Here is a 57,671-nt window from a genome sequence, read left to right as displayed (position 1 = left end):
GCTGGCGGTGAGTGCTGGCAGCGCCTCCGCATCGAGGACGTTGGCTCGGCTTGTTATCGATGCCCGCTGGCTGACGAGCTGATCGGAGAGGCCAGCGGCTTCCTGCTGTTCGATTGCCGGCCGGTCCGCGGACGTAAGCGCCGTGTTCGCCGTCCCAACGACGAGGATGACGACGACGGTCAGCAACAGGAAGGCGATGCCGATCGCTGGAAGTTCAGTCTGTGCTCTCATTGCTCGAGTGTAACAGTGCGGTTCGATGCGGGGCCGCTGACCCGTATTTCGAACTCCCCACCGCTGGTCCACGTCCCGGGTTCGAGTGTGGTCCCGGCCGGCAGGGAAAGTGCGATCGATTCGTCGAGGCGGTCGTCGGGATGATCGAACTGGAGAGTGCCATTCGAGAGCTCGAGACGATAGCTGGTGTCCCGGATCGTCGGGGGAAGCTCAACTGAACGCGTCGCCTGTACTGTTCCGTCTGCATCCGGGACGGCCGTCTCGACGGTCTTCGCGGCCGTGGCGAGCACACGCTCGGACAGTTCCGCGCCGGTTTCCGTCTCGTAGCCAGGGACAACACCGCCGAGGAGCATGCTCGTCATCCCTGCGACGTACAACAGCGCGAGACTGGCTGCGAGGGTCTTGGCGACGACGGGACTGACCGCTCGCTCGTCCATTCTAGCCATTGGTCACCTCCAGGTTCAGATCGTGGACGACCACGTATCCTTGCCGGTTTGTCGGAAACGTCACGACGACGCTTTCGTGCTCGTCTCCACCGAAGCTCCGTCGCCGGGTCGTCCCGTCGCGTTCCTCGAAGTATCGCTCGAACGGCGCAGGTGTTGCAGTCTCGATTGCGACGGCGTACTCGCCGGTGCCGAGTGCGAACCGCTCGTGTGAGACGTTCGTCTCGATCGAGTTCGTGATCGTTCCCTGCCCGCCGACCGACGTGTGGCTGGCGTTCAGTCTCGGGACCCCCACCACGAGGACCCCGTTCCGACGGGAGCTCGTGACCGACGGTCCCGAGACGAGTGACGAACTGTGGCCGCTGTCCCGGAGCACTGCACCGGCGACAGCCGTGATCCGGAACTCGTCGTTCTCGTAGACGAGTGCCTCGATCTCGTAGGACTGGATGATACTGTTGTTTTCGAGAACGCGGAGCGTGCGATCTGTCGTCCTGAGCGTTCCGTCCGAGAAACTGACGCTGTGACTGTGAAAGCCGGTTCGTTCAGTGCCCTGGACTGCTCGGTCGAGCCCGTCAGCCATCCGCTGGGCGTCTGCACTGGCTGCCTGCGAGTCGACGAACGTGCCGACACCAACGGTGAGCGATCCCAGCGCGACCACTGCGAGCCCGAGCATCAACGCAACGCCGACGACGTGTGACTGGGCGCGCGAAGGAGTGGGTCCGACCCGCATCAGGCCACCCCCAGTCCGGTGAAAAAGAGGTAGGTGAGAGCGACGAGCACGCCGGAGTGGCCCAGCGCCTCGTACGTCCCCCGGCTGGCGACACCGGCGAACCAGCCACAGGCGAGTACAGTTGCCTGTGCGATCAGATAGAATCGATGCTTGTCACGGGCAGGGTCGACTGCCTGCGGGTCGAACGCCATCCCCGAAGTAGTCCCGGAGACGCTGGACAACTGTGAGAAGCTATCGAGAACTGTGAGATTGACGGCCGCGATGATGCCGACGACGAGTAATGCTGTCGTCCAGCCGATGGCCGCGTAGACGAGCAGCCGTGATCGGATCGTCTTCCGTTCGTGATACAGCCGGCCAATCTCGGTTTCCAGCGTCTCGAAGACGTGTTCAGTGTCGCTTCCCGCCTCCAGCGCACCGACGACGAGACCGACAGTCTGGGAGGCAAGTGGTGTGCCGACGCGCTCGACGAAGCGGTCGAGGGCCGCAGCACGAACGTCGTCGGACTGGTCGGTCCCGGTCGTCAAAGAGAGATTGAAGGCGAGTGCCTCGACATCCGGTTGCAGCGGCCCCAGATCCACGTCGCGGGAGACTCGCTGGACTGCGTCGGGGAACGGACGACCGAGGCTGACGTGGCCGGAGACGGCGTGGACGAAATCCTGAATCTCCCGGTCTTTGGCGTCATCCAGACCTGCTCGCCGGATGGAGACAGCACCGACCGGGATCCCGTAGGCTGCGTAGCCGAGAAGCAGTACGTTCGCAAGGGTGTAGCCGAGCGCAAAGAGAACACCGACGGCGGCCAGAGCTGGCACCGCGAACACGACCGCTGCGCTGGCAGGGTTCGACGTCGCGGTTGCCAGGACACTCGTGACCGCCTCGGGCCGACTGTAGGTCGGCGTCGCACGATCTGTCGGGCGAATAGCGGCGACGGCCCACGCCCCACCGGCACCGACGAGGAGCACGAACACGATACTCGCATAGAAGAGGAGTGCACGGAGCGTGATCGATCCGAAGGGTGTCGAAACGGGCTCGGAGAGGCCAGGTGAGAGGACGCCAGCGACAGTCAGGATCAACACCGCAAGCGCCGGGAACACGAGCATGACGACGAACAGTTCGGCGATCAACTCCAGATAGCCGCTGGCGCGCTCGTGTGCCCGTTCCTGTTTGTGCGAGAGTAGCCGTCCCTCCATCTCGAGATAACTTTCGAGTGAGTCCCGCCCCTGTGCGGCGTGTTCTCTGAATTTCAGGAGGAACGGGGAGAAAGTATCTCGCGAGGGGGTATCGCGGGCGACGAGCGAGAGTCCCTCGTCGAGGCTGCCTGTCAGCGTTGCTCTATTGAGTGCATCGCGCAGGGAATCGGCGGTCGCACCGTAGGCGTCCTGCTCGGCAACACGCTGGAGGATCTTGCTCGAATCGTTGCTCCCGGAGGCAAGGACACGCATGTACCGGACCGCGCCGGGGAGTGTGCGTTCGATCTCGTCACGACGAACTGCCGCCAGTCGATCGAGATAGCGCCCGCCAGCCCGGATAACGAGCCACCGCACGAGTACGCCGGCGGTGACTGCGCCGGTCAGTCCCAGGGGGAACCGGGAGACGGCAGGAAGCGGGAGCTCGTTGAGGATCGGTACACCCCGACCGAAAAACCCGAACACCCGTCCGACTGTACTGGCCGGCAGGAGGATCGTTGCGAGCAGTGTGAGGAGGCTAACACTGATCGCCCCGAACCAGGCCGCCCCGTACAGGCGTGCGATGAACACGTCGAAGCTCGTCTCCAGGCCTGCTGCACGGTACCGCTGGCGGTTACGGTCATGAGTCCCGCTCTCGGCGTGGCGGGAAAAGAGTGCGTACAGCCCCCTGTCGATGGTTCCGAGTCGACCGGCTGGTCGTTGCTCCACCGCCATCAGTTACCTCCAGCGCGTGAGTCCTCGGCACGTTTGCTGTCTGAAGGTTCGGATTCGTCTCCGTCGCGTCCAGCAGATCCCTCCTCGGCCTGCCGACTCAGCCGCGCAACCGTCGCAGCCTCGTTGGTCTGGAGATCGGCCAGCAAATCGAACAACTCCTCGAAGTCGTCGATCCCCTCCTGGACCATGTGCTCGACATAGCGGTGTTTTCGATGGAACTCCGCCTCGACGGCCTCCAGCGAGCGATCGGTTACTGTGGCGATGTGATCGAGTGTCCGCACGTGACAGGTTCTGCCGTCGTCCCCGAGTTCCGGGTGCTCGTAGGCGAAGTCGAAGCCATCCTCGGTGGTTCGCTCCACGATCCTGTTCCAGTAGATCGGTGTCCCCTGTTTGCGGACGACACCGCAACCGTCGTCGCGGTCGAGTTCAGCGAACGAGTGTTCGTCGAGGAGTTCGACGACCTCGCCGACGTACCGGTCGCCATCGACCCGGCGGGGGAAGATGACGAGATCGATCTCGCGAAGCAGATACGGTGGGAGTCCCTGCTCGACGACGCGGTTGACCAGTGACTCGATCTCCGAGGCGTGCGTCGTGCCGATCAGTCCGTGGCCGGTGTTGATGGATTCGGCGAAAGTCTCGAAACTCGCCTCGGTGTTGATCTCGGCGAGCACCTCGACATCCGGGTTGAGGTAGTTGCACTCGGTCATGAGGTCGGCCATCGTGACCTGTTTGTGGTCGCTCTCGTGATCGCGAGTCGTCAATGAAAGTGCCGTCTCGTGGGGTAGCCGGACCTCCCGCGAGCCTTCGTCGATGCTGATCGGACGATCTTCGAAGGGGATGAATGGCATATGGGCGTTCATCAGTGTCGTTTTTCCGACACCTGTCGGCCCGGAGAAGAGGACGATACGGTGGTGTTTATAGTATAGACTTTGAAACGTTATACATCACGATTACATTTGGGTAGATTTTGGCACAAACCTATAATCTAACACAGATAAATAATTTTATATATAATACGAGGCTTTTCCTGTCGGTTTACGATAGCTCGGTCGTGGCGGTTCACAAAACAGGCAAAAGAAGTGGCAAAAAAACGTGATGTGAGTACAGTCAATTGTGACGAACTATATGAAATGCTCACCGAGACATAGCACGTCCGTATTAGGCAAGAAATTTTAATACTTACCTCCACATCTCCACAGAATAGATTCAGCAGACTTGCTTCAGCAGGTCTCAAATAATTATGTGATAGGTATACTCGATATTGATACAGATTCAAAACGTGACCGATAACAAGCAGTCGTTTGTCTCTCAAAAAAGCATGTGGGGGAGCGTTATTCTCGTGTATATTATAATTAAAATAGATTGTAACAATGATTCGAGGGTGTCATACAACGGTTCACATATCCGTTTTCCACTCCCTCGATTCGATAAATACGAGTGGTTTTTATATTATGTGTCAACATATATCATACTTGGCGGCCTCGACGGGAGGTTGGGGCCTTCGGGAGTGTCTGAGGCCAGCACTCCTGATTTCCGGTTTTTGAAACCAGTATACTGTTTTGCTTGCATAGTACTAATCAGGTGATTCATCTCCAGTAGTTCTGCAATTGCCAACCTTGTGAGCTGTTCTATAACACTTTAAGATGTAACCAATAGAGAATTCGGTTGTAATTGAGAGCTTCTGTAAGAGAATTTCTGCATATGTATTTTGACGTTTGAACGGCTATATGAATATAAATTTATATTTGTAATATTTACTTCAAAAAGAGACAGGATTACACATAATCTGCCATTAGTTCATCCATCCTCTGTGTGAAAATCCGTGCTGTATTCGTATTATATGGGACTTCCCCAAGACGATTTGGAGCCGTAGATTCGATATAAATATACGAATCACCCCCATATTCCTCATTGATTTCCATTGGGTCGTAATTTACACCGCTTTCGTGTGCTGACTCCCAGTCTGAACCAACATGTAATTCATCGTAGTTAACAGCAACTCCGGTGTGCAGACTATTTGTGTTCTGTGAACTACCAATCGTATACACAGGAATGAATGCCTCGTATCCGAATGAATTACTCGTTAGAAGGGCATACATCAAAACGCTGTAATCACCACAGTCTCCATAATTATGGACAAGCGTTTCTGTTGGCGTACTGGTTCCGTTATTATACGATTCATCAGCATCCAAAAAGTCAATTCCAGTCCTAACGGATTCACTGAATTGACCCGCATCATACTTGAGATACTGGACGAAATCAGCCACGACTCGAACACGTTCTGCTTCAGAAGTCGCTCCAATCTGGTCACAAACCGTATTGAGTTTTCGTGCGACACGCTCAACAGCCGGGGCATGAAGAACATCTGGCTTATCCAAAATACGTTGGATACGGTCTCTTCCGTTATCGGAAGAATCACCAGATAAGTCAACTACACGCCCAACAGCATTCTTTGAATTCATATATTCTTCTTTTGCCACTTCATATTCGATACCCCACAGATTCAGAATATCCGCATCAAAATACGTGGGCGCATCAAAGGGATGAGCATTGTGGTCTCGGAAGTCATCACCACTCTCGGCATCGTCAATATCAAATCGAGTCTCTAGAATTTCTCGATGTTTTTCTTTGTTCAAATGACTGTATCGACTGAGGCGTTTGTGTTCAACCGTCGCTGTTCCATAGACGGAAGACTGTTCTTTATTGAAGTTATTCACAGATGTAGCGTAGACCGTCGATGGGTCATATTTTTCAAACTTCGGTTTATCAACGCCCATGATTATATCATGGGGACGTTCTTCTGTCCAGTCAGGATAAATAAACCTCTCCCCGTCATACAGGATTTGTTGTGTACTTGTGATGTATTGGTCATCCGTTCGTGGAAGAGCTTCGTCACCCGGAATTTTGACTTCAAAGAGATACGCAAATGGTTCCATCTTTGGTGGCCGATTCTCAAGGTTAAACTCTAACACCTCTGCGACGCTTCCTGTTTGTTCTTCACCATTTAGAACACGATTTTCTCTATCTCTTTCCTCCATGGGGGGTAGTGTTTTTGATGCAACACGTTTTTGTCCACTATCAAATTGAATCTTCGGGCGGGAACACACACCTCCAGACACTCCACGCGATTCATCCATCTCCCATTCTCCTGTTTCAACATTATATCTCCTGTAACCCTGATTTCGCATACGTGCCTCTGGGGGTTCTTCATATTCCCATCCTTCACCGTCTCGAATTGATTCATATACATTAATCACGATATCGCTAACTTCTTCGGCGTCGTCAGGTTTGAGACCAACATCTGTTGTCGGACCAATATATTTCAAAAACGAAATAAAGTCAACGCGAAGCATCGATTGACTGATTTCAATAATATCCATCGATTCTGTCATCAAAGCATAATTTGAATCTAATTCGTCCGTATCATATTCGTCTTCGTCTGCATCTTCAGATTCCTCTTCGGTGCTCTCATTTGAATCTCGTTCCGGATTTTGCTCGATATCATATTTTCCGTTTACATCTTCATCTTCCGGCTCATTATCTTCGTTCTGTGTTGTCTCTTCTCCAAGACAGCCAGCCGTAATTGTTGAACTGACTGCCACGGTCGAGAGCACAAAATGTCGCCTTTTCATCTTACATATATACAGTATACTCACACATATTACTTATTTCAATACAAAAGAAGATGTGTTGAATAATAGTGACAAAGCGAATGTGGATGTAGAATTTTGTCTTTATTCTCAATCGAATAATCGCAAGACTCGCCTTGTCTGCAGGACAGCTATACGAGAGACCTTCATTTACTCACATACCGGTAGACATTTATCATATTATTATTTACATACAAATAACATGACACGAGACATATACATGTGTGATAACATGACAGAAGAAGAGTTTGCAGAGTTTGACCGCATGGTAGAACACGGTACAGGACAGTGGATGATGGACCGTAATGGCGATTACATGTACGTACCGGGTGATTCTGAATGACGGTCGAATTTGTAAATAAAAGTACCGTTGAAGAGGAATTCCGTGTCGATTCCAATTTCAGTCCACACACGCTCGAACGGAGTGTTTTCGAATTTCTGAAAGGTTTGGATATGGACATCAGCGCATACGATGTGGCTACAGATGAAATGAATACGCCATACTACACTATAAGTGGCATTACAGGGTTTGAGAGTAGCGTTTGTTTGGTCTTTGCGAGCAGGACGGCCTCTGAAATTGTTTCTGGAAAAGCTGCTTCATCAGAATTGGTTGATGTACTTCCGACGCACGGAGAAAATACGGTTCAGGTCCAACCGAGTAATTTAGAGTGAGCAAATCTACGATATCAGTATATCGACCGTACGATTTAGAACCTACGACGGATATTCAGGATGAACATATCAGTAGCGATATCTACGGTCGTGGAGGTCATACATTGATAGAAGGACTAGAGGAATACAAGATACACGTTGATAACGGACAAGTACGTGTCCATTGGTATTCTGGTCTGAAGTCGTAATTGAGAACACCGGAAAAGGGCTTTGCATCTGTTTTGACCTGTTTAAACGAGCATGTACGTGCACATGCAAATGCGTATTTAAATATATAAATAAACCTGTAAGTGAATGTTTGGATGTTCTTGTCCGTGCACAATTCCGGATGGCTGATTTTGAGAGACTCTGCACTTTGACCGACCCAGTGCGTATTAAAATCTCAATTTAGTTCGGACACCACCGGTTCCGAAATCTTAGAATTATAACCCGACCGCTTACCAGAGTGGCCGCCAATTATTCTCACGAAGGTAATTATAATCAATCTTATATATAGGGCCGGGGATTACTAACTTGGCGAGACCTCGATAGCGTATTCTTCAGCCAATTCTACGACATCGTACACATGCATCCCTGTTTTGAACCACAGCACACGGCCATCTAACCCCTCGAAGTCTTCCGACGAGCAATCCAGACGCTCGGAGACCGCAAGGATGAGGTTGTCACGGTCCACATCCTGTATCTTTCCCAACTTCTCGTCAAGATACTCTGGCGTCCAGAAGCCGACAATCTCGAACAGTGCCCGACGACCGTCGGGATGTTCGAGAGCGAAATCGGGTAGCATTATCTCTGCTCCCAAGTCCAGCACGTCATCTTCTCGAATGAGATTCCAGTCTGTATTCGCCCGCTCCCACTTCTGAGCAAGCGTCCGCTCAACGTCAGAATCGAAGTCCCCCTGCGCTGTGTAGTGCGAGGACAGTCCATCGGAGTGGTCAAGCTTGAAGGAGAGTGTCTGACTGGTTGAGCCACTCTCGTCGTCAAGAATGTCGGCTTCCATCTCCCAGCGGTCACACAATGGCAATGCAGGCAAAAAGTTCGCCATCCGTATCCCGTACTTCCGTGACTTCGAGAACAGCGACGCTGCCCCGTCCAGTATGGCTTCGTATCCGTCAGCCACATCTGTGCTTGGGACTCGATTCCCACTGCTGTCGATTGGATAGATGCGGTGCATCAATCCGAAGAGCTTCACGTAGCTAAATACGGTCGCAAACGAGTCCCAGACCCGTACCTGCATCTCTGTTGCATCGTACAGGACAGCCTGTGCCAAGGCGAGATTGTATCGAGTGAGAAGCCACTCGACCGTGACGGTATCCTCCGCGTAGGATTCCTCGCTATCGCCCGTGAGTCGGGTCGTTGTTGTCGTCTCGTCTGTGTCCTCGTACTCCTCAGAAACACGGTGTCCAAATCGTACGAGCCGCTTGTTCTCTTCCAAGTCAGCGTACATCCCTCGATAGCACTCTTCGAGTGTGATGTCCAATCGGTCGGCAACCGCACTATAGACCTCCAACTTGCGCGTGTCTTCGCCGAGCATCGGTTGCCGAACTATCGGATAGGACTCGTTGGCCTTCTTGAACAGTTCTTCCCGAATCTCTCGTGGCTCGACTGGTGCAATTGTCTCGAACTCACACTCATCTTTGAGGAGCTTCGCCAGCCCCTGCACGATTTTGTAGTCTGTATCTGCGATAGTGAGCTGGTCAATGGTGTCCTCCAGTTCACCCTTCGGTTCACCAAGATGACCCTCGAAAATCTGAATGAGTTGCTCAGCGGTCTCTCGATACCTTTGTTCGTCTGTTTCGATGAACAACGGGGTGATGGTATCTTCGGACGTACGTGAGCGTGCGAGTTTAGCTGTCAGCACTCGTATCCACCCCCTGCCGTCGCCGTTCAGAGACATATGTTTCCATCGTATCTTCACTGATAATCTCATAGAGTCGGGCTGGTTGACGCTCATCAGTCGGTCGGAGAATGCGTCCCAACCGCTGTGCATACTGGCGTTTCGACGCACTTCCCGATAGAATGATACCGACATTCGCAGAGGGAACGTCTATTCCTTCGTCTAGCACTTGTGATGTAGCAAGCATCGAATATTCTCCTGTCCGGAACTGCTCCAGTATTTCCGTTCGCTCGTCGGTCTCTGTCTGATGGGTGATACACGGAATAACGAACTCCCGAGAAATATCGTACGCGAACTCGTTGTTCGCGGTGAAGATGATGGTACGGTCGTCGTAGTGTCGCTTTAGGAGATTGTCAAGGGTATCCAATTTCTTCTCAGCTGTACGAGCAATCTTCTCTGCTCGTTGCTTGGCAATGAGGGCTCGTCGCCCCTGCGGGTCGTAGGAGGTTCGTTTCAGAAACTCCTGATACCCACGCTCTTTCCAGAGGTCAAACTCGTGACTGTCCACGTAGTCACGGTAAATCTGGTACTCTTCATTGTATCGCTCTCGCTCCTCGGCTGTGAGGTCAACCTGCAGATGAATTGTCTCGTACTCACTGAGGTATTCGCCAGCCAGTTTGTCAACCTCCTCTCGATAGACGACCGTTCCGAGAAGGTCTTCAAGCACTTCGTGCTCGCTATCAGCACGCTCATACGTTGCAGTCAGCCCAAGTCGATATGGAGCAATCGTCATCTCGGGGATTTGCTGGTAGGTTGGGGCTGGCAAGTGATGTACCTCGTCTACAACAAGAAGGCCGAACTGGTCGCCATACTCGTTAATATAGCGGTAGGCACTATCGTACGTTGTCACGGTAATATCGGTCACGTCGTGATTTCCTCCACCGAGGACACCAATACCATCAGGAAGTTGGTCACTGAAAGCGTTGGTGAGGGTGGCGTGCCACTGATTCATCAAGTCGATAGTCGGAACGACAATAAGCGAGCTCACACCTGCGTCAGCAATGGCTTGGACGGCGAGGAAGGTCTTCCCGCTACCTGTTGGGAAGATAACGCTCCCACGGCGGTCGTTGGCCCGCCACGCTGAGAGGGCCTCTTGTTGGTAGTCACGTGGTTCGATAGCGACAGACGGCGTGAGGTGGAAGTCCGAGTAAGCACGGGCATCGTCCTCAAATTCTGTGACAGTTGCTGTGGATTCGTGGAGGGTAGCTTGTCCATCAGTCCCTTTTGCCCACTCTCGAATATCACGGTAATGCTGTGCCCGTGCTCGATACTCGTCAACCCGTTCATCCCACTCTGCGTACGGGACAGAATCGGAGACATCGTTGAGCAGGAGAGTGCCATCATCGAAGGCGATACGCATTCAATTTCACCTACGGTGTGGGAGATACTTGTCCTTGCTGGGGCAGATAGTCCAACAAGATAGCTATATTGAAAGGTCCTCAGCGAGTGAGCAAAGTTTACCTTTCATCAGTCGTCGCTCAATCTCAACCGTATGGCCGCCAACCCAAAAACGGAACTGATAGTGGTCAAAATTAAAATAAATTTGATATTTCTATCATTACATTACAAGAACCCACTCACCATCCTCCATTGTCACAAGACGTTTTTGCGAACTTTTTGCATCTGAGACTTCTTCTGGGGGATTATCTCGCGTATATACCGTTGCCTCATTACTCAGAATCGTCTTTATTTTATAGTTTTCATTAGCAACATCCACAATCGAAACTTCAGAAAGTGAATCAGCAAAAGCAAATTCATCTCTAATTTCTTCTTCCGTCAAGTCCGTTCCTGTAATACTCATCTCAATATCATCATGGACCGTAAAACGTACAGAGCTAACATCTCCGACCGTGAAAGATTGATAGAATCCTTGCAGTGGTGAATTACTGTATAGAATTTCATTGATGGCTGGAATATACTCTTCTTCCAAGTCACTAAACTCTTCTACGCTCTGTGAGGCTTCATAATGCTGTCTAACAACATCTATCGCTTGTTGCTCTTCATCACTCAGTGTTTCACTGTCATCATCTGTACTATCATCATCGGCAACATCATCATTTGTCGTTGAATCTGGTTCCCTACTATTGTCATCCGAGTCAGAACAACCAGCGAGAGCCAACATGGCCGTTGTTCCTGTCACCAAAATTAATTTTCGCCTTGAGACTCCCACATATAATATATCATATCCATGTTTAAAAAAAGATTGGCATTAAAATTAGTTAATGAAATATATGAGTACGTATCTTGAATTCTTATTTCCCCGTTTAAGCAAGTACGTACATAGATATTTACATACTCATTTAAACGCGTAAATGCTAGTTTAAATGAGCGTGTGCATTTGTATTCACACGTATGTTTAGATAAGTATGTACGCACAGACATTAATCAACCGACCAATATTGGCAATACTCATACATATAAATCTGTTTCAAATTTCAGTCTTATTCACCATACTAATTTCACTGCTCACACGATGAATCTATAGATGTTTTATTTCTATCTCAAAGATTGTATCTACTACCGTAAATTTCCAATCTAAATGTGTTTATTTGTTTGTTTTGTCCAACATTTCTTTACTAATATGCGATAGGTTTATATAACTATGAATACGTAGTTAATTTTGCAAGATGATAACTGAAACCGACAAAATTGAACTAGAAAAGTTAGTAGAAGTAATTAAAACTGAATTTGACGAGATTGTAGAAATCTATATTTCATACCAACCAATTCTCTCCGATGTAGAAAGTTTATACATTTTCATTCACACTGGAAGTGTTGGTTTAGTTGAGCAATACGTTGATATAACATCTGCCGAATTAGTATCAATTGATGTTGGTACTGGTGACCCACTTCATTTGCCCTTCACAGTCCTCGCAACATTTGAAGGACCGGGACATCCACAAGGCGGGTCAGGAACGACAATGTATATGTCAGAAAATATAAGAGGTGCGGAACCGCGTGAGCTGGATACAGGGCTATCCATTTTACGCGAAAAATTTGCTGGAATCTGTCCTCACTGTAAGTCCGATGTTGAGGAATTGTCAGAACACTTTTTGGAAAATCTAGAGTGTGCGAGACAAAGACCAGTCGTCGGACCAGTCTAAATCACTAGCCGAGAGTATTGATTTTTATTTTTGTATCAACCCCCGTGTGAGACCGTGTTGAGACCGTTTCACAACAAACCATGTACTAAACGTTTTGAACCATGTGTGCCGACCGAACGACACCCACTCTTGGGATACCCCTTCATTGCTGCAATTAAATCACGCTCATAAAGAATACATTCAGGATGGTATTTGTATCTGGAATACCTCCACTGGTTATTTTACTCTCCACATACGCTACACAGTATGGAAATCAGTAAGCTCATTGACCGCGTTGAATCGAACGCTATCGTTTTGCCAGAATTTCAACGTGAATTTGTCTGGAAGAATTCTCAGGCGAAAGAACTGATGAATTCACTTTTCAGACAGTATCCGATTGGAGGTCTCCTCACGTGGGAAACCGAGAATCCACCAGAAATTAAAAATGACGCAATTGAGGAGGAGAAACATGCTCTGTTTGAAGTTCTCCTTGATGGACAACAGCGATTGACTGTCCTGTATATGCTTGTCAAAGACGAGATACCACCGTACTATACTGAAAACGATATTGCCAATGACCCTCGTAATCTCTTCTTCAACGTTGACACTGGTAATTTCCATTTTGAAAATAAAATGACTCGTGATGGTGTTGAGTGGGTTAAGGTAACAGACTGTTTCAACGGAGAAATAGACGGAATCTCGATTGCCCAAGAGAAAATCGGAGATAAGCCAGAACAAGTATTAGACCTTTCAAAAAAGTATAACCAACAGCTCAATCAACTCCAGAGTGTAACTACCCGAAGTATTCCCGTCGAAACTCTCCCAAAATCAGCAGACATTCATCAGGCTATCGACCTCTTCGATAAAATCAATTCACAGGGAACTCATCTTAGTGATGCTGAACTCGCGTTGGCCCACATGAGCGCAGAATGGGCTCATATCCGACGGAATATGAAAGCCAAGCAGGCTTCACTAGCCGAGCAGGGATTTGACTTCAATCTCAACTTCTATGTAAAATGCATGATAGCGACACTGACTGATACCATGACGTACGAGCAGGTGTATGATGTACCTGAAGCAGACCTCAAATCGAAGTGGGACCGATTGGCAAAGGATGGGGGTATTTTTGATTACGTTGTCAACGTTCTCCAGAACCATGGGCACATCCCGAACTCAGACTATATCAACACCCGAGACGTTCTGATTCCATTTATTGTCTATTTAGATAAACAAGATAAGCAACTTAGCCACGAAGAAAAGACGCAGTTTCTGCGCTGGCTCTATGCAGCAATGATGTGGTCCCGATATAGCGGCTCATCCGATACGACAGTTGAACATGACCTGTCGCTCTTGACAAACGACTCCCCAACTGACCATCTGATACAAGAAATACGTGATGAAAGAGGTCGGATTGAAGTTCAGGCGTCTGACCTGCAGGGTCGAGGGAAACGGACTCGTCGATTCTACAATATGGTCCGCACAGTTGTCCGGGCAAACGACCCAGTAGACTGGAAAACAGGCGAACCACTCAAAGGCAGCTATCAGTTGGAATCTCATCACATTTTCCCAAAGAGCAAACTCTACGAAGAATACGACTCGGGGAACTCAACGCACCGAAAACTGGTTAACGAAATTGCTAATCGGGCATTCTTAACCCCAACCACGAACAGACAGTTAGGTGACGACCTCCCTGAAGAATATCTCCCAGAGATTGTCGAAGCACATCCAAAAGCGTTGGAATCACAATTCATTCCAGACAATCCTGAGCTCTGGAAACTGGAAAACTATGAAGATTTCCTAGCAAAACGACGGGAACTCTTGGCCGAAGCTATCAACGATTACATGGATGATTTAGTAGTGGGCGATACGGGAGGAGGGGGAGGAGAGCAAGAATCCGCCGAGGAACTTATCGAGAAAGGCGAAAATACCCGAATAGAATTCAAACAGACCTTCCTGTATGATGTGTATCGAGAGCAAGCAAATAAAGAGCTAAAGAAAGAAGTAGCCAAGGAAATTGCAGCACTGGCGAACTCTGAGGGCGGAGCTATTGTAATTGGAGTTGAAGACGATACAAAGGAAGTCAAAGGTCTTGAACGAGACTATAATCTGATGAAGAAAGGAAAAGATTCATTCGGCCTACAACTACAGCAGGAAGTTGCAGACCGATTGGGGCAAATGATGGCTACTGCGTATACCCATACTAAATTCGAGGAGGTTGATGGAAAAGAAGTGTGTGTGATTTGGGTTGATAATAGTCCAAAACCTGTTTTCTTTGAGGAAGATGACAGCGAACAGTTCTACGTCCGTACAGGCACTTCGGCTCAGCCGTTGACTATCCAAGAAGCAAATGAATATATCGACGAGAACTGGAGCCAGAGTCCAATCGCGTAATTTATTCGGATATTCGACGTGGCCTTGCAACTAAGAACCAGAGAATCTACGACAATTCGCTGTACTTAGCCAGCCATTCCCGGATTTCACGCTCTGCTTCCGTTTTTTTCGGCACTGGAACATCTAATGTGAGACGACGGGCAGCAGTTGTGGCGTATGTAGCAACTATTTCTTCGCCCGTTACGGGTTCATCCATAGAAACCTCTGGAGCACTTTCACTGAATTTCCCGGCGACTCGAATAATGTCATCGTCAGTGACACCGTCAAATTCTGTAATAAGCTCCTGTAGAAGATAATCGAATAGTTCCTGATGGGGGAGTGGTATCACTACTGAAGGGTACCAATCCAATACGTCTGGGTCAAAGGAGACTAGAACTTCGCCCGGTTCAGCGAACATCGCCTGAACAGTATCTGCTGGTGGGTCGCTGGTAACTGGTGGGTTCGCATCCTCTGGAATACTTAGCCGATAGAGCTTCTGATAAGGTGCATCTTCATCTTCCGTTAATTGCCGGTCGAGCATTTCGAATGTCCATCCTTTGTTGCGAAGAACCTGACTCTGGGTAAAGAGTCGCTTGACAACATCGGGGTCGATGAGGGGTTCGAATGGTCGGTCCGTATATCCAATACTACCAATATCTGGATGAGTGCCAGTCCAGCCGTAGAGTTTTGCTTCTTCGATAATTTCCTCCGGACGAACCTCATCAAGTTCTTGAGCGAGTCCAACCTGCTTCGATTTCTCTTGGACTTCTTTCGATTGGTTCTCAGCGTCAGCAGCAATATCTTCTCCAGATTTTGTGGATTCTCCCATAGCAACGCTTTGGACTTCCCCTTCCAATCCGTCCAGAATTGGACGGAGAGGCCCAACCGCTTGCTCGAAGAGATTAATACGTTCATCAAGACGGTCGTAGATGTCCTCTTCAACCGTTTCATCATAAATATAATTCCAAACAAGCACTGTCTCGTTCTTCTGACCAATGCGGTCAATACGACCGATTCGCTGTTCCACGACCTGCGGATTCCACGGCATATCGTAGTTTATCATAGCATCACAGGTCTGGAGATTCAGTCCTTCACTTGCTGAATCGGTACAAACGAGAATCGAAAGGTCGCCATCAGGGTCAGTGAATTCGCGCTTCACACGCTCTTTGCTCACACCACTCCATTCCTCGCGGTCTGAATCGTATATTTCCCCACCGCCACCGGAGTAAGTACCTACGTTGTGGTGACTGAGACAGATTTTCTGCTTGATAGCGTCCATCGTGTCTGTGTACTGTGTGAAGATGATTACCGTGTCTCGACCCAGTGAACTGAGTTCACTCAGGTCTTGCATCAGCTGCTCTAATTTCGGGTCTTCGGGAACGTCGTAGAGCTGTGCGATGAAGTTCTCTAGTTCATTCAACTCGAACTTACGAACACGTTCCCCGGCAGACCCAGTTGCACCAATTTCATCAACGGTCATCCCATACTCGCGCTGCAATACCTCTTCGCGGTCGGCAATCGCACCTGTCCGGAGGTCACTATCCGAGACCTCTGATACATCTCGCAGGTCTGAACGGAGATTTTCTCGACGGCGCTGGAGAGACTGCTCGACCGCATGGAGGCTTGATGTGAGCCGTTGTCGATATGTCGTCATCACAAAGCCAATAGCCGTTTTTTCCTTGCCCTCTAGCAGTTTCTTTGACTGGTCATACACGTCAGTGATGTATGTCTCGACACGGTCATAGAGCGGTTCAGCGTCTCCGAGCTCAACTGACCGTGTTTCAATATCTCGCCGTGGGATATTTTTATCGAGCAGATTGGCTCTCTGGCACATACGGAGAGTTTCACGGGTATTTCGGAATACACGAGATTTGACCGGTGTTGTCTCCTCGCCAAGGTCGAGTAGGAACCGAAGGCTATCTACAGAAAGATTCGAGAACTTATTTTTCCAGTCTCTGGGACCAAGTCTTCCAGTGCCGAGCACTCGGTCAAGACGACGACGCTCGCTTAGTGAAAAATCACTTTCATCGATTTCGTCTCCAACCCACTCGGCAACATCATCGTGTGCCTGTACAAATGACTGAATCATTCCTGCCCACGTCCGAAGATGGGTAATTCCTTCGTACGGCTCGAAGTTCCATTTCGACGCGAGGTCGGGCAGGATTTCTTCGACCGTCCTCGACCCAGCGGCATCGATTTCATCGAGGGTTTCAGCAAGGTCTTGCTGCATCTCGAAGTACGTCTCGAAGGATTCGCGGTCGTTCCAGTCCTCGGGAAGGTCACATACCCGAAGAAGGTCGAACAGCTCAGTGATTTTTAGCTGCATCGGCGTCGCGGTGAGGACGTACGTGCAGTCGGTGTCGTGTTGTAGTTCGGTGAGCAGTTTGTAGAGGTTCGTTCCATCACGACCGTGGTGGGCCTCGTCGACGAGTGTCAAGTCCCAGTCGAAGTGTCCCTCAGGTGGGTCGCCCTTACTAGTCTCCTCCCAATGGACTGTCGGGGAGAACATCCCCATGTTTCCTGTCCGTCGTGCCGTATGCCACGAGGCGAGGACGACCGTGGGTTCGTCGCGGTCGGAGACGAACTCACCGATATGCGAATCTTCCCACCTATCGAGAACCTCGTAGTCCGAAAGCGAGTGTTCGACACCGTAGGCGTCGCGTAGAACGCGCTGTGCGCCGCTATACTCGTAGGAGTACGCGTTGATGTTGAACTTCTCCAGCAGCTCCTCTTGCCACTGTGGCTGGACGGTCGCTGGAACGAGCAGCAGGGCATCACTGACTTCGCCGATAGTGAGCAACCGTGAAATGGTGAGGCCAGCTTCGATGGTCTTCCCGAGCCCGACCTCGTCGCAGAAGAGGAGGCTCTCGGGGTAGATACTTGTGGCCGTGTCAGCAATGACGCGCTGGTGAGGCCACGGGTCAATCGGGCTGATGTCCTCAGCGAGATGTACTGCACCGGGTAAGAGACCGCGTTCGTCCGCAATACGACTAACTGTAGCCTCCGAAGCGGGCGGTTCACTAGATTTCTTTAGCCGCTCGACGTGTTTCTCAACCTCCTCGTCGGATTCAGGCTGCCAGTCAAGGATATCTCTCTCTATGGCTTCATCGATACTCGTGACCTCAACATCCTCGTGCTCTTCGTTCCAGAGACGCTCGAATGTCTTCACGTCCTCCTCAATGTATTCGTTCTCAACCTCGTCCCACGAGCGGTGAACTTTGAATCGCTCGTAGTTGCGATACCACGCGTTGTACGTCTCGTTGATGCTCCCCTCGAACGAAATTCGGTTTCCATCGGAGTCTGTTGCGATACCGAGCTTGGGATGGAAGATACCCGAGTCAGAGTTGTTTCGGGGCTCACCAATTTTCAATTGGAGACGACCTTCATCCAGCATTTGTGCGATGAGAGCAAGTCGTGACTCTCCTTCCTCAGAGAGAGGTGCATCGTCAGTCAGGACTGGCTTGTTCTCTTGGCTAAGTCGTTTCGATGCGATAATACGGATTTCGCCGTTGGACTCGAATGCGGTTTCGATTCCTTGGAGGGCGTCGGCGAGGTTCTGGAGGCTTAGGTAACCAGCGAGACGGTCATACTGAACCGCTCTTGAAAGCATTGGACGATAGAATGTGCTAATAAGTGACTGGGTACCTCTGAAATTGCTCTCATATACGCGATTCCAATCGACTTCTTGTAGAGGCATCAAACTAATCAGAAGTCCTGAAGAGTTGGACGAGATTCATTTTCCTCGCCAACAGTTGGAAGTGAAATGTCAAGGAGTTCTCCTGTTTCACCAGAGACTAAATTGAGTAAAAGCTGGTAGTCGTTGTGACTTTCGGGAAGAACTTGAAGAAGACTCTTAATACATTCTTTGAATGCGGTGCGATTCTGAAGGTCTCGTTCGTTCAACCAATTCCATGTGAAGTCTGAACCCTTTGTGTCTATCACATTCATCGCTGCATGAACTGCATCAATTGCGTGACTGAACGACTGGTCCTGAGGATTAACAGGATAAGCTCTTTTTCTACGCTTCTCACCAGATTCAAGAGCTGTGTAGTCACGGACTCTATAGTCATGTCCTTTCAGAACAAGTTGGTCACCACTCTTTCCCCAGATTTTGGTATCAGTTTTTGCTTCGTCAATATTCACTCCGACCCCTAGTCCCAGTTGGCGGGCATCGTCGTAAGGTATTGCATCACGCTCATAAACCAGCCATGCTAGAATATACCATGTAGATAGCCCGTCAACATCATCTAAACTTCCTTCCAGCACTCTCTTAACAAGTTCTTCAACAACTGCAGTACGGGCCTCTTCTAATGCCTTCTTAGGACGAACAGGATTCTCATGCATATCCACTACAGGATACTCTTCAGTGAATACTCTCAAAGTCGGTCCGAATGCCCCAATAATTGTGTCTGTTTTTGTAAGGTTTAGGTTCGAATCGAGTAATTCATTTGCTTTCTCACGAGCGACTTTTTGAGTTTTTGAGCGAATATCGCTCCACAATGTTGTGGATTTATTTTTTGGAGTGTCTCGTTGTAATGGTTTCCGACATGTTAAGAGTAGAGTGCTATCCGCTGAAGACCTCTCTTGCATCCCTACTCTCTGGGGCATCTCGCTTGTAATGGTGTGTGTTGAGGTCACCGTGAACCCTGAATTAATTAGTGACATCGTGAGCGAGTCCCATGCTGCAGTCTCTTTGTCTGTGAAGTATACAGTCAGCACTCCGCCCGGTTCTAAGACGCGGTATGTCTCCCCAAATATGTCTCCCATCTTATTTTCATACCGCTGACGTGCTGCCTCAGATTTTGACTCATCTTCTGAAGCAGATACAATAATTGGGTTTTCGACAGCCTCGTCTTGTTTATTAGTTTCAGGCGAGCTGAACTCATTTGTGAAAATATCGCCGAGATACTCTCTAAACCACACATAGAACGCGTCCGAGGTCTCAGCATACATTAAATTGTCACCGTAGGGTGGGTCCATAACAACCGATTCAATAGACGAATCGTCATACGGGAGGTCAGCCGCATCGCCATTCCGGACACTCACTTCTTCTTGTTCGACATGTGATACATAATCAACTATTTTCTCATAGTTGTCAATAACATTATTTGCTTCAGAAGCATAACTGTATGACCCTGCCATTAAATTACTCTCACTAAAGTGCCAAACGAAGAAAAATCCATTATTACCCAACATACTACTTGGAGAACCACGTCGGATATCAATTGGCTGAAGACGTGAGTTCCGTTCTATGAGTTTTATAGGTATAAATGAGAGCAGTGTCAAAATTGCCTCTGCTCTCTGTTGTTCATACTCTGACTGAATCTCGGGCTTGACTTCTTCAAATGCCTGCTGATAAGTAGCAAACGACAACAGTTGACGAGGACTGTACAAATCCCTCCATTGAGTTATGCCGTACGGCACAGAGCGGTCATAATAACCTTCATATCTGTCTGTAGTTAGTAGCGTCGCCAAACTTATTTCGGATTCAATTTTTTCTTCAGCTCTTTGAACAGCTTCACGGTCTTCATGAGTGGGCGAATGATATTGACTCCCATTTATTTTTTCGGAGAACCGGACTCCACAAACTTCGAAGTCAACCTCTCCATTCTGGAAGAGTTTAACAACATCATCACGCTCCGTAACTACACTACAGTGGGGGCACTCTATGTCACCCCCACTAACTGTCCCCTCGCTGGGGTCAAACTCCGACTTCGAAACGTCGTCAGGGATACTAACTATTTTGAATTGGAGTTCTCCGTCCTCAAAATTCGGGCGGCAGGCAATCCCTTTCTTTTGATTGAACCACCACCTGTTGGAGACTGCTACCCGTTTACCACAAGATGGGCAATCAAGGCTGTATGCTCTGAAGTATTGATTTGGTGGCACTCCATTTCGCTTGGGGAAGTAGCTCTCTAAATCGGATTGAACAATGTCCTCAATCTTGCACATCCAGCTTCTGATTTCAGACTCCAAAGAGCCCTGTTCAGGGGCGTACTCCAAAATCACCTTGTTTAACAACCAAGCAACTGGATTAAGTTCATTCGAGATTGTAGGAAGCCCATAACGGAGCGATTCAAGCGGAATAGTACCTCCTCCAGCAGTCGGGTCTAAGACTGTGGGTAGCTTTCCATCCCAATGTTCGCGAAGAGTTTCATGCAGTGACTCAGATTTCTTCTTACTAGGCACTGTCTTGTGAGGATAATCGTACCCGAAGTGGTCTTCAACTGAACCAGACCTCTCATCTTTTGTAGAGAATTTCTCAACTACGTAATCGTCAATATTTTCGGATATATTCTCGCGAGGTCCAATCCCCATCAATTGGAGTAACTCTTCATTCGATGTTTCACGTGGGAGTATTGAAGCTAAAATCGCTAAGCGAGTCGCTGCAGTAGGTCTACGCGCAAACCATTTGAAGATACGCCGATGAGGAGACATCGATTCTGGATTCCCCTCTTTTATGCTCTCAATTCCGACGGTCTTGGTAGGTAGAGTCTCTTCTATCTTGAGCTTGCGATACGAGTTCTCTTGCGCGGGATTGTCTTTTTCTTTAGTCATTTGATTATAGATGTGCTGTGAGTAGGGTTCTTAGTGCTTTTACCCCGTTCGGATTTGTCGGAGAGCGGCATTTCGCGTGCCAATAGTAGCATTCCTCAATACTCATTCGAGTAATGCTGTCTGCGACAGTAGTTAATTTCTCGTATTTTTGAAGTCGCTTCATCGCTAAGAATGCAGTAGTCAGTCGAATCCCTGCCCCCTCAGAAAGTATGGCAGAGCCCTCTCCACGAGTTACAAAATCAACGTTAATCCCACTGTCATCCAATACATCACGAACCAATCTCTGGACGGCTTGCTGACGGCTATTTGAGAGGGTCGCTATTTTCAGAGCACACCAATCTTGCCACTGCCAATCACTTGGCGTGCGACCAGAGGGAGTTCCAACTTCAGAAAAGTCAAAAACTCCGTTCGGGTCCTCTTGCACGTATGGGACAGCGTCCGTGACAGCCACCCTCGTGAGTCTATGATTACTATTCGCCTTTCGAAATCGTTTCTGGCGTCCGTCAGCGAGGTCTTCGGGCACCAGTTCGTACAGCGTGAGACCAGCGTCGACACCCAGACGACGCGTTAGTGCGAACGTCGGCCGACCACCATGCATACTACTTCCATAGGCGAAGGATTCCGATTCGACGCTCATGCGCTCACCTCTTCACTCTGTTCCGACGATTCCTTCACGGTACCCGAAACGACAAGTTCAATATTATTAATCCCTCCGAGGCTTTCGAGCGCCTCCTGTAGCACGTCTAAAGTTTTTTCACGAGTGTTGTCTGCCAACGATTCTGTATTGATTATCAGGACTGCCTCGCCTTCGGAATCTCCACCCGCACTGATGAAGCTTTCTGGAATTCGGTTTGTCCCGAAGTTTTTAGCGAATTCAGCTGCCGACCCCTCGAAGCCAGCTTCGAAGATGCTGTTAGGAGTATCAGTTCCCTGTGCCATGTAGTCGAACACAACAGAGGTTGCTTCCCCGATGTTATCTAAATCTTTGAGCTTGTCCGAGATGAACCACGTTCGTTCCCAGACTTGGTCACCTTCTAACTCGATTTCGATGGAGTCAACAACAACTACGATATCGCTGCTGGACACGTCGTAGTTGTCCCGCAGGCTCATCTTCTTCTGGTCGATAGCTGAGTTCGCGTCGGAGAATGCGCCCTTGATAGCACTCGGTGAGTCCGTACTGGCATTAAATGAAAGCTCGGAGCGTTTTGAGGTTTCGATGCCACCACTCCCACCGCTTCCACCACTACCACCAGAACTTCCGCGACTTCCACCGCTACCTCCTGAGTTGTCTCCTTCGCCGCCACTTTCGCCACCTTCCTCTTTCTCTTCGGGAAAGTCGAGGTCGTGCTCGGAGAGAAGTATATCAGTATTGCCGTAGACGATGTGGTCTTCACTGATTAGGACGCTTGACATTGGAAGGTCTGTTGACATTTGTTTGGCCTCGGAGAGAGTATTCTTTCCTTCCGGTGTGGTCACCGTCATTCCCTCGGAACAGTATCCTTCTCCCGCAGTTTCATCCCAGAAGACGAACTTTGACATATCGCTCGTCGTGACAGCGCGAATAGTTGCGCGGAGTGGTGTTGGGTCGAGCAGAATGCGGATATCAGTTCGCTTCGCAACGAACTTTCGGATGTCCAGTGTTGTCATGGAGTCGGGGTCTGACTGCCAGATTCGATTTCGGAACCACGTCGTCCCAAGTGCTCCCTCGTCCTGCGTGATGAGTTTGTCGAGACTTTCCAGATTCTCGAAGACGATGTCGTGGAGGTCGGAACTATCGTTGACGGAGTCAATGGTCTCGTTGGACAAACCATCGGAGCTAGGATAGTACAGATGACGGTATGCTTGACGGACAGATTCACCAAGTAGCGCGGACTCCTTCTGGAGCCGTTCGTCGAGGTCGTCACGCTGGGCACTGTTGAGTTCTGCTTCCCACGCTTCCCCGTTGAGGATACGTTCCATCGCCTTCACACGACGTGCGTGGTCAAGTGCACCTTGAGTCTCCTGCTCCCCAGCTGCGAGGAATACGACGTTGTTCCGATACACTCGCTTCTTCTCAGAACCGGGCGACGACCCTGTCTTATTGGCCAGCGTCTGCAGGAGCTCTGGTGGGTCATTAAGGTCACTGGTCACCGTTACAGGATTGAATCCCATCACAGCGAGACGAACAGTATCGTACTCGTCTGGTACTTCATAGGGGGCCTGTGGGTCGTAGATAGTCTCGAACACCCCACCGCCGAGCGCACCTCGAATGGTCTGTTCTAATCGATTCCGAGCTACTCCCGGTTCAATTTGCTTTGCCTCGTTGGTGATGAGTTTCGAAATCTTGGGTTCACCTTTGAATCGAAGGAGTCCATTCTCAGTCTCGTAGAGGAAGAATGCCTCTGTATCGGGGTTCGACCCGGTCTCATTGAGATTCTTGAGCGCGTCGCGGTAGTGGTCCAGTTCGACACTAGGCTCCAGTATCATTTCCCAGAGCTTCCGACGAGATACTCCACGGCCACGGTTTCCTCCCGAGACGATACTCTTCCAGAGAATACTCGTTCCGAGATGGGTCGCAATCGGTGGGTGCCCCATTGGTGTCCAGTTTTCATCTTCGTACTGGCAAGCGGCCTTTCCGTCATTTGTATAGATATCTGACTTAGAAGCCGTGCGGAGGTCTTGCTCAATGTGTTCGAAGAGGTCAAGCAACGTTGACCAGACGTGGTCGTCTGACGGGTGCATATCGAATGTCCTGACGTAGTGACGACCGGCGTTGTTCTCTTCGTCGTTCCAGATTCGATGAACTGCACGTGAAACTAACTTGAGTGCCCCGCGTGTGCGTTGGAAGTTTGGAAGCGTGTCAATTTCCTTCCCGAGAAGGTCGATAAGTGTTGGATGAAACGGGTAGGTGCGTTCGAGCTGTTTTTTGAATTCTGCTTTGGTTACTCTGTCGGGCAGCTCGTCTTCGAGGTCTCTATAGTATGACTGGTACTCGTCTGCGACGTTTTCAGCTGCGTCTTCATCGACTGATTTGAAAAGTCGGTGTTGAAGAACAGCAGCGACTTCGTCGTCATCGGTGGGCGTAACAGAATGTTCTGTCCGTTCAGAAATATTATCAAGGTCATTGATGAGCTCTTGTACGTCCTGTGCTCGTTCTTCGAACGCAGTTGATGACACGGACAGGATAACCGTCACTGCATCCGTATTCTGGCTGGCACGCATTAGTGACCAAAGGAAGGAATTAGTTTGGTCAGCTAATGTTGAGTCCTCAACGCCGACCCCAGAAGCCTGTTCGAAGTACTGCGCGACCTCATCAATGAGAACAAGACCGGGGTCATCCAATGTCTTGAACAGTTCCGCGATGTCAGCTTCTCCGGGAGTAATACGGTCCTCATCATATTCGCTGAACTTTGCATACCCATCAGCTCCAGCTAACTGATACGCAAGCTCTCCCCACATTGTCTGTGTGTTCGGGGCATTCTCGTCGTCTTTGTTGCACTTCGCGTCAGCAGCACTAACGTATCCTCCCTCAAATACAGCTGTTCTAACAGAGAGTTCGTCTTTTATTTCCTCAAATTCCTCACGTGCTTCATCCTCGGTGATATACTCCCCGAGGTTTTCAATGGCTTCGGGATTTCGTGAGAGGTGGTACGCGGCTATCTGTGAGTGTGTTTTCCCTCCTCCAAAGACCGTATCAAGCGAAAGCAATCCGTCTTCACCACTAAATTCTCCTGTTACCTGCCCAGTATAGCGTTTGGCAAGAAGTGTGAGAAGAGTCTGAAGACCGTCTGTTGCATACGTCTTAGAAAAGAAGGTCTGTGGGTCTGCATAAATATCTGGAGATTCGTCGGGTTTGAATACAACATCTGAGAGCTTTGCAGCAAATTCGTTTTCTGAAAGTGTTCCTGATAGTACATCTTCGTGAGGAGTACACGACTCAAACAGTGTGGGAACTTTTGCAGACATTGATGATATCCCATTCGATGAGGTGGAGTCATTAAGTGTTTCCGTCTCTTTCTTACTTAATGACAATTGTGTTGCTAGAATGTAGGAGCAAGACTTGATAACTAATATAATAATTTTGTAATATGAGCTAAGATGAATAAATTGGTCGTAATTTAGCACAGTACATTGGATACCTGACATGAATTAGGCTATTGAAGATTTTCGGATTTTAGATATTGTAAAAGATATGAACACAAAATAACGATTTCTAATAACACGGGCAAGAATACGTGTATTATAGAACTAACCGAAACACTGTTGCGGTTCTGTGTAAAGGGAAGCGATGATTCATCGCTTGATTTTGGTGAGTACAACGCAATCTCACATTGTAATCACATATTTTGGTCATGCGAGAGTTCTACTGTGACTATATTTATATCATCGAAGGGAAGTTTATTTAATATTTCTTACACAATATACATATATGTTTAATGGTAGTTCTGATGGGACTGAATTTAATATTTCAGAGATAGAAACAGACTGCGAACAGAAAATAAAAAACGTGGAGGAAGCAAACAAACTTATTGAGATTATTGAGTCAAATGAGACTGTAACAAAACTTCTGATTAATGAAAAGGGCAAATCAACCACTATTCTTGAAAAATGTGAGGTGTCACTTGCTCAAATTGAGGAAAGAGATAATTCACTAGACAGTTGGACAGAATACGTTTTTGTTTTTTCCGGTGAGACTTTACTTTGGAAATGTGATGTTAGAAGCGAATCAGTACATTGCCCCAATGAAAGTTGGGAATATCCACTAACAGAAATAGGATATATTGAGTTACAAATCGATGGGGAATCAAGCCATGGAATATACTATATTGACTGGACTTTTGATTAGTTTTCTCGTGGTTCCAATTTCACATTTTATGAAAAATGTGAACTTCGAATAGAACTCAACATCTGAGACGCCCATCTTTGACGTTTTCAGATTTTCCTTAACGCATTTGTTGTTTAATATTTTCGCATTTGTAGTAAAAAACACGAAAGTTTTTCATTACTTAGAAATAATATCTGTGTATGCAAACAGAGCGCACGAAAGACGGTCGAAGAAAGCTATGGATGACGCAAAATGAGTACGAAGACCTTGTTGAGAGTATCGATGACGAAGCGAAACAGATTGCAGTACAAATCATGGGAGAATCCGGACTCAGAGTTGGAGAAGTTACGAACATTCGATATAAGGATATATCACGTGCTGATGACGGTGAACATTATTTGCTAACTGTTCGAGGTACGAAGGACACGACGGGCGAATATGAGAATGGGAAGGAACGACAGACCTTGGTCCCGATACCGTTAGAACGAGATATTTTCAAATATCACACAAACATGGACCGAGGTAATTACGACCCAATCTTCTCTATTCAGAAGAGAACGATACAGAACTGGATAAAGGAGGTCGGGGAGAATATGGCAGAAGAAACGGGAAAAGAAGTCTGGGAAGAATTGAAACCACACGACCTACGACGGTATTTTGCGCATTTGCATGGAGATATAAGAGGAGTCAACGTTCGCGTCCTAATGTCTGTTGGAGGTTGGGATAGCTACGAAGCAATAAAACCATATCTAGCGAAACCAAGTGAAGAAAACATTATTGACGAGATGTCTGAATGATAGTAGCTGACGATACGACTGAAGAAGCGAGAATTCAAGCAGGCACCCCCTGAACAGTGAAACAGAGCTATATAATTGGGTATTGTCAAGACTGGTCGTGATGAATAGAACGCGCGTATCGGTCACCGTGGGGTGTCGAAATCAGTGCTGCTCGAATCGGTCGATACAGGCTGAGTGCTGAACGCACGAACATCCGCGAGCGAAGCGATTGAGGAAAGCCGACGAGCAAAAGATTCCCCCGAAACACATTGGTCGACCGAGTATCCAGCGCGTTAGGGGGATGTGGCTTCAGAGAGACGGCTTACGAGAGGTCTGCTTCAGTCGGTTCGTACACCCGTATCCATCCGTCGCTCTGGACTTTCACGAGGTAGTCGGTATACTGAAACTCGACCGTCCCAACACCCTGCCGAGAATCCCCGGCTACGTCTGGTCCGAAGAATGCGTCTTCAATCGCTGGTACGTCCACGGATTCGTACAGCGGTGGCGACTTCAGTTCGCTTGGAGACACGCCTTCGACCTCTGCGATGGCGTAGATGATTGCAGTTGTGAGTTCCCTCTGTCCGTTGGGTTCGCAGTGTCGTTGTGTTACCTGTGTCTGGTGCGTCTCAACGCCGTTAGTCGGGTCGTCTTCAGCTATCTTTCTCTCGTCACTGCTCTTGCTCATCCATGTCACTCCGGGCGTGGGTTTCCTGCTTCGAGTCGAGGCTGGCACCAATCCCTTCGAGGGCGGCTAAGACCTGTTCGGCGTGGTCGGCAGTCGTAATCGTTTCGGTCGCCTCATCGAACGTAATCACACCCTCGTCAACCAACTTCGGGACGTGGGCGTGGTACAGCGAGACGTACACCTCTTCGCGCTGGTCTTCTGTGACGGCTTGTTCAGGAATGTCGTTCTCCCAAGCGGCGATTTTCGTCGCCAAGTCAGTCAGCGACCATTCGGTATCTTCGAAGAGAGTATAGCACAGGTAGCGCCGTCGGGAGTGCCCCAATGCCTCGTACACCGTCTCTATCTCCAAAATGTCCGGGGACGGCAGTTGCGTTTCGGACGGGGCGGACGCGTCGGATGTTGCTTCCCCAGCCGGGTCAGGTTGGTTAGACATTCTTAAGAGATGGGTAGGGGCGAATAAAAACTTTCCCCTGATTCGAACGAAATGGGTATTTCAACACTGAATACGTTCGGTTTGGTGTTTGTACTCACCAGTTATAAACAGCTTGAATGAGTCGGTATTGCCGACGTTCTCGACTATCGGTGAAATCGAAGTGAAATCACCGGTGGTAGAGTACTGCATAGACGCTCTAAACCTTGCACGCTAACTAGTGGCAATATCAGCAGGCTGAATGTTGTTTGACTAGATTCGGTAAGAGCCTTGAAAATATTGTCCACTTCTAAAATATCACTGTATTATTATATATTAGATAGTTCATTTATAGATTGATATCATAAGAGGACGAATAGGATTTAGTCTATGAATTAATTTACAGTATGAGGAAGATACAAGCCAAACCGGACATATTATTCTGGTATGGCTGAAAAGAATGTCGGTGGCCGCGACCGCCTCATCCGCACACTACTCGCTGTTTCGCTGTCCATAGTGGCGGTTAGTATACTCAAAGATGGTAAGCGCAAAACCGGTCTACTCGCGGGAATCGGTGCGCTCGCTTTCGGGTTCAACGCGACGACGTGTTTCTGTGGAATGAACGAGGCGCTCGGAATCGACACAACTGACGAATAGCTTTTTCAACAAAGTTGCATATACTATGACCAACCCTGTGCTATGCCCGGAATGTGGATGGAGTGGGACAGAAGCCGATTTAGACACACCTGCTGGCGTTGAGTCATGTCCTGTGTGTGATACCGATATCGAGATTGTTGAGTAGTCTCAATCATCCACCACTGGCCGATTCGTGTAATGACTGGCCTGACCGAAAACTGGTCAGCTCATTAATTCGGTCTTCTAGCTCCTCGATTTCCTCGCGGAGTTCCTCACCTTCCTCACCCTCTGTCTCGGCCAGCCTATCTTTCAGGCCTTGCAGTCGGGTTTCTTTCTCTTCCTCGTCAACGTCTGCCTTGCGAATGTATTCACTTTCGTCTATCTCATACACATCGGATTCGGACAGTTCGGTTACGTCAAGAGCGTCGTTTACCTTGCTCGAATCGACGGTCGTTAACCGTTCGCGCTCAATGCCGGCGGCCTCGAAGGCATTCAGTACCACCTCGTCGTCTTTGAGCGACCGATTCTTACGGCTTGTCCGTTGGACAGACCCGAACTGACCACTCACCGGCTGGTCGTGGTGTAGCCGGTCGAGCAAGATACTCCGAATGTCTTTGCGTAGGTCGTTAGCATTCCGCTGAACGTCCGACAGGAGCGTATAGAGGTTCACCAGCGCCGGCGTTTCTACCTCTTCGAGCGTGTTCACATCATGGCGTTCGAGGGCGTCGATAAGCAACAGAGCGTCGCTGTAGACCGACACGTCTGGCTCTTCCCGCTCTTCCTCGGCATCGTTGCTATCTCCTTGTGCTTCCACCAACGGTGAACCTGTCGGCGTCTCACTTTCCGTGAGTGTTCCCTCCCGGTCGTCCACCTCGAAGCGTGGGTGTAGGGACAGCACGGTCGCGTAGGGTTCTGCATCTGGGGGAAGCCGGTCTAACTCGAACTCGCCGTACGAGTCCTGAATGCGTCGATACAGCGTCTCGAATTGCTCACGCTGAAGTGGAATTGTCTCGTCTTCGTCCCGGTACTGAATCAGGACACGAGGTTCTTGAACATCGGTGACTCGAAAGGCCTTCCGCGAGATTGGGGTGACAAGGGTTGCGTCCGAAGGGAGTTCCTCCACGTTGTCGAGAAGGGTGTGCCAAGAGGCTCCGAAGGTCATGGAAGAGTGTACGGAGAGCTGAGGTAAAGATTTCAGGTACCAATCGCCGCTGTATCCTACGAATCGTAGGAGTTAATGATTCGGTGTCATTTGGTTGGTTATGGAAGAGCGGACACGTGCAATTCATTCTGTACTATTTGAAGAATACGGCATACCCCGAGCTGTCGTCGGATAAGAAACCAGTGGACTCAATCATCCACACGATTCTGCCACAGAATACTACCTTGAGAATACAATAAAAATCGAGACCGTCCTCAATTCTCCACTGAATACATTGCTCGGAGACTGATTCTTGTGCGTACACTCGCTATTGATTACGTACGTACACGCGTATTTACATATGTACATACAGGCATGCGTAAATGAGAGTGTACATACGCACGTGTATCTAACACTTTGATATATACAAATTTGAATACTTAACGACGTAAATTATATAACATATTGGATATAACATTGATATGGGTTAGGCTCCAAACATTTTCCTTTTATTTTCCACACATAGTTAGTGACAACGTTGTAAATAATCGAATTTTGAATAAGATAATTGTATGTATCGTCAAAATCGACAATAGATTAATAGGGTGGTATCTATCTAGTATAGTTACATGTCTGAGCCTAACCAATCGGACAAAAATGAGTATAATCCAACAAATGACGTGCATGTGATTGAAGCAGTAGTTGAACCGCTCGAATCTTATATTCGAGAACACACCGAACACGAACAGACTATTCTTGAATTTGCGGATAATCACGAGACAAGTCTACGATTAAATATAAATTATAATGACTTAAAAAATAACCCATACGATGACGACTACGAGGAACATATAGCCATACATTCATTGAGAGATAACATCCGAACGTTTCGGCACACATTTCAAGCCACCTGCGAAAAGATTGCAGGTGAGCAGTTGAAGGATATTGATATTGAGATATCTGGGCAGTTCGAGACACCGCAGAAAATTGGTGATGTCTCTCATAGTAGAAAAACGTACAACATCAATGCGCGCGTGATGGATGTCACCAGCAAAAAGACACGATATGAGAGAGTCTGCTGGAAATGTGCTCAGTGTGGGAATTTTACGACCAACCACCAGAATATCGCAAACATGGAACTAACGAAACCGCTCGGGTGCGAGACACCAGACTGCTCGGGAACCTTTGTAGATGAATTTAGCGCGATAAATTCAACTAAGAAAGATATCCAGCAGGTCGTGCTGGCGGAGACCGACACGAATGGGAAGAAAGCCCGCAAGTTAGTGGGCGAAGTCGATGGTGACCATATCGGGCAATTAGAGCGAGGTGACGAGGTTAACGTCTGGGCAACCTCACACGTCCCAACAAACACTGAGCAGAGCAGTGTTGACCCGTATCTCAATATTTACGGATTTGAAAAGATTGCAGATGCAGATATCGAAATAACAGAGGAAGACAGACAGGATGCGCAAGACCTCGTGGATGAATCCGAGAACATCATCGAGAGAATAACGGATTCGATTGCTCCACATATTGTAGATAAGGGGGGTCAACGAGCGGGCAAGAAAGCGGTCGCGTGCTCTTTGGTATCAGGTGTTGAAAATGAAAACAGTCGGCATCGAATCCACTCGCTACTGATGGGAGAACCCGGAACAGGGAAGTCTGATATCATCGAATTCGGCGAGGAACTGGCGGAGACCTCAAGATATGTCGATGGTAGAATGGCGACTGTTGCAGGATTATCTGCTGCGGTCTCCTATCAGTCACAGCTGCAAGGTGAAGATTCAAAGATGTTGGAGTCTGGCGCAATCCCAGCGGTCGATGGTGGGCACATCGCAATCGATGAACTGGATAACTCCTCTGAGAGAATCCAATCGTCATTGAATACACCGATGCAGTCAGGTCGTGTCGTGATTGAAAAGCACGCAGGTGCAGAGTTGGACGCTGATGTGTCTGTGATAGCTGCGTGTAACCCAGAAAAGGAACGATTTCAGGGCACCAATCCAATGGAAGACCAGCCGCTCACGTCATCCTTGTTTAGCAGGTTCGATGTGCCTGTCGTCGTGAGAGATTCTGTAAAACGAAACAAATGCGATGAACGGGATGTTCTAAAAAAGACATTCCAGAATCGATTCGAGAACGGTGATGATGGGACTGTCATCGAAAAGGAAGACCTGCGAAAATATTTGAAGATAGCACGGAACAAATCCCCAGAGATGACCGAGCCAGTCGGTGAGTACATCGTGGATAAGCTGGCGAACATACGGGTCAACATATCAGAGACAGGCGCAGACCTGCAAATCTCTGGACGAACACAAGAGACGCTTATCAGATTGTCTGAGGCAATGGCAAAGCTCCGGCTCGGTAACAAGGTCACAGTCATGGACGCACGACGTGCGTATGCGCTTATATTGGAAAGCTGGGAATCATTAGCGGGCACATCAATCGACAACGATGCAGACGATGCTGAAATCGCAAAAGCTGCTCAGATGTCCACATCGTCATCACAGACTCCAGCAATCCGGCAGATGTTGGCAACCTTGGAGCTTTACGATGAAGGTCAGACAATAGAAATCAGTCGAATTAAGGCGACAATCGATGAACCCGATAAAGTGATGGATTTGGTTATCTCAAACTTCGAAGAAAAAGACCTTCTCAAACGAAGAGGCGAAGAAATCGAGGTCGTGGAGATTCCCGAATAACGAGTTCACGTTACACCGTTCTTTTTTTATCATACAAACGTAGTAAATCACCACAAGATAGTAGTCACTGGTCTGAAATTACCAAAAGAGAATAGTACTTTGAGAGAACAAAGCAATTAGGACAATTGACCGTTTCTTCCATCAAAACACAATGCACAGTTCGGACATATTTCTACAATTTCACCGTTGTGAGACCGCTGAACCATGTCAAACTGGTCGCTATTTTCTCGGTCGCACATTTCACATTTGTACTTTTCTTCGTCGGATTGGGTTAGGTCACTCATGCACATGTACCTATGTGACCCCAGTCCTATTAGATTACCAACATGTGGGTATGCCATCAAATCCGACTCAATGTGCGCGCGCTTATAACTGATGGGCATATTTCCACAAGTGAAGTGGGAATTCTCACATAAGGGGGTTCACCCCCACCCACACAAATGAATCCAAAAAATTCCCGCAGTTATAACGGGAACCGCATAATTTGCTTATTTTAGAAACTAAAACGTCGGTTTAGTTTTTTACTATCATCATTTACCTATACCAAAAGACTTTTACAAGGGTTTGGTTAAGTCCGTTTAGGTGGGGGTGGGGGTCAACCCCCTCTCGTGAGAGTCTTAATAAAATTGTCTACTAATTTATTAAAAAGCACACACCATCGTTTCCGGAATCTAATTATATTTTGAGATTTCGCCATCAGTGTATCGTACCCATTGTTTTTTCATGTCCGCGTCTAGCAAATTGATGTACTTCTCCACAGTTTGAGTATCTCGGTGTCCCATCATATCGGCAATCACAGCCAATGATGCACCGTTTTTTAATTTTCTCACAGCAAAGGAATGCCGGAAAGACTTTGCGTTGATTTTCATATATTCCCGTTCAACCTCTTCCATCTCACCATTATGTTCATATTCTTCCGTTTGAGTATATGCTACTTCCTGTACACCAGCACGGTCTGCGTACGTCTTGATGATACGGTTCACCGAATCGGTTTCTAACTGGTCTGATTGTTTTGTTAGAAATATGTAGTCAGATGATTCGGATTTGGAAGAATAAGCTGCTCGTTTTTGATTTCTCCACCGTTGAAGCCGGTAAAAATTGGATGTTGTTGGATATACCGTTCGTTCATCCGTGCTTTCTAGTTTTGCTGTATCTACTGAGATAGATTGGTTCTCTGGTATCACCTCATCTCCTTTAATATTGACTAATTCCACCGGTCTGAGACCTGTATCCCACAAAATACGGATTAGAACATCATGCATTGGGTTATCTATACATCGTAACATCGCAGAATATTCATCTTCCGTGACATACGGGATTTGTGTATCTGTTTTTTCTTCGTATTTGGTTTTGATATTCCTAAATTTGATAGATTCAATTCCAGATTGTTCTCCGCGTCTCACGTTTAAGATTTCTAATTCATCGCCGAATTTTAACATACCACGTATAATATCGACACGATTTTTTACAGTTCGAGGAGAATAATCTTCAGTCTTTTTGATATGATTTTCCCACAGTGTTATATGTGCACCTGCAAAATTTGTCTCTGCGTCGAATCCATTTTCATCGCAAAATTTTAAAAATTTCTCACAGCATTTTTTACAGGTCCGATACCAATTTTCACTCGTATTTATTTGCTTATCATCCAAATAATGCTCTTTCACCCCTTCTAAACCCGTCATTCTACTTCCCTATCATCAATCAGGTCATTATGCATCCTCTCAACTTGTTCATATGTAGCCTGCATCTGATTGATTTCTTCCGTATTATTTTGTATTGCAATGAGACGATTCAAAACAGTGTCTAATGACCCCATAACCATCATATCCCAATCCTCATCTTCATAGGCATCACTCTCATATTCATTAATGTATTTTTCAACAGCCGAATTAATCAGATGCGTCAAATTCCGCATCTCAGGATTCTCTTCTACATGTTCTTTCCATCGGTCTTTTTTGTCTTCTTGGACTCGGACGGAGATTACCTTGTTCTTCACATATGCGTATTATGCGCACGCATGATAGTACTAACGATGTAGCACGTTTTAGGGACCCTGTTCGTAGCAGAGCCACAGCAGTGCGACGAGTTCCGTCGGGAGGGTGTTGTTCTCGACGAGATCGACCGGCGTGAAGATATCTGCGGACTGTTTGCGAATCGAGATGTGCGGGCCGTCCTCGCTGATCGTCGGGAGTGCAACGGCACAGCGGATCGTCTCCTCGATACCCGTGGGGCTCAGGTTGACTTTCGCACTCGGTGTGCTCGCGTTCAGCTCCGTCCCGTCGGCAGCAGCGAGCTGTGTGACGACGTTGATGAACTCCTGTTCGTCCTCGAAGCTGAGATTCGTCGGGATGCGCTCGGTGGCACTATCGCGTGGAATGACTTTGATCCGTTCGTCGAGACGGTTGGCTTCGATATCTTCGAGCGTCGGATCGCGGATCGGGATCGTGAGCTTGCCGTAGGCGGCGTAATCTCTGAGAACGTAGTAGACGAGATCCGAGAGGCGGTGGTCGTCGTACTCGCGATCGACTGGCTCGACACCGATCCCGTACTCCGCGAGTGCAGACCGAATCCGGTGATCGAGCGCGTCGAACCAGGCCCGGGTATCTCGGCGGCGCAGGCGGCGGGCAAGCACCGTTTCGGCACGGTCGCGGACGAACGCAGTCTTGTCGTCGATGACACCCTCGACTGCGGTCTCCCAGATCCGCTCTTTGCACTCGGCGAGCAGTTCCTCGTCGCCTGGGAGGAGATCGGGTTCGCGGACCGCGTATTTCACGTCGAAGGGATCGTTTCCGAGCACGTTCTCCCGGTAGCGGATCACCGGGATCTCGTACTCGTGGAAACCGACAGTGTATCGCGCGAGTCGTTCGCTGGCGAAGCGGGCGATAAACTCCGGTTCGTCGGGCAGGTCGGTCAACGCGGGTGCGTAGTCGGTGGTGTGAACGACGATACCATCCTCGTCCGTATCTGCGACTTCGATCCGATCGTCGAGGGCGTAGGGTGTGAGTTCGCCGAGACAGGCGAGTTCTGCGAGTGCGTGATAGGTGATCCGCTGTCTGGCCGCGGTCGTGCAGTCGACGAGCTGGTCGATGACACGCTCGTATTTCGGATCGAACCCATCGGTCATGATCTCCGTCGCGCCTTCCCGGGTCAGCGGGCGCTGGAGATGCGCACCCTCGAAGTGATCTGTGATCCGGTCGAGTTGTTCTTCCCCCTCACCTGTCAGTGCTGGCACCCGCACGTCGTAGTGGAACCCATCTCCCTGCCGGGAGATAGTCACGACGACGCCAGGATAGACCTCGTCCTGTGCCTGTACATCCTCTGCATACCAGGCCTCGGGATCGTCCGGCGGCAGTGGCGGCGGAACGGCCGGCCCTCCGTCGCTGGCCTGTGTTGTCTGTGTAGTTCGGCCAACTGGCATTTACGACGGGTTTGCCCCGCTTTCGTATATAAAAGCTACCAATAGAAATGAAACTGCAACTAATCAGAAACTGCGCAGTTGTTCGGCCCGAGTTCCAGTTCGAAGGCGTCACTGTCGCCGACGGTCTCCTGACCGAGATTCACAGCGATGATCTGCTCGAAGTTGGCCGGTTGGTCCCCCATCGAATCCAGAATACGCTCCACGAACGCCTCGCGGTCCTCGGAGAAGGCTCGGACTCGATTTCGGATAGTCCCAAGGCGGTCAGTGTAGGTACCGTCCGCCGATGGCTGGCGACCTGGCGGGACGTGTCCCGGTGCGACGAGAGTGTCGTCGGGGAGCGGTGCGATCCGTTCGGTGACTGTCTCGTGTAACGTACGCGCCATCGAGGGCGCATCGGCGTCGTCTTTCTGCAGATCGGGTCGCGGCGTGCCGTCGAGAAAGAGTGAGTCCCCGGAGAGTAATACGTCGTCGACGAGCAGCGAGATCGAACCGGTGGTGTGTCCCGGCGTGGACAGAATTTCGAACTCGTGGTCGCCGATCTGAATCGTCTCGCCCTCAGTGACCGTTTCGACCTCGAAAGAGAGCCCGCGTTCCGCGGCACCCTCGGAGACGATCGCTGTTGCACCGGTCGAGTTAGCGAGCGTCGGGAGGGCGCTAAAATGATCCGCGTGGACGTGGGTATCGAGAACAGCGGTGACCTCGGCGTCCAGATCCTGAATCTCGTCTCGATATCGGTCTGCGAACGCCCTGAGCGGATCGACGACGAGCGCTTCGCCGGCGGAGACGACCGCGTACGCGAGACAGCCACTCGCCGGCCGGTAGTACTGAAAGAGATCTGTGTCGGGGAGTTGGCGCCGAGTGTAGACTTTCGCCCATCCCTGCATCCCGCCGGCGAGATTTTTTGCGTCGATACCCACTTCCGTCAGCATCTCTGCTACTTCCGCGCTCGCCTCACCGTGTGGGCAGACGACGACGTAGGAACGGTCAGGATCGACGAGTTCGGAGACATCACCCGAAACCTGTGCGCTCACGAACCGCATGTAGGGGACGTGAGTCCGATCGATACCCGGACCCTCGATCTGCCAGGCGTCGACTTCGTCCCTGTTTCGCACGTCGAGGATGGTCACCTCTTCGGCAGTTTCGACCAGTGAGGCTAGTTCATCTGGATCAAGCTCCCTGGTCGCTGTGTCTGTGGTCATGGCAGATGGTAGGCCTGCGCGGATATTCAATGGGCGGGTCTGCTGATGCAATTGTCTGAGGTGAAAGGAATTCCGAAACTGCGGTCACAAACAGCAAGAAAGCCCCGAGGCCTCCGAAGCTATCCGATTAGTAATGAATCCACCGCGCCCCATCCACCTGCTAGCGACGACAGTATTGAGTAGTAACAGCCCACAGGTGACGTATGGACGAAGCCGATTTTGTCGAACGAGTACAGGAGTCGAACGCGACAGAACTCAAACGACTCGGGTCGGAGAAAGCACTCGTTGCGACGACGGCTGCCTCACTCGACCGAGAGACTGTCCTCGAACAGGCAACTGCGGCAGAACCCCGTGCCGTAGCGACCTTCGAGCAGTGGGCCAGCGACGAAGCGAACGACACCGCCGGCGAAGCGTTTGCAGTGGCTGCCGAACAGGAACAGGACCACTACGACCGCATCTACGACCTCGCGGAGATCGAGGTGACCGACCCACCGGCAGATGCGCTGCACACCCACCTCCGGGAACTCGACGACACAGTCGAACGGGTCGGAGCAGGACTGGTTGCCCGCCCGCTGGTCGCCTCACGAACCCTGCTCCAGGTGATCAACTTCTTCGTCAACGAAGCAGACACCACCGCAGCAGAGCTCTTTCGGGAGATAAGAGCCGAGACCGACGAACAGGTCGATACGGGGGCGAGTGTGCTCGCAGAGATCTGTGACGCTGACGACTGGGAGCGCGCGGAGCGTGCCGCCGAGGAGGCAATCGAGGTTGCCTACACGGAGTACGCCGAGACACTCGACGAGATGGGGCTCGACCCGAAACCAGTCTGTTAAGTACCGATCCAGTCCGCTGCGAGATATTTCGAAGCGAGACGTGACGGAACTGCCACCGTTTATTTCGGTCCCGGTCGTGGGGCGGGTATGAAAGAGCGTTCCGTCCGTCTCGGCGTCGACGTCGGCGGCACGTTTACCGACGTGGTTCTCGTGTCTGCTGGCGATGTGACGACAGCCAAGGTGCCGACGACAGCAGACCAGAGCGAGGGTGTGATCAACGGGATACGGACAGCCTGCGAAGCAGCGGATGTCAAACCCGAGTCGATCGACTCGTTCCGGCACGCGATGACTGTCGCCACGAACGCGATGCTCGAAGGAGAGGGTGCAGAGACGGCACTCGTGACGACCGAGGGGTTCGGTGATCTGCTGGCAATCGGTCGCCAGGATCGCCCGTCACTGTACGATCTCTCTGCACGGAAGCCGACTCCGCTCGTCCCGAACGAACACCGCTACGAGATCGAAGAACGCGCCACGGAATCGGGGATCGAGAAGGGGGCGAGTGACAGCGACCTGGCGGACCTGCTCGACGAAATCGACGAGACAGTCGAAAGCATCGCAGTCTCCTTTCTGCACGCCTACGCTCAGCCGGATAACGAACGCCAGGTCGCAGACGTTCTCCGGACGGAAACAGACGCCTACGTCGTCGCCTCGCACGAAGTACTGCCTGAGTTCCGGGAGTACGAGCGAACCGCAACGACGGTCGCAGCGGCCTACGTCACGCCGATCATCAGCGAGTATCTCGGCCGACTCGAACGGAAGGCGACGGCGCTCGGAATGCCAGCACCCGAAGTTATGCAGTCAAACGGTGGGATCGCAGAGACAGACCAGATCCGTGATCAGGCCGTCACAACTGTACTCTCCGGACCAGCCGGCGGCGTGGTCGGAGCGTCCCTGTTCGAAGAAGATACTCACGAAGGAATTATTACGTTCGACATGGGCGGAACGTCCAGCGACGTGAGTCTGGTCAGAAACGGCGCAATCGAGCGGACGACCGAGGGGAGCGTCGGTGAGTACCCGGTCCACGTGCCGATGGTCGACATCGAGACAGTCGGTGCAGGCGGCGGCTCGATAGCCTGGATCGACGAGGGCGGGGCACTCCGGGTCGGGCCGCAGTCTGCCGGCGCCGAGCCGGGCCCCGCCTGCTACGGGAAGGGAGGAACCGAGCCGACGGTGACCGATGCGAGTCTCCTGCTCGGATATCTGGGAGCCGAGACAGAACTCGGAGAGGGGCTGACACTCGACGGGGACGCATCGCAAGATGCATTCGAGCAGCTGGTCGACGCATCGAGTCTGGATAGTCCGATCGAAGCAGCTCGCGGCACCTACCGGATCGCGAACGAACGGATGGCCCGGGCAGTCAGGGCGGTCACCGTCCAGCAGGGCCACGACCCCAGAGAGTTCGCGCTCGTGGCGTTTGGCGGGGCCGGACCGATGCACGCCGCCGCGCTCGCAGAGAGCCTCGGCATCGAGACGATCCGGATTCCACTGGCGAACGGTGTTCTCTCGGCCCTCGGCTTGCTGGCCGCGCCGGAGCGCCACGACGCCTCCCAGACGATCCACGAGTTACTCGGAACAGTCGATCTCGGGACAGTGGAGGGGACGTATGCGACCCTCGGCGACCGAGTCAGCAAGGATGTAACCGACCCGGAGAACGCAACCATGGTCCGGCAGGCAGATCTGCGATACGAGGGTCAGAGCCACGAGTTAACCGTCGAAGTCGGCGAGCCATTCGACCGGAAATCAGTCAGCGAGCAGTTCCACGATGCCCACGAACGAGCGCGTGGTTATCGCCTGACCGACGAACCGATCGAGATCGTCACTGTTCGGTTGACAGCGACGATTTCAGGCGACAAACCAAAAATTGCCCACGAAGGTACAGAAAAGAAAGTTCGTGAGAGGCGGAATGCGTACTTCGATGGAAGCTTTCGGGAGACGCCAGTATTCGAGCGGGAACAGATCCACGCGGGGGCGACCATCGACGGGCCAGCCATCTTCGAGGGCGGCGAGAGTACGGTCGTCGTGAAACCAGGGTGGACAGCAACGGTAGATATGCAGGGGACGCTCACGCTACAGGAAACAGAGAGGGAAGAGCGATGACAGTGGACCTCGATCCGATCGAACTGGAGATACTGCGCACCCAGCTCGAAAGCGTCGCCGAGGAGATGGGTGAAACACTCATCAGAGGCGCCTACTCGCCGAACATTACCGAGCGCCGGGACTGCTCGACCGCGCTGTTCGATACAGACGGGCGGATGGTTGCACAGGCCGAACACATCCCCGTCCATCTGGGTGCGATGCCCGAAGCGGTCGACGCCGTCCTCGGCTGTTCGCCACAGCCCGGCGACGTTTTCGTTCTCAACGACCCATTCACGGGCGGGACCCACCTCCCGGACGTGACACTGGTGTCACCCATCTCCTACGAGGGAGAGATAACCGGCTACGCCGTCTCACGCGCCCATCACGCCGATATCGGTGGAATGACACCGGGGAGCATGCCCGCGGGCGCGCGGGAGATCCAGCAGGAGGGGCTTCGGCTGCCGCCGGTCCGGCTGGTCGACGGTGGCGAGCGAAACGAGGACGTGCAGTCGCTCTTTCTGGCGAACGTCCGCAATCCGGAACAGCGCCGCGCAGATCTGGAGGCCCAGCTCGGTGCGAACGAACGCGGGCAGCGCAGAATGTGCGAACTGCTCGACAAACACGGCGACCGCCTCCGGGCAGCCTTCGACGCCGTTATCGACTACTCCCGGGAGCGGGTCGAACACGAACTCGAAACGATCCCTGACGGCGAGTACCACGCGCAGGATCTGCTGGAGGGAGACGGCGTCACCGAGGACGAGATCCCGATCGAGGTGACAGTCACGGTCGACGGCGGGTCGGTGACAATCGACTTTACTGGGACAGCCTCACAGGTCGCAGGGAACGTCAACGCACCGCTGGCGGTGGCAAAGAGTGCGGTCTACTTCGTCATCAGGTGCGTCACCGATCCGGATATCCCGCCGAACCACGGCTGTTACGAGCCAGTGACGGTCCGCGCACCCGAGAGATCGCTGCTCAATCCGGCACCGCCTGCGGCCGTCGTCGGTGGCAACGTCGAGACGAGCCAGCGCGTGACCGACGTCGTCTTCGCAGCGCTGGCCGACGCCGCACCGGGACGTGTCCCCGCACAGGGACAGGGGACGATGAACAATCTGATCATCGGCTCCCCGGAGTTTGCCTACTACGAGACGATCGGCGGCGGGGCCGGTGCGAATCCGGGCTCCGATGGGCTCTCGGGTGTCCAGGTCGGGATGACGAACACGCTCAACACCCCGATCGAAGCCCTGGAAACCGAGTACCCGCTCCGTGTCGAGCGGTACGCTCTCCGCGATGGGAGTGGAGGTGATGGAACGTACAGGGGTGGGGACGGTCTCGTTCGCTCGGTAACCGTCGAAGCGGACGCGACGGTCTCGCTGCTAACGGAACGTCGCACACACGCTCCTGCCGGAGTGGCCGGCGGCGAGGATGGCTCGACCGGCCGGAATCTGATCGACGAAAATAAAGTCCCTTCGAAGGTTACAAAAGAGATCGGCGCGGGAACGACAGTTACAATCGAGACACCGGGCGGTGGTGGGTATGGAGTCGCGGACGAGGAGACAGAAAACGATAGCTAACTACGGATTACTGCAAGTCGTCGATCTCGGCGAGTAACTCGTCTATCTCTGGACGGTCGAACGTCGAGTTTCCTTCGTGAGTGAAAAATACATCCGGTTCGTCGCCGCGGCAATCGAGGAGGACGACCTTCGGCATTCGACCGAAAAAGTCACTGATCTTTCCGAGCAAGCCGTACTTAACTGGCTGGTCGTACTGATCGCTCACCTGGGTTTCTGGGTCGGCACAGAGCGGGAAGGGGAGGTCGTACTGTTCCTGCCACTCCCGTAGTTTCTCGGCTGGTTCGGGGACGATCGAGACGACAGCCGTGTTTCGCTCCTGGAACTCGTCGTAGCGGCGTGCGACATCCTGCACCTGACTGCGGCAGTTTGTGCAGTAGTGATCACGCTGAAAGAGCAGGAGGACGAAATCGTTCTCGTCTGCGAGTTTACCGAGCGAGAGACGTTCGGGTCCGGCCCCGACATTTTCGAGTTCGAAGTCAGTGATCGATTGCATAGACTGACTTCGCGGTCCACGGACAAAATGGTTCCTCGGTAGAAATGGTGTCCGGAGTATTCAGAAATACCGCTATGGGCAGCAAGAAAGCCCCCGGTCGCTTTCAGTCCCACTCACATAGCTTGGTTGGCCGACCGATACGGGTGGGCTTTCTTGCTGTTTCGAATCCAGCAGGAGGTGATTCTGAGTCAGTAGACGAAATCAACAGTCGAAGCACGTGCAAGGCCGGTACTTACAACAGCACCGAACACTCAGACAGGATATGACCAGACAGGCCGTCACGGATGGGTTCGAGCAGTTCGTCGGCGATGCGATCGAGCAGACAGCAGCGGAGTTCAGTCTCTCGCGTGTCATCGGTGGCTCGCAGGGCGGAATGATCGATCGGCTGCTCGAGAGTTCGGAGAACCTCCAAGAAACCCTCGTCGAACCGAAGCTGGCCGAACACCGCCAGGAGATCATCACTCAGTTCGATGTGATCCTCGATTACGCAGAATCTGACAGCCCGATCGACGAGTACCGGACGGCGATTCTCGACGCTGACTCCTTCGCCGACAGCCTCCGGCCCGACCTGCCCGACGACCGCAGACAGACCGTCCTCGACGAACTGCTCGAACGACACCGCAAACTCGGCGATGCAGTCGAGCCGGTACTGCTCGCCGAGGAGTCCGATTTCTGGGTCGCGGCACGGAACGCACTCACCGAAGCGGAGGCAAAACAGCTCGTCGAAGAGCATTTTGCCTTTACCGGCCCACTCCGAGACCACCGGAGTGCCTTCGCGATGGAAACGACGATCGATCCAGCGGAGGTTCTCGGTGGTCTCGGCGGCATGTTCGGTGGCTCGGAGATCGAAATTGAGTACACCGACGAGGCGCTGCGAGCGATGCGTCACGCCGAACGAGAAGTGATCGCAGACGCAACGTCGAACGTCGAGGCACAGTTCGAGTGAGTGGACTCGAACGGAGGTCGGCTGTGACAAGTCGGCACACGGCTGGCAAACCCTGATATGGCCGGTCTCCCTAGAGAGTTGCGTGACTGCGGAGCCAGTGACCCTCGCCGAAGAGTTTCTCCTCGCGATCAGATACGACGAGCCCACAGCGTCCTACGTCGACGAACTTGCCAGGCTCGACAGCGGCGCCCTCGCGGCTGCACTCGATTCGGACCGCAAGCGGCTGGCGTTCTGGATCAACCTCTACAACGCGGCGACACAGCGCGCGCTCGCGGACGACCGGTCCCAGTACGAGAGTCGCCGGACGTTTTTTACGAAACCGCTTCTCACAGTCGCCGGCAGGGAGTTGAGCCTCGACGATATCGAACACAAGATCCTGCGCCGCTCCTACAGCAAGTGGACACTCGGCTACCTGCGAACGCCCCGGCGAGGGGATTTTTTCGACCAACACGAACTCACCGAACGCGATCCCCGGATTCATTTCGCGGTCAACTGTGGTGCCGAGAGCTGTCCACCGATCGCCGTCTACACCGCCGAGGAGATCGACAGACAACTCGACTGGGCCACCGAAGGCTATCTCGACACCTACGTCGAGTACGACCCCGAAAAAGGTCGCGCGCTCGTTCCCCGACTGTTGCTGTGGTACCGTGGTGATTTCGGCCGGAAGCGCGATATCGTCGACTTTCTGGTGCGGTACGAACAGCTCCCGCCGGGGGCAAAGCCACGGCTGTCGTACCGCGACTGGGACTGGTCGCTGGATCGCCTGAAATTCAGTTCGCAGGACGTTGCAGCGGCCGACGAATAGTCCCAGTAACTCACTCTGAGAGAGCCTACGTCACAGACGGATCGCCGGTGATCGCCGAAGAGATGGGTTTTTATGATCCCAGCGGATGCTACCGATGATGAACGACGGGACCGGTCAGGACCGGATCGGATCGCTGCTCGACGACGAAACACTCGAGTCGGTCGTCGCTACGATGGGAGACGTGATCCTGGTCCTCGATGGGGACGGGACGATTCAGACTGCTGTCGGAACAGAGACGACACTTGGATATCCACCCGAACAACTTGTCGGTAGCTCGATCGCAACGCTGCTGTCGATGGATCTGCCGCCGGTTCTCGATTTCGACATCACGACAGCCCAGGAACTGCAGGCGACGGTGAGTGGTCGAGGGACGGAACACCCGACTGTACCGTTCGGGACGGTAGACGGCGCGATAGTGCCGCTCACGCTGTCTATCGTTTCCCGGGATGGTGACCACATCTGTGTCGGACAGGAAACAACCGGGCAACTCGGGCACACTCATACCGACCTGCGCGACGCCATCGCAGATCCGATCTACGTCCTCGATGCCGAGAACTGTTTTCGACGAGTCAACGACGCCATGGTCGAGCGGACAGGCTACGACCGCGAGGCACTCCTCGGTCGCGAGTTCAGTGACATCGTGCCTGCCAGCAGCTACGACAGGATCACACCGCACATGGCTGGCGAAGTCGACGGTTCGGAGGCAGAACGAATCGAGATGACCGTCGTCACAGCGGACGGTGAGCCGATCCTGACAGAGGCACACGTTACAGTGATCAGCGACGAGAGCGGTGCGTACGCCGGGTCAGTCGGTGTCCTCCGGGAGATCCGCGAGCGAAAGCGACACGAACAGGATCTGGAACTGCTCAAGCAGGTGTTGACGCGCGTGTTCCGACACAACATCCGTAACGAGCTGATGGTCACGAAGACCCACGCGGAGGTCCTCGCAGACCGGATCGATCCGGAGCTTCACACACATACGAAGGAGATACAGCAGTCAGCCGACCGACTGCTCGATTATAGTGAGAAAGCGCGATTTATCAAGGAAGTAATCGAAACCCAAGAACGCTACGAGTTCGATATCACGTCGGCCGTCGAAGAGGTCGTCGAGCCCGCCAGAGAGCGAAATCCAGCGGCATCGATAACCCTCGAACTGCCGGCAGGGGTGTCAGTCCAGGCACATCCACACATCGACAAGGCACTCGAGGAGCTCGTCGGGAACGCGATCGAACATGCGCCGGACGCCGATGCACAGCTTCAGATCTGGATCGATCGGGAGGGAGCTAGCGAGACGCTATTTATCGAAGACGAATCCGGCGGACTCGCAGAGGAAGAGATCCGAGTTCTCCGGAGCGGCTCCGAAGACACGCTCGAACACGGAAGCGGTGTGGGACTGTGGCTGGTCCGGTGGCTCGTCGACTACTCCGGAGCCGAGTTGATCGTCCACCGAACTGACGAGGGCACACTCGTCGGCATTCGGTTCGACCACACAGAGACACCCGATATCGACGAGTCACCGCTGACGAGTGCACCGGAGCGCGTCCGGGATATCTCACCCGAGTCGTTCCACGGTGAGACTGTTATCGGGCGGGTGGAGATACTCGAACAACTCGAGACGATCTACGGCGACCTGGAGCGAAAGGGGAGCCAGACAGTGTTGCTCACCGGCGAAGCCGGGATCGGGAAATCGACGCTGGTCGAACAGTTTCGCGAACGGCTCGCCGAGCAGGACCAGCCCCCGATCGTTGCGACTGGATTCTGCGAGAAAGACGTCCAACCCCCGTATCACGCCTTCAGACAGGTCGTTCGGGAGCTACCCGGCGAACGGGAGCTGGCTGAGTTGCTGGCTGACGCCGCATCGCTGTCTGCCACCGACGCCGACCGGGTTGCCCAGCGCAAACGGGGACTGTTTGCGGACATCGCCGAGCAACTTCGGACAGTCTCCGAGAACAATCCGGTCGTCTTGCTCGTCGAAGACATGCAGTGGGCGGATCGCGGCACCATCGAACTATTCGAGTATCTAACCGAGGAAGTGGGCCGGTGGGGACATCGAGTGCTGTTTCTCGGCACCTACCGCACGAGCGACGTCGAACAAAGCCATCCAGTACTCGAGATTACCACGGAAACTGCCGAAACCGGTCGTGGGACGATCATCGATCTCGAGCCGTTCGACGAGAGTGAGATCCGGCTGCTTCTCTCGGACATACTGGAAATCGAAGAGATTCCAGGGCCGTTCGTCGAGGCAGTCAGCGATCATACTGGCGGCACACCGCTTTTCGTCACGGAACTCGGTCGACATCTCGCCGAGACGGTCGGGCCAGTCCAGAGTGGGGCAGCTCTCCCGGAGAGTCTGGACACCGTCCCCCAGACGGTCGAGCATGCGATTACAGAGCGACTGGAAACGGTACCCGAGGCAGTTCAGCCAGTACTCGGACTCGGTGCAGTAATCGGCCGGGAGTTCTCCTTCGACGTCCTGCGGGCAGCGAGCGAGCAGCGGGTCGGTGAACTCGTCAGAGCGATCGACACGCTGGTCGACCGACAGATATGGACCAGATCGGGTGGAGACATCGAATTCGTCCACGGAGTAGTCCGGGAGCAGACACTGACCGGGATTCCCGACGAGGATCGCAACCGGTTCCACAGTCGCGTTGCGGAAGCGATCGAATCGGTACACGCGGGCGAAATCGACGAGCACGCAGCCCGGCTCGCGAATCACTACGAGCAGATCGGCGAGGACGACACAGCCTTCGAGTTCTACCGACAGGCAGGAGCCCACGCTGCCGAGACGTACGCCAACGAGGACGCGGTCGATCACTACGAACGGGCGCGCTCGCTCGCCGAGAGAGACGAGCAGATCGATCGGAGCGCACTCGCTGCCGTCCTTACCGAACTGGGTGATCTCCACGGGCTACGAGGCGAACACGACACGAGCCATGCGTTACACGAACAGAGTCTCGATCTCTCGCGCGATATCGACGATAGCGAGGGTATCGCAAAGAGTCTGAACGATCTTGCAGGGATCGCCTACAACCAGGGAGAGCTAGATCGGGGCCGGGAGTACGCCGAAGAGAGTCTCGAACTCTATCGCGACCGTGGTGACCGCAACGGTGAGGCAGACTGTCTGACCACGCTCGGTGATATCGCCAGCGGACAGGGAGAGTACGACACGGGTCGGGAGTACTACGAGCAAAGTCTAGCTATATTTCGGGAGATCAGTGATCGGTACGGGACAGCGAAAAACCTGCAGAAACTCGGCATCATCGAGTGGCGACACAGCGAGTACGACCAGGCCCGTGAGTACTACGAGCAGAGTCTCACGATCTTGCGAGAGCTCGGAGACCGCCCCGGAGAAGCGGGCTGTCTGAACAATCTCGGGCTGATCGCGTCCAATCGGGGACGGTACGAGCAGGCGCGCGACTACTACGAGCAGAGCCTCGAAATTTCCCGCGAGATCGGAAACCGGGACTACGTGGCACGGACGCTGAGCAATCTCGGGGGTGTCGCCGGGAAACAGGGCGCGTACGACCGTGCCCGCGAGTACTACGAAGAGGGTCTGACCATTCTTCGGGAGATCGGTGACCGCAACGGCGAGGCTGGCTGTCTGAACGGCCTGGGCGATATCCTCGGGAGACTGGGGCAGTACGAACAGGCCCGAACCTATCTGGAGCAAAGCCTCGACATCTCCCGCGAGATCGGACGACCGCGAAGCCAGGCCGAAAGTCTCCACAATCTCGGGCATATCGACCGCAGACAGGGCAAATACGGGACAGCGAGTGACCGTTTCGATGAGGCACTCGACATCTTCCGTGAGATCGGCGACCGACGGAGCGAGGCGCGAACGCTGAACGGACTCGGAGTACTGGCCTACAGACGAGGAGCAGTCGACCGCGCCCGGGAGTATCTCACCGAGGCGCGTGAAATCGCAACTGCGATAGACGCATCAGAGGCCGAGATCATCAGCCTCCGTGGGCTCGGTGCAGTGGCGCGCGAGGAGGGAGTGTACGACCAGGCAGCGGACGATCTGCAGGACAGTCTCGGGCTCTGCGAAGAGACGGAGAGTCGCCACCAGTCTGCACGAACGCGGCTGGAGGATACTCGACTCGCGATCGAACAGGGGAACCGCAGGTCTGCACGTGAGAGTGTCGGGCGGGCCGAAAAGATCACCAGTGAGCTGGGTACACCGCACGATCAGGCACGGGCGAGGCTGTTGAGCGGACGGATCGCTGCTGCGTCTGACTCCCCGGACGCGGCCAGCACGCACTGGCAACAGGCACTCGAAGCGTTCGAACGGGTTGGTGCACCGCACGATACACTGACGACGCTCCAGCATCTCGCCGACCACGATGCGGCCGACGCGGACAGGTGGGTCGAGAAAGCGACGGCGGTATTCGAGGACGCGCCCGAACCAGTGAAACGACAGCACCGTGGCTGGCTCTCGGACCGTGTAGCCGAGATAGAGTAGTCACGCCGCGACCCAGCACCAGCCAGCCATCTGCGCCAGCAGCAGCCCCACCATCGCGCTCACTGTCGGCCACGGGACGTGCCGTTTCGTGTAACCGTAGGCACCCCAGACGAGCAGCGGAGCGACCGCCAGACTCGCCAGCACGACGATTCGTGGCAGAACAGTTCCAGAGAGGACGAGGAGGACGAACCCAGCGAGGATCACAATCGCGACGTAGCATCGCCGGAGCAGGCTGGCTGGCCACTGCACAGCGAGCGTTCGCTTCCCGGCTTTCGCGTCTGCCTTCCGGTCGGGCCACTGCGTCGCGAAGAGGTTGAGCAGGACAACCAGGAAGAACGGAACCGAAGCGAGTGCGACGAAGCCAGCATCGCCGCCGACAACGGCCCCGCCGTAGACCGGCAGTACCAGCCCACCGAGCGCCGCGTTGTCGAGTTCGCCCCAGCCGCGCCAGGCGAGTTTGAGCGGTCCGACGGAGTACTGCCAGCCGAAGACGGCGATGACTGTGAGCACTGCGACAGCTGACAGCGGGAGGACGCCAGCAGTCGTGAGCACGGCTGTGAGGACGGTTCCAAGCGCAAGCGAGCCGATCGCTGCCTTCAGTGGAACTGTACGAGGCAGGCCAGTTCGTGCGAGCGCGCCGCTCCCGCCGGAGAACGGAGTTCGATCGGTAATCGCGTCGGTTTCGTAGTCGGCGTACTCGTTGGCGTAGTGGACACTCGCAGCGATCGGCAAGATCGCAACAGCGCCAGCGACGAGCGCGCTCGTCGAATCTGTCGCACCGTTTGCGAGTGCGATTTTCGCGCCGAAGAGGTAGACCGCAAGGATGAGAAGCAGTTGCGAGGGACGGCTGGTCTTGAAGAGAGTCCACGCAACTGCCCGGTACCGCGCCATATGAGCCGAGTTTGAACGGCTGAGGTATGTGTGATTCGTTCCCGCCCGGAACAAAAACCGAAACGGGTAATAACGACCCTCGGATATAGTTGGACAAGCCGAGGTAGCCTAGCCTGGCCAAGGCGCCTGCTTCGAGAGCAGGTCTCCGTAAGGACTCGAGCGTTCAAATCGCTCCCTCGGCGTTTCTGCGAATTTAATCAGCGAGCGACCGCTTTGCGTGTGGCGAGCACGACTGAAGTCAGTCGATGAACACGCCTGCAAACGCCCGGAAACTCTCTGCGCCGTTTTCGACCAGCGCTTTCGGGAAGGAGCGACGCGCGCCATCGAGTGCGTCTTCGAGCGCTGCCGTCGCATCCTCGGTCACGGGATCACCGTGACCGACGAGAATTCGCGCTGGTTCGATCCCAGCGAGTTGTTGTGGTGGCACGAGCCGGTGGAACAGTTCTATCCCGAGTCGTTCGTCGTCGATCAAAAACGTACTCATCGTCCCCAACGTGTCACCGACGACGAGTGTCCGGCTGGGCTCGTGGTACCAGAACACCTCGTCCCAGCCGGGGAAGGGTTGGCGCGGGAGGATCTGAAACTCGTCGTTCGGCGAGAGGGTGTACCGTTCGACTGGCGCATCGACCCGCTCCTCGACACGGCCCATCCACTCGGGGATGTGGACGGGCACGTCGTATTTTCGGGCGAACGCGCCTGCATCGCGGGCGTGGTAATTGAGAAGAACAGCGACGCCGGCGACCTCACCGAGCGGAGAAATGAGGTCGTCGACGTTTGGCGCGTGGAGTGGATCGAACAGCCAGACATCATCCCCGGTCTGGATGGCGTGGCTCGCGCGCTGTCCCCCCTCGTCGGGGTGTGCGATCCAGCTCACGCCACCATCCCACTCGGCTGCGATGCGTGCGCGACTCGGATCGCTCCGTTCGTACATGAATTTGGGTTTTATTGGCTGCTAATTATAGTATCTGATTCCGGACAGATGATGTGTGTGGAAAAATTGGAACTCGAATGACTGTTCTGAGTCGGTGTCCTCACAGTTCACACAGTACAAACGCCATCACTCAAGTTCGAAGTCCTTTTATCCGTAACTGGAATAGACCCACCAACTCGCTGGCCGACACGGGCACCAGCGGGCACCTGTCAGCTACAGGTCGGGATGTGAACTCTGGGCGGGTACCCCCGCCACAGTGGTGGCACAGCCACCCAGGGTTTGAACCACACAACGCCCGTGGGTGAAACCACATGGCACGAAGCTTCTACTCACACATCCGGGACGCGTGGAAAGACCCGGGCGACGGCAAGTTAGCGGAACTACAGTGGCAACGCATGCAGGAATGGCGCAAGCAGGGCTCGATCGAGCGGATCGACCGACCGACCCGCCTCGACCGGGCGCGCTCGCTTGGCTACAAAGCAAAACAGGGCATCATCGTGGTCCGCGTCAGCGTCCGCAAGGGCGGTGCACGCAAACAGCGACACAAAGCTGGCCGACGCTCCAAACGCCAGGGTGTCACTCGCATCACGCGACGCAAGAACATCCAGCGCATCGCCGAGGAACGAGCCGCACGCAAGTATCCGAACCTGCGCGTGCTCAACTCCTACTGGGTCGGTGAAGACGGCAGCCAGAAGTGGCACGAACTCATTCTGGTCGACCCGAACCACCCCGCCATCGAAAACGACGACGACCTCAACTGGATCTGTGACGACGCCCACGAGAGCCGCGCACTCCGTGGCCTCACGAGCGCCGGGAAACAGAACCGTGGCCTCGGATCGAAAGGCAAAGGCTCGGAGAAGACGCGCCCGAGCATCAGCGCCAACAGCGGCCAGGGCAAATAGAGCGACGCCGCGGTTCGGTTTTTTATTCTACAGCTGGTCGAGCAGCGTCTCCGCCGCCTGCCCCGAGGATGGTGGTCCACGCGCCGTGATCAGGTCACCGTCGACAGTCACACTCGTATCGCTGTCGAGTTCGGCATCCCAGTCTGCGCCCGCGGCCGTGACCTCCTGTTCGATCCAGTAGGGCAGCTTCCGGCCGTCCGGCATCCGGTCGAGCTCGTCGACGATTCCCTCCTCCCAGGCGTCCGGGAAGCCAGTCACCGGCCGGTCCTCGACGAGAATCTCACCGTCCGAATCCCGCGCGAATGCGAGGATTCCGACAGCGTGACAGACCACGAGTGCGACGCCGTCGTCACCCTCGACGGCAGTTCGAAGAGCCTGACGGGCGTGTCTGTCCTGGTTGATGTCCCAGACAGTGCCGTGGCCGCCGGGGAAGACAACCGCGTCGTACGCTGCGGCGTCGACTTCGGCGATCGGTTCCGGGTTGTTCAGTCGCTCGTCGTTCTGGTCGGCGTCGCGACACTCCTCGATGATATCCTCCTCGACCTCCTCGGGATCGAGCGAGCGTTCGTCGATCTCCGGCTTCTCACCTGTGGGTGTCGCGACCGTAATATCGACACCAGCTTCGGTGAGTTTGTTGAGGGGTTTGATACACTCCTCGCCCCAGTAGCCGTGCTCACTGACGATGAATAATGCAGTAGTCATATGCAGATACGTATTCGGGCTGAAGGGGTGTCTACCTTGTGCTTGACACTCGAAATATGCGCGTCGCTGACGGAGATTGCACACGCAAAAAAACGGAACCGGACGGGTGAACCGCTCGTTAGTCGTCGGCGACGGCGCTTTCGAGCTGGTTGACGTCGATCGAGCCCGTAAGCTCCGTGTACGGGTACGGCATCCCGATTCCCTCTGCATCGAACCGCCGTTTGACGTTCTCGACGAGTTGGTGTTTGACGCCGCCAGCCCCCGTCTCCTTGGGGTTGATCCAGACTCGTCCGTTCAGCACGACGGCCGAATCTGCGAGGCCGGTGACCGGAGCCGACGGGGCCGGCTCCTCGAGAACGCCGTCGATTTTGGCTGCCTCTTCGAGGATGATCGACCGTGCCTCCTTGATGCTCGCGTCGTACTCGATCCCGAAGTCGAACGTGACCCGCCGTGTGTCGTTCGCGACGGGGTTCGTGACGGTACCGTTCGCGAGATCACTGTTCGGAACCGTGACCCGTGCGTTGTCGAACGTCTCGAGTTTCGAGACACGGAGGTTGATCTCACGGACGATCCCGCTGTTGCCGTTCCACTCGATGTAATCGCCGACATCGAAGGGCTCGTCCTTGATGATGAAAATGCCCGCGATGAAGTTCTGGACGATATCGCTTGCAGCGAAGGCGAAACCGAGCGCGAGCGCAGCGAAGATCGTCGCAAAGGCCGAGAGGATCACCGGGAAGCCGGCGACCACCGACGCGACCGCGACCGCCCCAAACACGGCGATCGTCCCGGCGATACTCGATCCGAGGCTGACGATCGACGGTGAAAACTCCCGCTCGTTGAGCGCACGCCTGGTCAGCCGAACCACGAGTGGCTTCCCGACGAGGTAGAGCACCAGGAACGTGACGACGAACAGTAACAGCGTGATGACCGACGAAACGATTAGATCACCATACTCTGATGTAAACTCACCGGGGCTTGTTGGTACCCCCTGTAGAACTGTTGTTAACACATCTGTGTTAGTCTGTAGCTGGATACATATGAGTTTTGCCCAACAAAATTATGATTCGTCGACAATTTCGAGCCCACGGTTGTTGACTGCATTCGGATCCAGACCGATCTCTTCGAGGAAGTTTTTGTACTCGCGTTCGCACTGCTCGGCGTCTTTCTGTTTATCCGAGGCGTGATCACAGAGTTTGAGTAGATCCTCGGGCACGTCGTTGGTGTGGACGATCCAGTGGTTGACCAGATCGGAGAGTCGCCGGATCGGCGAGGTGAAGTGGCCGTAGATCTCGAAGTTGAGCGCGTGGTGGCCGCCGAACGGATCGTTCATGTACTTCGCGCGGGGCATCACCTTCATCACGGCCCACTGGATCTTGTCGAGCTGGCGCTGGGGAGCCTGTTCGAGTGTCGCGTTGACGGCCTTCCGTGGCTCGTCCCACTTGTCACCCGGAATCGAGACGCCCTCGAGATCCTGGATCTCCCGGAGCGCCTCGCTCCACTCGTCGGGGCTGGGCTGTGGATGGACACGGTACATCGCCTCGACACCGCGATCCCACATCAGTTCGTGGGTCACGGCCTTGTTCGCCTTGAGCATACACTCCTCGATGATCGTGTGTGCCCGGTCGCGCCGGGGGTTGAGCACGAGTGAGCCGTCCTCCTTGCGCTGCTCGTGCATCTGATCGGCGAGTTGCCAGACGAGGTCGATCTTCTCGTGCAGCGGTTCGCTCTCGTCTTCGATCCGGGCCTCGGTCTCGGTGTAGGTTAGCCGCTCGTCGCTGTGGATCACCGATTTGTAGATGTCGATGGTCTCGTAGCCGAGGGTCTCCTTGTCGAGGTGCATCTCGACGGTGTGGGCGAGTCGGTCTTCCTCGGGGACCAGCGAGCAGACCGTCTCGGCGAGAATCGGCGGGAGCATGTGGACGGTGTGAGCAGGCAGATAGATCGTGTTCGCGCGCCGGCGGGCCTCGTCCCACATCGCCGTCTCGGGGTTCACGTAGTGGCTAACGTCGGCGATGTGGACCCAGAGGACGAACTCCTCCTCGCGTTCCTCGACCGAGAGGGCGTCGTCGAAGTCCTGGGCGTCGATCGGGTCGGTCGTCCAGGTCTGGAGGTTACGCAGATCCTGGCGTTCGTCGATCTCGTCGGCGATCTCCTGCTGGACGTCCTCGGTGCGGGCTTTGGCCTCCTGGATGACCTCGGGCGGAAACTCGTAGGGAATATCGAACTTCTCGAATAACTCTTCGCGTTTGTTCTCCATGTGCCGGGCCATCTCCTCGTCGATCTCGACGGGCCCCTGCCCCTCGGCAGTCCCGGCGTGCTCCTGGTCGCTATCACTCATGCCCCGGCCTACGACCGAGTGGTAATTAGAGGTGTCGGCGTGTGCCTGTCCTGGAAAACTGCCATCTTTCGCCTGATCAGTAGCGATGGCCTCCGCCACTTGCTCCCTGTGGACCTGTTCCAGAGGCGGTTCTACATAGATGCGACCGTCGTGTGAATGAGTCGTACCAGTGCCAGAGCGAGCGTCGTATCGCGTCTGCATCCGATCGATGCCCTTAGCACACTCCAAAGCAGACAGGCTTGTAATGAACCGACGGTCGGGATGGGCAGTTCGAACGAGGGCCGTGAGATGACCGACGCGACACAGGCGAGCAACCACGCCGGCCCGGACATTGGAGGCTATCCGTGGGCGATCAGTCACTGAGAGCCCACGCCGCTGCGGTCGGTCTCATCTCCACCGGCGCTGTCTTCGGTGCGACGCTCAGGTACGGGATCGAACTCGTGATCGCACACTCACTTGTGGCGACGCTCGGGACGAATCTCGTCGGCTGTTTTCTGCTCGGCCTGCTCATCTTCGACTCCCGGAGCGACGACGTCCTCCCGCGCCGACTCCGACTCGCTTTCGGGACTGGCTTTTGCTCGTCGTTTACGACCTACAGCACGTTCGTCCTCGACGCGGTGACGACAGCCCCGGCCCTCGCGGCGGGCTACGTCGTGACGAGTTACGCCGGCGGGTTCGCTGCTGTTGGACTCAGCTATATAGTCGTTGGCTCGGTCGGCACGACGACACCACAGCAGCCAGCGTGGGGTGACGACTGAATGGAGGCCGCACTGCTCGTCGGGATCGGCGGTGCTGTCGGGGCGAGTGGGCGCTATCTCACTGGGGTCGCGCTCGATGCGTACCCATCGAGTATAACCACTGTGACGGTCAACGTGATCGGAAGTTTCGTCCTCGGCCTGCTGACATTCGCTGCGGTCGGGAGTGATCTCGCACTGTTCGTCGGCGTCGGCGTCTGCGGTGCGTACACGACGTTTTCCTCGTTCAGTTTCCAGACGGTCGATCTCTGGCGACGGGGCCGCCCAGGGTACGCTGTGCTCTACGCCGTCGGGAATTTCGGACTCGCCGTCTGTGCTGTCGCAGTCGCCTATCTGCTCGTGGGCTGACCGATACGACCGCCGGTCACTGATCGAGATGAGCGGTATCGCCGGAGAAATCCAGCACCCAGTCCCCGCCCTCGCGGTGGAGGCGTGTGAGTCCACAGAGTGGTGCGTCTGCCTCCTCCGCGGAGCCGGTCAATCCCTGAACGACCGCGCCGATGGTGAGACCGTGACCGACGAGGAGGACCGTCCCCTCGACATCGTCGGCGATAATCCTGGTCGTCTCGCCGGCCCGCGCCATCGCCTCGGCGTGGCCCTCGGGGAACTCGGGAACGACGTGGGGGTCGTGTCGGAGTCGGACGGGGTCGAACCAGTTGGCCAGCTGTTCGTTCGGAACTGTCTCGGGTTCGGCGTCGAACCACTCCGCGTTGCGGTGTTCACCCAGTCCCGGTTCGAGCAGGGCCTCGTTGCCCGTCTCACGGCAGATCTCCTCGGCGGTTTCGACAGTGCGGAGAAACGGCGATGCGTAGACTGCATCGAGTGTCGTTCCGGAGTCGACGAAGTGGCGGCCGACCCGCCAGGCAGCCCACCGGCCGAGTTCTGTCAGCGGCGGGTCGTGAATCCGGTCAGCGTTGTCCTCCCAGTTCGGATCGATGGTATCCTGTCGTTGCCCGTGCCGGACAGCCCAGACGACATCTGCCATAGCTACTCGTATCTTGCTCCGAGATGTTAAGTACCGCGCCCAGCTGTCGCAACAAATTGACCTCCTCCTCCGCGTGAACGCGGAGGAATCCCACCACGGGATTTCAGGCCGAGTGTAGCGGCCTGTCAGTTTCAAGACGCATACGTTCCAAGCGTCATCTGCTGGATTTCAGCACTCGGCTTGGCTGTCTTGTGGCCCGGTCAAAGAGGCCCCGTCCGTAGCCGAGTTCTTGGAAATCGGAGATTTCCAACGGTCGAAAAATCTTTGATTTTTCTCGACATCGTCACCGGCCTTCTGCCGGGAAGCCCGGTCGCTTCGGCGGCGACTCTCTCCACTACGGTAGCGGTCTGCAATGTTTATTGCCCCATTCACATCGGCTTGATACTCACCGAGCCAGCAGTCGTCATTCGAGCATCTGAACGTCGCCTGTCGTGGCCGGGAGCCGTGTTCACCGCAAGCGTGGCATGCCTTCGACGTGTTCTGGGGATTCACCGTCTCGACGGGAATTCCCGTCTCGGCGGCTTTGTAGCGAATCTGTGCGTGGAGCTTGGCAAACCCCCATCCGTGCAACCGCCGGTTCATGTACTCGCCGTAGTCCATGTTCTCGCGGATGTACGTCAGGTCTTCCAGCACCAGCACTGGATTCTCGACGGACTCGGCGTACTCCACGACCTCGCGGGTCACACGGTGGAACACATCGTCAATCTGATCCCACAGTGCGTCACCGTATGATTCTGCGATTCGTTCACTGCCACGCTTCTGAAGGCGTCTCTTGGCGGTGAAGTAGGTTTTGCGGAGCCGTCGAACGGCTTTGCCGTCGTCGGCCCACAGGCGGGGGCGAACCGGAGAACCAGAGCCGTCGCGGTGACACACCGTGGCGAGACTCGCTTCTCCGATGTCCACACCAATCGGCGTCCTGTCGAGCCCAGCGAGACAGAGCTCGCCAGACGAGTCTGGCGGCGTCCGCTCGTCGGCGGACGCCTCAGATTCGTCCTCCACGTCGCGGGTAGCGGTGATGTGGAGATACCACGTCCCGTCGCGCTTGAACAGCCGACTCTCACCCATTTCGGCGTCGTCTGCGTCTAACGCTTCGAGCCAATCCCGCTGTTCGGGATTGGCGCGTGCCGGTATCCAGAGGTGGTAATCCTCGTGGTGCGGAACTTTGACGTACCACTCGATGGCGTTTTGTGGCTGATGGTCAAGTTGCAGACCCTCGTTGGTGAACCGCACCGGGTGGTCGTCATGAAGCTCGTCGGCGTCGTAGCTGTTCCCACAGAGTTGTGGGACGTACTTTTTGAGAGCGTTTTTCGCGTAGCCGCTCAGGTTGTACTCGACAACCACATCGTTGGCCGCTGACTGTGTGTCACAGCCAGCGGCGAAGGCGGCCTGAAGCGCTTGCTGGTAAGCGTTCCGCGTCTCACGAAGCTTCTGTCGCTTGTGGACATTCGGGTCCACAAGCTTCAGTTCAAGCGTTTTCGTGAGTTCAGTCACGCTTCTGCCTCCTTGTGCCGGTCGATGTAGTTCTCGACGGTTTCGCTGGAGACGTGCCCGGCTGTTCCGGCGTAGTAGCCGCGTGCCCACCGAATTTTCTCGCCGTCGTGGTCGGCGTGGCGGTGGTTGTACTTCCGTGAGGAGATGCCCTTGAACCAGTTGGTGAGCAGTGCCGGACTGTGTTTGGG

Annotated in this window: 42 protein-coding genes, 1 tRNA gene and 3 pseudogenes (1 of these 46 running past the window's edge); 17 read left to right on the top strand and 29 right to left on the bottom strand. The window is 53.5% G+C overall.

What is annotated here, in order from left to right:
- From EOW68_RS13650 to EOW68_RS13625, 6 genes and pseudogenes are all read right to left on the bottom strand, one after another.
- Positions 1 to 231, bottom strand: partial view of a DUF7263 family protein gene (locus tag EOW68_RS13650; RefSeq protein ID WP_128225721.1) — the start only. It extends 441 nt beyond the left edge of the window; only the first 231 of its 672 coding nucleotides appear in the window; the start codon lies at positions 229 to 231; its stop codon lies off the left edge, out of view.
- A complete protein-coding gene (locus EOW68_RS13645) occupies positions 228 to 677 on the bottom strand; it encodes a DUF7266 family protein (RefSeq protein WP_128225720.1) in 450 nt (149 codons plus the stop codon). Before EOW68_RS13645 ends, EOW68_RS13650 begins: the two co-directional genes overlap by 4 nt.
- Positions 670 to 1,404, bottom strand: a complete 735-nt coding sequence (locus EOW68_RS13640; RefSeq protein WP_128225719.1) for a DUF7289 family protein — start codon at positions 1,402 to 1,404, stop codon at positions 670 to 672. Before EOW68_RS13640 ends, EOW68_RS13645 begins: the two co-directional genes overlap by 8 nt.
- Entirely contained in the window at positions 1,404 to 3,302 is a 1,899-nt protein-coding gene (locus EOW68_RS13635) for a type II secretion system F family protein (protein ID WP_128225718.1), read from the bottom strand. Before EOW68_RS13635 ends, EOW68_RS13640 begins: the two co-directional genes overlap by 1 nt.
- Positions 3,302 to 4,243 (bottom strand): annotated as a pseudogene (locus EOW68_RS13630) (ATPase, T2SS/T4P/T4SS family); the annotation flags it as partial. The gene EOW68_RS13635 and the pseudogene EOW68_RS13630, both read right to left, overlap by 1 nt.
- Positions 4,244 to 5,077: 834 nt before the next feature.
- A complete protein-coding gene (locus tag EOW68_RS13625; RefSeq protein ID WP_128225716.1) occupies positions 5,078 to 6,934 on the bottom strand; it encodes a transglutaminase-like domain-containing protein in 1,857 nt (618 codons plus the stop codon).
- A gap of 357 nt (positions 6,935 to 7,291) precedes the next feature.
- Here EOW68_RS13625 and EOW68_RS13620 point away from each other — a divergent pair, with 357 nt between their 5' ends.
- Positions 7,292 to 7,624, top strand: coding sequence for a hypothetical protein (locus EOW68_RS13620; RefSeq protein ID WP_128225715.1), 333 nt, complete (start codon positions 7,292 to 7,294; stop codon positions 7,622 to 7,624).
- A gap of 508 nt (positions 7,625 to 8,132) precedes the next feature.
- On the opposite strand, the gene EOW68_RS13615 is transcribed toward EOW68_RS13620, so the two are convergent.
- From EOW68_RS13615 to EOW68_RS13605, 3 genes are all read right to left on the bottom strand, one after another.
- Entirely contained in the window at positions 8,133 to 9,482 is a 1,350-nt protein-coding gene (locus EOW68_RS13615; protein WP_128225714.1) for a DUF790 family protein, read from the bottom strand.
- Positions 9,469 to 10,878 carry a DEAD/DEAH box helicase gene (locus tag EOW68_RS13610; protein WP_128225713.1) on the bottom strand — a complete coding sequence of 470 codons (1,410 nt, stop codon included), beginning with the start codon at positions 10,876 to 10,878 and terminating at the stop codon, positions 9,469 to 9,471. Before EOW68_RS13610 ends, EOW68_RS13615 begins: the two co-directional genes overlap by 14 nt.
- 198 nt (positions 10,879 to 11,076) lie before the next feature.
- Positions 11,077 to 11,658, bottom strand: a complete 582-nt coding sequence (locus tag EOW68_RS13605; RefSeq protein ID WP_128225712.1) for a hypothetical protein — start codon at positions 11,656 to 11,658, stop codon at positions 11,077 to 11,079.
- 487 nt (positions 11,659 to 12,145) lie between these two features.
- Here EOW68_RS13605 and EOW68_RS13600 point away from each other — a divergent pair, with 487 nt between their 5' ends.
- Both EOW68_RS13600 and EOW68_RS13595 read left to right on the top strand, forming a co-directional pair.
- Positions 12,146 to 12,622 (top strand): hypothetical protein, encoded by a 477-nt coding sequence (locus EOW68_RS13600; protein ID WP_431358933.1) that lies wholly within the window; start codon positions 12,146 to 12,148, stop codon positions 12,620 to 12,622.
- Positions 12,623 to 12,868: 246 nt separating this feature from the next.
- Positions 12,869 to 14,992, top strand: a complete 2,124-nt coding sequence (locus EOW68_RS13595; RefSeq protein WP_128225711.1) for a GmrSD restriction endonuclease domain-containing protein — start codon at positions 12,869 to 12,871, stop codon at positions 14,990 to 14,992.
- Between the two features lie 46 nt (positions 14,993 to 15,038).
- On the opposite strand, the gene EOW68_RS13590 is transcribed toward EOW68_RS13595, so the two are convergent.
- The 4 genes from EOW68_RS13590 to EOW68_RS13575 form a co-directional block, all read right to left on the bottom strand.
- A complete protein-coding gene (locus tag EOW68_RS13590) occupies positions 15,039 to 18,581 on the bottom strand; it encodes a DEAD/DEAH box helicase (RefSeq protein ID WP_431358932.1) in 3,543 nt (1,180 codons plus the stop codon).
- Positions 18,582 to 18,676: 95 nt separating this feature from the next.
- Positions 18,677 to 21,529 (bottom strand): DUF1156 domain-containing protein, encoded by a 2,853-nt coding sequence (locus tag EOW68_RS13585; protein WP_128225709.1) that lies wholly within the window; start codon positions 21,527 to 21,529, stop codon positions 18,677 to 18,679.
- A 4-nt stretch (positions 21,530 to 21,533) separates the two neighbouring features.
- The gene (locus EOW68_RS13580) at positions 21,534 to 22,127 is read right to left on the bottom strand and encodes a DUF7680 family protein (protein ID WP_431358941.1); all 594 of its coding nucleotides are present in this window, start codon (positions 22,125 to 22,127) and stop codon (positions 21,534 to 21,536) included.
- A 35-nt stretch (positions 22,128 to 22,162) separates the two neighbouring features.
- Entirely contained in the window at positions 22,163 to 25,474 is a 3,312-nt protein-coding gene (locus EOW68_RS13575; RefSeq protein WP_128225707.1) for an ATP-binding protein, read from the bottom strand.
- A 463-nt stretch (positions 25,475 to 25,937) separates the two neighbouring features.
- Between EOW68_RS13575 and EOW68_RS13570 the strand changes: the two genes are divergently transcribed.
- Together EOW68_RS13570 and EOW68_RS13565 are read left to right on the top strand one after the other, a co-directional pair.
- The gene (locus tag EOW68_RS13570; RefSeq protein WP_128225706.1) at positions 25,938 to 26,354 is read left to right on the top strand and encodes a hypothetical protein; all 417 of its coding nucleotides are present in this window, start codon (positions 25,938 to 25,940) and stop codon (positions 26,352 to 26,354) included.
- 179 nt (positions 26,355 to 26,533) lie between these two features.
- A complete protein-coding gene (locus tag EOW68_RS13565; protein ID WP_128225705.1) occupies positions 26,534 to 27,130 on the top strand; it encodes a site-specific integrase in 597 nt (198 codons plus the stop codon).
- A 301-nt stretch (positions 27,131 to 27,431) separates the two neighbouring features.
- Here EOW68_RS13565 and EOW68_RS13560 read toward each other — a convergent pair whose 3' ends face one another.
- Together EOW68_RS13560 and EOW68_RS13555 are read right to left on the bottom strand one after the other, a co-directional pair.
- Positions 27,432 to 27,794, bottom strand: coding sequence for a HalOD1 output domain-containing protein (locus tag EOW68_RS13560; RefSeq protein WP_128225704.1), 363 nt, complete (start codon positions 27,792 to 27,794; stop codon positions 27,432 to 27,434).
- On the bottom strand, positions 27,778 to 28,227 hold the full coding sequence (locus tag EOW68_RS13555) for a DUF7344 domain-containing protein (RefSeq protein ID WP_128225703.1): 450 nt from the start codon (positions 28,225 to 28,227) through the stop codon (positions 27,778 to 27,780). The genes EOW68_RS13560 and EOW68_RS13555 overlap by 17 nt, the downstream gene beginning before the upstream one ends.
- A gap of 423 nt (positions 28,228 to 28,650) precedes the next feature.
- Between EOW68_RS13555 and EOW68_RS13550 the strand changes: the two genes are divergently transcribed.
- The gene (locus tag EOW68_RS13550) at positions 28,651 to 28,860 is read left to right on the top strand and encodes a YgaP family membrane protein (protein WP_128225702.1); all 210 of its coding nucleotides are present in this window, start codon (positions 28,651 to 28,653) and stop codon (positions 28,858 to 28,860) included.
- Between the two features lie 151 nt (positions 28,861 to 29,011).
- On the opposite strand, the gene EOW68_RS13545 is transcribed toward EOW68_RS13550, so the two are convergent.
- On the bottom strand, positions 29,012 to 30,001 hold the full coding sequence (locus EOW68_RS13545; RefSeq protein WP_128225701.1) for a DUF7983 family protein: 990 nt from the start codon (positions 29,999 to 30,001) through the stop codon (positions 29,012 to 29,014).
- Positions 30,002 to 30,609: 608 nt separating this feature from the next.
- On the opposite strand from EOW68_RS13545, the gene EOW68_RS13540 reads away from it, so the two are divergent.
- Positions 30,610 to 32,682, top strand: a complete 2,073-nt coding sequence (locus tag EOW68_RS13540; protein ID WP_128225700.1) for an AAA family ATPase — start codon at positions 30,610 to 30,612, stop codon at positions 32,680 to 32,682.
- 671 nt (positions 32,683 to 33,353) lie between these two features.
- Here the strand turns inward: EOW68_RS13540 and EOW68_RS13535 are convergent.
- The 4 genes and pseudogenes from EOW68_RS13535 to EOW68_RS13520 form a co-directional block, all read right to left on the bottom strand.
- Positions 33,354 to 34,364 (bottom strand): tyrosine-type recombinase/integrase, encoded by a 1,011-nt coding sequence (locus EOW68_RS13535; RefSeq protein ID WP_128225699.1) that lies wholly within the window; start codon positions 34,362 to 34,364, stop codon positions 33,354 to 33,356.
- Positions 34,361 to 34,678 (bottom strand): hypothetical protein, encoded by a 318-nt coding sequence (locus tag EOW68_RS13530; RefSeq protein ID WP_128225698.1) that lies wholly within the window; start codon positions 34,676 to 34,678, stop codon positions 34,361 to 34,363. The genes EOW68_RS13535 and EOW68_RS13530 overlap by 4 nt, the downstream gene beginning before the upstream one ends.
- A gap of 60 nt (positions 34,679 to 34,738) precedes the next feature.
- Positions 34,739 to 36,100 (bottom strand): annotated as a pseudogene (locus tag EOW68_RS13525) (secretion system protein); the annotation flags it as partial.
- Between the two features lie 59 nt (positions 36,101 to 36,159).
- Positions 36,160 to 37,299, bottom strand: coding sequence for an MBL fold metallo-hydrolase (locus tag EOW68_RS13520; RefSeq protein WP_128225697.1), 1,140 nt, complete (start codon positions 37,297 to 37,299; stop codon positions 36,160 to 36,162).
- A gap of 203 nt (positions 37,300 to 37,502) precedes the next feature.
- Here EOW68_RS13520 and EOW68_RS13515 point away from each other — a divergent pair, with 203 nt between their 5' ends.
- The 3 genes from EOW68_RS13515 (at position 37,503) to EOW68_RS13505 (ending at position 41,782) form a co-directional block, all read left to right on the top strand.
- Positions 37,503 to 38,132, top strand: coding sequence for a rubrerythrin family protein (locus EOW68_RS13515; protein ID WP_128225696.1), 630 nt, complete (start codon positions 37,503 to 37,505; stop codon positions 38,130 to 38,132).
- An 87-nt stretch (positions 38,133 to 38,219) separates the two neighbouring features.
- On the top strand, positions 38,220 to 40,229 hold the full coding sequence (locus tag EOW68_RS13510) for a hydantoinase/oxoprolinase family protein (protein WP_128225695.1): 2,010 nt from the start codon (positions 38,220 to 38,222) through the stop codon (positions 40,227 to 40,229).
- The gene (locus tag EOW68_RS13505; protein WP_128225694.1) at positions 40,226 to 41,782 is read left to right on the top strand and encodes a hydantoinase B/oxoprolinase family protein; all 1,557 of its coding nucleotides are present in this window, start codon (positions 40,226 to 40,228) and stop codon (positions 41,780 to 41,782) included. Before EOW68_RS13510 ends, EOW68_RS13505 begins: the two co-directional genes overlap by 4 nt.
- A gap of 7 nt (positions 41,783 to 41,789) precedes the next feature.
- On the opposite strand, the gene EOW68_RS13500 is transcribed toward EOW68_RS13505, so the two are convergent.
- Entirely contained in the window at positions 41,790 to 42,275 is a 486-nt protein-coding gene (locus tag EOW68_RS13500; protein ID WP_128225693.1) for a peroxiredoxin family protein, read from the bottom strand.
- A 262-nt stretch (positions 42,276 to 42,537) separates the two neighbouring features.
- On the opposite strand from EOW68_RS13500, the gene EOW68_RS13495 reads away from it, so the two are divergent.
- From EOW68_RS13495 to EOW68_RS13485, 3 genes are all read left to right on the top strand, one after another.
- The gene (locus EOW68_RS13495) at positions 42,538 to 43,221 is read left to right on the top strand and encodes a hypothetical protein (protein ID WP_128225692.1); all 684 of its coding nucleotides are present in this window, start codon (positions 42,538 to 42,540) and stop codon (positions 43,219 to 43,221) included.
- An 82-nt stretch (positions 43,222 to 43,303) separates the two neighbouring features.
- On the top strand, positions 43,304 to 44,026 hold the full coding sequence (locus tag EOW68_RS13490; RefSeq protein WP_431358931.1) for a DUF547 domain-containing protein: 723 nt from the start codon (positions 43,304 to 43,306) through the stop codon (positions 44,024 to 44,026).
- Positions 44,027 to 44,123: 97 nt separating this feature from the next.
- A complete protein-coding gene (locus EOW68_RS13485; protein WP_431358930.1) occupies positions 44,124 to 48,488 on the top strand; it encodes a tetratricopeptide repeat protein in 4,365 nt (1,454 codons plus the stop codon).
- On the opposite strand, the gene EOW68_RS13480 is transcribed toward EOW68_RS13485, so the two are convergent.
- Complete coding sequence (locus tag EOW68_RS13480; protein ID WP_128225689.1) at positions 48,489 to 49,379, bottom strand: prenyltransferase; 891 nt, start codon at positions 49,377 to 49,379, stop codon at positions 48,489 to 48,491.
- Between the two features lie 97 nt (positions 49,380 to 49,476).
- Between EOW68_RS13480 and EOW68_RS13475 the strand changes: the two genes are divergently transcribed.
- Positions 49,477 to 49,561 (top strand) — tRNA-Ser (locus tag EOW68_RS13475).
- 56 nt (positions 49,562 to 49,617) lie between these two features.
- On the opposite strand, the gene EOW68_RS13470 is transcribed toward EOW68_RS13475, so the two are convergent.
- Positions 49,618 to 50,310: an MBL fold metallo-hydrolase gene (locus EOW68_RS13470; protein ID WP_128225688.1), complete on the bottom strand. Its 693-nt coding sequence runs from the start codon at positions 50,308 to 50,310 to the stop codon at positions 49,618 to 49,620.
- A gap of 311 nt (positions 50,311 to 50,621) precedes the next feature.
- Here EOW68_RS13470 and EOW68_RS13465 point away from each other — a divergent pair, with 311 nt between their 5' ends.
- Positions 50,622 to 51,212, top strand: a complete 591-nt coding sequence (locus EOW68_RS13465; RefSeq protein ID WP_128225687.1) for a 50S ribosomal protein L15e — start codon at positions 50,622 to 50,624, stop codon at positions 51,210 to 51,212.
- A gap of 27 nt (positions 51,213 to 51,239) precedes the next feature.
- Here EOW68_RS13465 and EOW68_RS13460 read toward each other — a convergent pair whose 3' ends face one another.
- The 3 genes from EOW68_RS13460 to EOW68_RS13450 form a co-directional block, all read right to left on the bottom strand.
- Entirely contained in the window at positions 51,240 to 51,914 is a 675-nt protein-coding gene (locus tag EOW68_RS13460; RefSeq protein ID WP_128225686.1) for a type 1 glutamine amidotransferase domain-containing protein, read from the bottom strand.
- A gap of 118 nt (positions 51,915 to 52,032) precedes the next feature.
- Positions 52,033 to 52,923, bottom strand: coding sequence for a mechanosensitive ion channel family protein (locus EOW68_RS13455; RefSeq protein WP_128225685.1), 891 nt, complete (start codon positions 52,921 to 52,923; stop codon positions 52,033 to 52,035).
- Between the two features lie 48 nt (positions 52,924 to 52,971).
- Positions 52,972 to 54,252 (bottom strand): RNB domain-containing ribonuclease, encoded by a 1,281-nt coding sequence (locus tag EOW68_RS13450; RefSeq protein ID WP_128225684.1) that lies wholly within the window; start codon positions 54,250 to 54,252, stop codon positions 52,972 to 52,974.
- Positions 54,253 to 54,596: 344 nt separating this feature from the next.
- Here EOW68_RS13450 and EOW68_RS13440 point away from each other — a divergent pair, with 344 nt between their 5' ends.
- Positions 54,597 to 55,010, top strand: coding sequence for a fluoride efflux transporter FluC (locus EOW68_RS13440; RefSeq protein WP_431358929.1), 414 nt, complete (start codon positions 54,597 to 54,599; stop codon positions 55,008 to 55,010).
- Positions 55,011 to 55,355 carry a fluoride efflux transporter CrcB gene (gene crcB, locus EOW68_RS13435; protein WP_128225682.1) on the top strand — a complete coding sequence of 115 codons (345 nt, stop codon included), beginning with the start codon at positions 55,011 to 55,013 and terminating at the stop codon, positions 55,353 to 55,355.
- A gap of 16 nt (positions 55,356 to 55,371) precedes the next feature.
- On the opposite strand, the gene EOW68_RS13430 is transcribed toward crcB, so the two are convergent.
- The 3 genes and pseudogenes from EOW68_RS13430 to tnpA all read right to left on the bottom strand — a co-directional run.
- Complete coding sequence (locus EOW68_RS13430) at positions 55,372 to 55,992, bottom strand: histidine phosphatase family protein (protein ID WP_128225681.1); 621 nt, start codon at positions 55,990 to 55,992, stop codon at positions 55,372 to 55,374.
- A 131-nt stretch (positions 55,993 to 56,123) separates the two neighbouring features.
- Positions 56,124 to 57,483 (bottom strand): annotated as a pseudogene (locus EOW68_RS13425) (RNA-guided endonuclease InsQ/TnpB family protein).
- Positions 57,480 to 57,671, bottom strand: a 192-nt coding sequence (tnpA, locus tag EOW68_RS13420) for an IS200/IS605 family transposase (RefSeq protein WP_128225680.1), incomplete at its 5' end; no start/stop codon positions are given. The pseudogene EOW68_RS13425 and the gene tnpA, both read right to left, overlap by 4 nt.

Source organism: Halovenus amylolytica, assembly GCA_004015825.1.
Classification (GTDB): domain Archaea; phylum Halobacteriota; class Halobacteria; order Halobacteriales; family Haloarculaceae; genus Halovenus; species Halovenus amylolytica.
Note: the sequence above shows the minus strand (reverse complement) of the source record. Positions and strands in the feature narration are given on the sequence as shown.

What these genes read in the sequence shown, in the direction of transcription:
- crcB (WP_128225682.1), top strand. Translation starts at nt 55,011, where the DNA reads ATGGAGGCCGCACTGCTCGTCGGGATCGGCGGTGCTGTCGGGGCGAGT.
- EOW68_RS13505 (WP_128225694.1), top strand. Translation starts at nt 40,226, where the DNA reads ATGACAGTGGACCTCGATCCGATCGAACTGGAGATACTGCGCACCCAG.
- EOW68_RS13450 (WP_128225684.1), bottom strand. Translation starts at nt 54,252, where the DNA reads ATGAGTGATAGCGACCAGGAGCACGCCGGGACTGCCGAGGGGCAGGGG.
- EOW68_RS13555 (WP_128225703.1), bottom strand. Translation starts at nt 28,227, where the DNA reads ATGTCTAACCAACCTGACCCGGCTGGGGAAGCAACATCCGACGCGTCC.
- EOW68_RS13600 (WP_431358933.1), top strand. Translation starts at nt 12,146, where the DNA reads ATGATAACTGAAACCGACAAAATTGAACTAGAAAAGTTAGTAGAAGTA.
- EOW68_RS13565 (WP_128225705.1), top strand. Translation starts at nt 26,534, where the DNA reads ATGCAAACAGAGCGCACGAAAGACGGTCGAAGAAAGCTATGGATGACG.
- EOW68_RS13500 (WP_128225693.1), bottom strand. Translation starts at nt 42,275, where the DNA reads ATGCAATCGATCACTGACTTCGAACTCGAAAATGTCGGGGCCGGACCC.
- EOW68_RS13515 (WP_128225696.1), top strand. Translation starts at nt 37,503, where the DNA reads ATGGACGAAGCCGATTTTGTCGAACGAGTACAGGAGTCGAACGCGACA.
- EOW68_RS13640 (WP_128225719.1), bottom strand. Translation starts at nt 1,404, where the DNA reads ATGCGGGTCGGACCCACTCCTTCGCGCGCCCAGTCACACGTCGTCGGC.
- EOW68_RS13520 (WP_128225697.1), bottom strand. Translation starts at nt 37,299, where the DNA reads ATGACCACAGACACAGCGACCAGGGAGCTTGATCCAGATGAACTAGCC.
- EOW68_RS13485 (WP_431358930.1), top strand. Translation starts at nt 44,124, where the DNA reads ATGAACGACGGGACCGGTCAGGACCGGATCGGATCGCTGCTCGACGAC.
- EOW68_RS13570 (WP_128225706.1), top strand. Translation starts at nt 25,938, where the DNA reads ATGTTTAATGGTAGTTCTGATGGGACTGAATTTAATATTTCAGAGATA.
- EOW68_RS13460 (WP_128225686.1), bottom strand. Translation starts at nt 51,914, where the DNA reads ATGACTACTGCATTATTCATCGTCAGTGAGCACGGCTACTGGGGCGAG.
- EOW68_RS13580 (WP_431358941.1), bottom strand. Translation starts at nt 22,127, where the DNA reads ATGCATGGTGGTCGGCCGACGTTCGCACTAACGCGTCGTCTGGGTGTC.
- EOW68_RS13540 (WP_128225700.1), top strand. Translation starts at nt 30,610, where the DNA reads ATGTCTGAGCCTAACCAATCGGACAAAAATGAGTATAATCCAACAAAT.
- EOW68_RS13645 (WP_128225720.1), bottom strand. Translation starts at nt 677, where the DNA reads ATGGCTAGAATGGACGAGCGAGCGGTCAGTCCCGTCGTCGCCAAGACC.
- EOW68_RS13495 (WP_128225692.1), top strand. Translation starts at nt 42,538, where the DNA reads ATGACCAGACAGGCCGTCACGGATGGGTTCGAGCAGTTCGTCGGCGAT.
- EOW68_RS13625 (WP_128225716.1), bottom strand. Translation starts at nt 6,934, where the DNA reads ATGAAAAGGCGACATTTTGTGCTCTCGACCGTGGCAGTCAGTTCAACA.
- EOW68_RS13560 (WP_128225704.1), bottom strand. Translation starts at nt 27,794, where the DNA reads ATGAGCAAGAGCAGTGACGAGAGAAAGATAGCTGAAGACGACCCGACT.
- EOW68_RS13430 (WP_128225681.1), bottom strand. Translation starts at nt 55,992, where the DNA reads ATGGCAGATGTCGTCTGGGCTGTCCGGCACGGGCAACGACAGGATACC.
- EOW68_RS13535 (WP_128225699.1), bottom strand. Translation starts at nt 34,364, where the DNA reads ATGACGGGTTTAGAAGGGGTGAAAGAGCATTATTTGGATGATAAGCAA.
- EOW68_RS13585 (WP_128225709.1), bottom strand. Translation starts at nt 21,529, where the DNA reads ATGACTAAAGAAAAAGACAATCCCGCGCAAGAGAACTCGTATCGCAAG.
- EOW68_RS13595 (WP_128225711.1), top strand. Translation starts at nt 12,869, where the DNA reads ATGGAAATCAGTAAGCTCATTGACCGCGTTGAATCGAACGCTATCGTT.
- EOW68_RS13465 (WP_128225687.1), top strand. Translation starts at nt 50,622, where the DNA reads ATGGCACGAAGCTTCTACTCACACATCCGGGACGCGTGGAAAGACCCG.
- EOW68_RS13620 (WP_128225715.1), top strand. Translation starts at nt 7,292, where the DNA reads ATGACGGTCGAATTTGTAAATAAAAGTACCGTTGAAGAGGAATTCCGT.
- EOW68_RS13510 (WP_128225695.1), top strand. Translation starts at nt 38,220, where the DNA reads ATGAAAGAGCGTTCCGTCCGTCTCGGCGTCGACGTCGGCGGCACGTTT.
- EOW68_RS13550 (WP_128225702.1), top strand. Translation starts at nt 28,651, where the DNA reads ATGGCTGAAAAGAATGTCGGTGGCCGCGACCGCCTCATCCGCACACTA.
- EOW68_RS13610 (WP_128225713.1), bottom strand. Translation starts at nt 10,878, where the DNA reads ATGCGTATCGCCTTCGATGATGGCACTCTCCTGCTCAACGATGTCTCC.
- EOW68_RS13545 (WP_128225701.1), bottom strand. Translation starts at nt 30,001, where the DNA reads ATGACCTTCGGAGCCTCTTGGCACACCCTTCTCGACAACGTGGAGGAA.
- EOW68_RS13590 (WP_431358932.1), bottom strand. Translation starts at nt 18,581, where the DNA reads ATGCTTTCAAGAGCGGTTCAGTATGACCGTCTCGCTGGTTACCTAAGC.
- EOW68_RS13575 (WP_128225707.1), bottom strand. Translation starts at nt 25,474, where the DNA reads ATGTCTGCAAAAGTTCCCACACTGTTTGAGTCGTGTACTCCTCACGAA.
- EOW68_RS13480 (WP_128225689.1), bottom strand. Translation starts at nt 49,379, where the DNA reads ATGGCGCGGTACCGGGCAGTTGCGTGGACTCTCTTCAAGACCAGCCGT.
- EOW68_RS13470 (WP_128225688.1), bottom strand. Translation starts at nt 50,310, where the DNA reads ATGTACGAACGGAGCGATCCGAGTCGCGCACGCATCGCAGCCGAGTGG.
- EOW68_RS13635 (WP_128225718.1), bottom strand. Translation starts at nt 3,302, where the DNA reads ATGGCGGTGGAGCAACGACCAGCCGGTCGACTCGGAACCATCGACAGG.